This is a genomic window from Flavobacterium gyeonganense, assembly GCF_029625295.1.
Taxonomy (GTDB): Bacteria; Bacteroidota; Bacteroidia; order Flavobacteriales; family Flavobacteriaceae; genus Flavobacterium; species Flavobacterium gyeonganense.
The window spans coordinates 519,045-576,715 of record NZ_CP121112.1 but is presented as its reverse complement, the minus strand read 5'-3'; the positions used below and the strand labels follow the sequence as shown (position 1 = coordinate 576,715).

The 57,671-nt window shown below is 33.5% G+C and carries 47 protein-coding genes, 1 tRNA gene, 1 other RNA gene and 3 pseudogenes (2 of these 52 cut by a window edge); 26 read left to right on the top strand and 26 right to left on the bottom strand.

Features of this window, described 5'->3' with window-relative positions:
- From purL to P5P89_RS02290, 3 genes are all read right to left on the bottom strand, one after another.
- A protein-coding gene (gene purL, locus P5P89_RS02300) for a phosphoribosylformylglycinamidine synthase (protein ID WP_278010564.1) crosses the window boundary here: on the bottom strand, positions 1-1,609 show its 5' end (the start). 2,045 nt of this gene lie to the left of the window's left edge; 1,609 of the gene's 3,654 nt are visible here — the first part of the coding sequence; its start codon is at positions 1,607-1,609; its stop codon lies off the left edge, out of view.
- Positions 1,610-1,709: 100 nt separating this feature from the next.
- Entirely contained in the window at positions 1,710-3,560 is a 1,851-nt protein-coding gene (locus P5P89_RS02295; protein ID WP_278010563.1) for an endonuclease, read from the bottom strand.
- Between the two features lie 144 nt (positions 3,561-3,704).
- The gene (locus P5P89_RS02290; protein ID WP_278011975.1) at positions 3,705-5,222 is read right to left on the bottom strand and encodes a hypothetical protein; all 1,518 of its coding nucleotides are present in this window, start codon (positions 5,220-5,222) and stop codon (positions 3,705-3,707) included.
- A 126-nt stretch (positions 5,223-5,348) separates the two neighbouring features.
- Between P5P89_RS02290 and P5P89_RS02285 the strand changes: the two genes are divergently transcribed.
- The 4 genes from P5P89_RS02285 to P5P89_RS02270 all read left to right on the top strand — a co-directional run bounded on the left by P5P89_RS02285 (position 5,349) and on the right by P5P89_RS02270 (position 7,806).
- Positions 5,349-5,780, top strand: coding sequence for a PaaI family thioesterase (locus P5P89_RS02285; protein WP_278010562.1), 432 nt, complete (start codon positions 5,349-5,351; stop codon positions 5,778-5,780).
- Positions 5,781-5,783: 3 nt separating this feature from the next.
- On the top strand, positions 5,784-6,848 hold the full coding sequence (locus P5P89_RS02280; RefSeq protein WP_278010561.1) for a chorismate-binding protein: 1,065 nt from the start codon (positions 5,784-5,786) through the stop codon (positions 6,846-6,848).
- 79 nt (positions 6,849-6,927) lie between these two features.
- On the top strand, positions 6,928-7,644 hold the full coding sequence (gene bshB1, locus P5P89_RS02275) for a bacillithiol biosynthesis deacetylase BshB1 (protein ID WP_278010560.1): 717 nt from the start codon (positions 6,928-6,930) through the stop codon (positions 7,642-7,644).
- An 88-nt stretch (positions 7,645-7,732) separates the two neighbouring features.
- Positions 7,733-7,806 (top strand) — tRNA-His (locus tag P5P89_RS02270).
- Positions 7,807-7,985: 179 nt separating this feature from the next.
- On the opposite strand, the gene P5P89_RS02265 is transcribed toward P5P89_RS02270, so the two are convergent.
- Both P5P89_RS02265 and mnmC2 read right to left on the bottom strand, forming a co-directional pair.
- Positions 7,986-8,183 (bottom strand): hypothetical protein, encoded by a 198-nt coding sequence (locus tag P5P89_RS02265; RefSeq protein WP_223683151.1) that lies wholly within the window; start codon positions 8,181-8,183, stop codon positions 7,986-7,988.
- A gap of 151 nt (positions 8,184-8,334) precedes the next feature.
- Positions 8,335-9,015 carry a tRNA (5-methylaminomethyl-2-thiouridine)(34)-methyltransferase MnmC2 gene (gene mnmC2 / locus P5P89_RS02260; protein WP_278010559.1) on the bottom strand — a complete coding sequence of 227 codons (681 nt, stop codon included), beginning with the start codon at positions 9,013-9,015 and terminating at the stop codon, positions 8,335-8,337.
- 305 nt (positions 9,016-9,320) lie between these two features.
- On the opposite strand from mnmC2, the gene P5P89_RS02255 reads away from it, so the two are divergent.
- Entirely contained in the window at positions 9,321-10,391 is a 1,071-nt protein-coding gene (locus tag P5P89_RS02255; RefSeq protein ID WP_278010558.1) for a branched-chain amino acid aminotransferase, read from the top strand.
- A gap of 59 nt (positions 10,392-10,450) precedes the next feature.
- Here P5P89_RS02255 and P5P89_RS02250 read toward each other — a convergent pair whose 3' ends face one another.
- The gene (locus P5P89_RS02250; protein WP_278010557.1) at positions 10,451-10,831 is read right to left on the bottom strand and encodes a nucleoside triphosphate pyrophosphohydrolase family protein; all 381 of its coding nucleotides are present in this window, start codon (positions 10,829-10,831) and stop codon (positions 10,451-10,453) included.
- Between the two features lie 82 nt (positions 10,832-10,913).
- Between P5P89_RS02250 and P5P89_RS02245 the strand changes: the two genes are divergently transcribed.
- From P5P89_RS02245 to P5P89_RS02225, 5 genes are all read left to right on the top strand, one after another.
- A complete protein-coding gene (locus P5P89_RS02245) occupies positions 10,914-11,102 on the top strand; it encodes a hypothetical protein (RefSeq protein WP_223683155.1) in 189 nt (62 codons plus the stop codon).
- A 135-nt stretch (positions 11,103-11,237) separates the two neighbouring features.
- Positions 11,238-12,407: a transcriptional regulator gene (locus tag P5P89_RS02240; protein ID WP_278010556.1), complete on the top strand. Its 1,170-nt coding sequence runs from the start codon at positions 11,238-11,240 to the stop codon at positions 12,405-12,407.
- A gap of 68 nt (positions 12,408-12,475) precedes the next feature.
- A complete protein-coding gene (locus P5P89_RS02235; protein ID WP_278010555.1) occupies positions 12,476-13,045 on the top strand; it encodes an RNA polymerase sigma factor in 570 nt (189 codons plus the stop codon).
- A 5-nt stretch (positions 13,046-13,050) separates the two neighbouring features.
- The gene (locus P5P89_RS02230; RefSeq protein ID WP_278010554.1) at positions 13,051-13,461 is read left to right on the top strand and encodes a hypothetical protein; all 411 of its coding nucleotides are present in this window, start codon (positions 13,051-13,053) and stop codon (positions 13,459-13,461) included.
- Positions 13,462-13,478: 17 nt separating this feature from the next.
- A complete protein-coding gene (locus P5P89_RS02225) occupies positions 13,479-13,937 on the top strand; it encodes a sensor of ECF-type sigma factor (RefSeq protein ID WP_278010553.1) in 459 nt (152 codons plus the stop codon).
- Between the two features lie 95 nt (positions 13,938-14,032).
- Here the strand turns inward: P5P89_RS02225 and P5P89_RS02215 are convergent.
- Positions 14,033-15,093: pseudogene (locus P5P89_RS02215) on the bottom strand (WD40/YVTN/BNR-like repeat-containing protein).
- Between the two features lie 119 nt (positions 15,094-15,212).
- On the opposite strand from P5P89_RS02215, the gene P5P89_RS02210 reads away from it, so the two are divergent.
- The 3 genes and pseudogenes from P5P89_RS02210 (at position 15,213) to P5P89_RS02200 (ending at position 20,008) form a co-directional block, all read left to right on the top strand.
- On the top strand, positions 15,213-16,556 hold the full coding sequence (locus P5P89_RS02210) for a hypothetical protein (protein WP_278010550.1): 1,344 nt from the start codon (positions 15,213-15,215) through the stop codon (positions 16,554-16,556).
- A gap of 133 nt (positions 16,557-16,689) precedes the next feature.
- Positions 16,690-18,653: pseudogene (locus P5P89_RS02205) on the top strand (KUP/HAK/KT family potassium transporter).
- Between the two features lie 140 nt (positions 18,654-18,793).
- Positions 18,794-20,008, top strand: a complete 1,215-nt coding sequence (locus tag P5P89_RS02200) for an RsmB/NOP family class I SAM-dependent RNA methyltransferase (RefSeq protein WP_278010549.1) — start codon at positions 18,794-18,796, stop codon at positions 20,006-20,008.
- Between the two features lie 82 nt (positions 20,009-20,090).
- On the opposite strand, the gene P5P89_RS02195 is transcribed toward P5P89_RS02200, so the two are convergent.
- Positions 20,091-21,131, bottom strand: coding sequence for an AMP-binding protein (locus tag P5P89_RS02195; RefSeq protein ID WP_278010548.1), 1,041 nt, complete (start codon positions 21,129-21,131; stop codon positions 20,091-20,093).
- 3 nt (positions 21,132-21,134) lie between these two features.
- Positions 21,135-22,070, bottom strand: a complete 936-nt coding sequence (locus P5P89_RS02190; protein ID WP_278010547.1) for a CPBP family intramembrane glutamic endopeptidase — start codon at positions 22,068-22,070, stop codon at positions 21,135-21,137.
- Positions 22,071-22,182: 112 nt separating this feature from the next.
- Between P5P89_RS02190 and P5P89_RS02185 the strand changes: the two genes are divergently transcribed.
- Both P5P89_RS02185 and P5P89_RS02180 read left to right on the top strand, forming a co-directional pair.
- Positions 22,183-22,533, top strand: a complete 351-nt coding sequence (locus tag P5P89_RS02185; protein ID WP_278010546.1) for an arsenate reductase family protein — start codon at positions 22,183-22,185, stop codon at positions 22,531-22,533.
- Between the two features lie 89 nt (positions 22,534-22,622).
- A complete protein-coding gene (locus P5P89_RS02180) occupies positions 22,623-25,097 on the top strand; it encodes a TonB-dependent receptor (RefSeq protein WP_278010545.1) in 2,475 nt (824 codons plus the stop codon).
- Positions 25,098-25,216: 119 nt separating this feature from the next.
- Here the strand turns inward: P5P89_RS02180 and P5P89_RS02175 are convergent, their stop codons facing one another.
- Complete coding sequence (locus P5P89_RS02175; protein ID WP_078226371.1) at positions 25,217-25,396, bottom strand: hypothetical protein; 180 nt, start codon at positions 25,394-25,396, stop codon at positions 25,217-25,219.
- Between the two features lie 328 nt (positions 25,397-25,724).
- Here P5P89_RS02175 and fumC point away from each other — a divergent pair, with 328 nt between their 5' ends.
- From fumC to P5P89_RS21755, 3 genes are all read left to right on the top strand, one after another.
- Positions 25,725-27,110 (top strand): class II fumarate hydratase, encoded by a 1,386-nt coding sequence (gene fumC / locus P5P89_RS02170; RefSeq protein WP_278010544.1) that lies wholly within the window; start codon positions 25,725-25,727, stop codon positions 27,108-27,110.
- 371 nt (positions 27,111-27,481) lie between these two features.
- Entirely contained in the window at positions 27,482-29,275 is a 1,794-nt protein-coding gene (locus tag P5P89_RS02165) for a M13 family metallopeptidase (RefSeq protein ID WP_278010543.1), read from the top strand.
- On the top strand, positions 29,178-29,405 hold the full coding sequence (locus tag P5P89_RS21755) for a M13-type metalloendopeptidase (protein WP_422851759.1): 228 nt from the start codon (positions 29,178-29,180) through the stop codon (positions 29,403-29,405). Before P5P89_RS02165 ends, P5P89_RS21755 begins: the two co-directional genes overlap by 98 nt.
- Before the next feature lie 78 nt (positions 29,406-29,483).
- Here P5P89_RS21755 and P5P89_RS02160 read toward each other — a convergent pair whose 3' ends face one another.
- Complete coding sequence (locus P5P89_RS02160; protein ID WP_278010542.1) at positions 29,484-30,374, bottom strand: alpha/beta hydrolase; 891 nt, start codon at positions 30,372-30,374, stop codon at positions 29,484-29,486.
- 81 nt (positions 30,375-30,455) lie between these two features.
- Entirely contained in the window at positions 30,456-31,658 is a 1,203-nt protein-coding gene (locus P5P89_RS02155) for an NAD(P)-dependent oxidoreductase (RefSeq protein WP_278010541.1), read from the bottom strand.
- Between the two features lie 239 nt (positions 31,659-31,897).
- Between P5P89_RS02155 and P5P89_RS02150 the strand changes: the two genes are divergently transcribed.
- The gene (locus P5P89_RS02150; protein WP_278010540.1) at positions 31,898-33,100 is read left to right on the top strand and encodes a serine hydrolase domain-containing protein; all 1,203 of its coding nucleotides are present in this window, start codon (positions 31,898-31,900) and stop codon (positions 33,098-33,100) included.
- Between the two features lie 66 nt (positions 33,101-33,166).
- Positions 33,167-33,563: a transfer-messenger RNA gene (gene ssrA / locus P5P89_RS02145) on the top strand.
- Positions 33,564-33,699: 136 nt separating this feature from the next.
- Here ssrA and P5P89_RS02140 read toward each other — a convergent pair.
- The 8 genes from P5P89_RS02140 to P5P89_RS02105 form a co-directional block, all read right to left on the bottom strand.
- Positions 33,700-34,203, bottom strand: coding sequence for a hypothetical protein (locus P5P89_RS02140; protein ID WP_278010539.1), 504 nt, complete (start codon positions 34,201-34,203; stop codon positions 33,700-33,702).
- Positions 34,204-34,573: 370 nt separating this feature from the next.
- On the bottom strand, positions 34,574-35,569 hold the full coding sequence (locus P5P89_RS02135) for a GTP pyrophosphokinase (RefSeq protein ID WP_278010538.1): 996 nt from the start codon (positions 35,567-35,569) through the stop codon (positions 34,574-34,576).
- A gap of 400 nt (positions 35,570-35,969) precedes the next feature.
- Positions 35,970-36,467, bottom strand: coding sequence for a hypothetical protein (locus P5P89_RS02130; RefSeq protein ID WP_278010537.1), 498 nt, complete (start codon positions 36,465-36,467; stop codon positions 35,970-35,972).
- Between the two features lie 374 nt (positions 36,468-36,841).
- Positions 36,842-37,417 carry a DUF4833 domain-containing protein gene (locus tag P5P89_RS02125; RefSeq protein WP_278010536.1) on the bottom strand — a complete coding sequence of 192 codons (576 nt, stop codon included), beginning with the start codon at positions 37,415-37,417 and terminating at the stop codon, positions 36,842-36,844.
- 168 nt (positions 37,418-37,585) lie between these two features.
- Entirely contained in the window at positions 37,586-38,017 is a 432-nt protein-coding gene (locus P5P89_RS02120; protein ID WP_278010535.1) for a GtrA family protein, read from the bottom strand.
- A gap of 1 nt (position 38,018) precedes the next feature.
- Positions 38,019-38,705: a CDP-alcohol phosphatidyltransferase family protein gene (locus tag P5P89_RS02115; RefSeq protein WP_278010534.1), complete on the bottom strand. Its 687-nt coding sequence runs from the start codon at positions 38,703-38,705 to the stop codon at positions 38,019-38,021.
- A 154-nt stretch (positions 38,706-38,859) separates the two neighbouring features.
- Positions 38,860-39,666, bottom strand: coding sequence for a phytanoyl-CoA dioxygenase family protein (locus P5P89_RS02110; RefSeq protein WP_278010533.1), 807 nt, complete (start codon positions 39,664-39,666; stop codon positions 38,860-38,862).
- A gap of 228 nt (positions 39,667-39,894) precedes the next feature.
- On the bottom strand, positions 39,895-40,683 hold the full coding sequence (locus tag P5P89_RS02105) for an SDR family NAD(P)-dependent oxidoreductase (protein WP_278010532.1): 789 nt from the start codon (positions 40,681-40,683) through the stop codon (positions 39,895-39,897).
- 212 nt (positions 40,684-40,895) lie between these two features.
- Here P5P89_RS02105 and P5P89_RS02100 point away from each other — a divergent pair, with 212 nt between their 5' ends.
- The 4 genes from P5P89_RS02100 to P5P89_RS02085 all read left to right on the top strand — a co-directional run bounded on the left by P5P89_RS02100 (position 40,896) and on the right by P5P89_RS02085 (position 48,850).
- Complete coding sequence (locus P5P89_RS02100; protein WP_278010531.1) at positions 40,896-43,961, top strand: PAS domain S-box protein; 3,066 nt, start codon at positions 40,896-40,898, stop codon at positions 43,959-43,961.
- 2 nt (positions 43,962-43,963) lie between these two features.
- Positions 43,964-44,437 carry a response regulator gene (locus P5P89_RS02095; RefSeq protein ID WP_278010530.1) on the top strand — a complete coding sequence of 158 codons (474 nt, stop codon included), beginning with the start codon at positions 43,964-43,966 and terminating at the stop codon, positions 44,435-44,437.
- Between the two features lie 326 nt (positions 44,438-44,763).
- Positions 44,764-45,210 carry a response regulator gene (locus P5P89_RS02090; RefSeq protein WP_278010529.1) on the top strand — a complete coding sequence of 149 codons (447 nt, stop codon included), beginning with the start codon at positions 44,764-44,766 and terminating at the stop codon, positions 45,208-45,210.
- Positions 45,140-48,850 (top strand): PAS domain-containing sensor histidine kinase, encoded by a 3,711-nt coding sequence (locus P5P89_RS02085; protein WP_278010528.1) that lies wholly within the window; start codon positions 45,140-45,142, stop codon positions 48,848-48,850. Before P5P89_RS02090 ends, P5P89_RS02085 begins: the two co-directional genes overlap by 71 nt.
- A 56-nt stretch (positions 48,851-48,906) precedes the next feature.
- Here P5P89_RS02085 and P5P89_RS02080 read toward each other — a convergent pair whose 3' ends face one another.
- Positions 48,907-49,563 carry a 3-keto-disaccharide hydrolase gene (locus tag P5P89_RS02080; RefSeq protein WP_278010527.1) on the bottom strand — a complete coding sequence of 219 codons (657 nt, stop codon included), beginning with the start codon at positions 49,561-49,563 and terminating at the stop codon, positions 48,907-48,909.
- A 260-nt stretch (positions 49,564-49,823) separates the two neighbouring features.
- On the opposite strand from P5P89_RS02080, the pseudogene P5P89_RS02075 reads away from it, so the two are divergent.
- Positions 49,824-50,929 (top strand): annotated as a pseudogene (locus P5P89_RS02075) (pectate lyase family protein).
- Positions 50,930-51,130: 201 nt separating this feature from the next.
- Here the strand turns inward: P5P89_RS02075 and P5P89_RS02070 are convergent.
- Entirely contained in the window at positions 51,131-51,511 is a 381-nt protein-coding gene (locus P5P89_RS02070) for a helix-turn-helix domain-containing protein (RefSeq protein ID WP_278010526.1), read from the bottom strand.
- Between the two features lie 183 nt (positions 51,512-51,694).
- Between P5P89_RS02070 and P5P89_RS02065 the strand changes: the two genes are divergently transcribed.
- The gene (locus P5P89_RS02065; RefSeq protein ID WP_278010525.1) at positions 51,695-52,084 is read left to right on the top strand and encodes a winged helix-turn-helix transcriptional regulator; all 390 of its coding nucleotides are present in this window, start codon (positions 51,695-51,697) and stop codon (positions 52,082-52,084) included.
- 23 nt (positions 52,085-52,107) lie between these two features.
- Here the strand turns inward: P5P89_RS02065 and P5P89_RS02060 are convergent, their stop codons facing one another.
- The 4 genes from P5P89_RS02060 to P5P89_RS02045 form a co-directional block, all read right to left on the bottom strand.
- On the bottom strand, positions 52,108-52,338 hold the full coding sequence (locus P5P89_RS02060; protein ID WP_278010524.1) for a hypothetical protein: 231 nt from the start codon (positions 52,336-52,338) through the stop codon (positions 52,108-52,110).
- Positions 52,339-52,591: 253 nt separating this feature from the next.
- Positions 52,592-53,083 carry a hypothetical protein gene (locus P5P89_RS02055; RefSeq protein ID WP_278010523.1) on the bottom strand — a complete coding sequence of 164 codons (492 nt, stop codon included), beginning with the start codon at positions 53,081-53,083 and terminating at the stop codon, positions 52,592-52,594.
- 79 nt (positions 53,084-53,162) lie between these two features.
- Complete coding sequence (locus P5P89_RS02050) at positions 53,163-53,861, bottom strand: hypothetical protein (RefSeq protein WP_278010522.1); 699 nt, start codon at positions 53,859-53,861, stop codon at positions 53,163-53,165.
- Between the two features lies 1 nt (position 53,862).
- On the bottom strand, positions 53,863-57,671 hold the 3' portion of the coding sequence (locus tag P5P89_RS02045; protein ID WP_278010521.1) for a fibronectin type III domain-containing protein. Its footprint extends 1,558 nt past the window's final position; 3,809 of the gene's 5,367 nt are visible here — the last part of the coding sequence; the start codon falls outside the window, past its right edge; the stop codon is at positions 53,863-53,865.

Genomic DNA, 57,671 nt, shown 5'->3' with positions numbered 1-57,671 from the left:
GTGATTGAAATGTAAAGCGGTGATCTCCCGTTACATCTCCAACCTGATACATTGGCGAACGCTCTCTGTCGGCAATTCTTTGTAATGTATCAATATCTTTTTGACCAATAACCAATCCCATTCTTTCCTGAGATTCGTTACCAATAATTTCTTTTGCCGAAAGCGTTGGGTCTCCTACAGGTAATTTATCTAAATCGATTAAACCTCCAGTTTCTTCAACTAGCTCAGAAAGACAGTTTAAGTGTCCACCCGCACCGTGATCGTGAATAGAAACAATTGGGTTATTGTCGCTTTCTACTAAACCACGAATCGCGTTTGCCGCACGTTTTTGCATTTCAGGATTTGAACGCTGAATTGCATTTAACTCAATTCCTGAACCAAAAGCTCCTGTATCTGCAGAAGAAACTGCAGCACCACCCATTCCGATTCTATAATTTTCTCCACCTAAGATTACGATTTTATCGCCCTCTTGTGGTTTCTTTTTAATTGATTGATCCAGTTTTCCGTATCCAATTCCTCCCGCTTGCATGATTACTTTGTCGTAACCAATTTTACGGTCGTTTTCTGAATGTTCGAAAGTTAAAACAGAACCTGTAATTAACGGCTGGCCAAATTTATTTCCGAAATCAGAAGCTCCATTTGAAGCTTTGATCAAAATATCCATTGGTGTTTGGTACAACCATTTTCTTTCTTCAACTGCATTTTCCCATTTTCTGTCTTCTTTCAAACGAGAGTAAGAAGTCATGTAAACAGCAGTTCCAGCTAATGGCAATGAACCTTGTCCACCAGCTAAACGGTCACGAATTTCTCCTCCAGAACCTGTCGCCGCTCCGTTGAAAGGCTCAACTGTTGTTGGGAAATTGTGTGTTTCTGCTTTTAATGAAATAACCGAATCAAATTCTTTTACTTCATAAAAATCTGGTTTGTCAGCAGATTTTGGCGCAAATTGCTGCACTTTTGGCCCTTTTACAAAAGCAACGTTGTCTTTGTAAGCAGACACAATATCGTTAGGATTTTCCTGTGATGTCTTTTTGATTAATTTGAAAAGAGAAGTCTCTTTTTCTTCACCATCAATAACAAAAGTTCCGTTAAAAATTTTGTGACGGCAGTGCTCTGAGTTTGCCTGAGAGAAGGCGAAAATTTCAGAATCAGTTAATTTTCTTCCTAGTTTAGCAGCAAGATTGTTTAGGTAATCAACTTCTTCTTCGCTTAAAGCTAAACCTTCAACTTTGTTGTAAGTGGCAATATCTTCAATCTCCAGAATTGGTTCTGGCTGAATGTTGATCGTGAAGATTTCCTGATCTAATTCGTTGAATTTTTGAGAAAGCATCGGATCAAAATCAGTGAAACTTTCCGTTGCCTGATGAAATTCTTCGATTCTGATAATGCCCGGAATTCCCATATTTTGAGTGATTTCTACAGCATTTGTGCTCCAAGGGGTAATCATTGTAGCGCGCGGACCAACAAAAAATCCTGTTAATGCAGATTTTTCTATCTTACTTGCGTTGGCAAAAAGCCAGTTTAATTTTGAAATGTCTTGAGCTGAAATTTCGTTTTGCGTTTGTACTGCAAAAACAGTTTTGCTTTGGTTTTCAAAGAAATGGATCATTTGTGTAGTTTGTTGTTTTGAAGGTGCAAATTTAGTCAATTCAATTCAATAAAAAAAGCGGCAATTTGCCGCTTTTTAATTCTGTATCGCCTGATTTTCATTAATTGATTATTAATTTTTTAGTCAGTGTTTTTGAATCTTTAGTTATTTTAATAAGATAAGTGCCTTTTGAAAAATCTTGAACTTCAATCGTTTTATTATTAGTGTTTTGTCTTTCAAAAACCTTTTGCCCTAACAGTGAATAAATAGCTATTGTGAAAGATTCATCACTACCATCTTTAAAATTAATTGTGAACTGGTGTGTAACAGGATTAGGGTAAATTGAAAATTCAGTAGTATTAAACTCTTCATTTGATAATGTAACGGTATGGCTTCCAAGTCCTGAACATGTATCTTTAGGATATGAATCCCACTCTCCGGTTTTGTTGAAAGTAGTATTTGGCCCCGTTACAGTAGGTTTTCTTCTTAATGTTTCATCTATCGCAAAATTGGGAGCTCCTCCGTTAAAAGTTCCGATAATGTCAATCAAAACATTATTTTTAAATAAACCAATCGGATCATTTCCATTATATTGAAGATCAGTACTATTGCTTGATAAATTAGCACTAGCTGGATTATAGCAGCTTGTAGCGGCTAAATTATAGGCAATTACATAAGAAGTGCCATCATTGATTGTTCCGGTTAGAGCTAATCCTGGTCCCCATGCTCCGGCACCATTCGATTGTTTTTTAATTGAATAGTCTGATAAGTTTACTGTTGTTCCGGTGAAATTTGATATCTCTAGTATCTTGTTATTGCTACTGCCTTCAACATATTCTGTAAAGAAAATTTCAGAACCTGTATTTCCACCTCCGGTTGAAGCTGCTGTAACTCCGTTCACAGTTGAACTTGGAACTGATATGTTATTAGAAGCATCTCTGGCAACTACATAAAAGGCGTAAGAGGTAGAAGGTGTAAGCCCTGTTATTGTAGCACTCAGTCCAGTTTCATTTTGTTTAAAAACCGAGTTGACATATACTGCATATCCAGTAACACCTACGTTATCTGTAGCAGCTGACCATGTTAAATTAACAGAGTTAGAGGTACTTGATGCTACAGCTAAATTTGAAGGGGCTGTTGGAACAGTTGTATCATCTGCTTCAGTAGTCCATATAGCAGCAACATATTCCGGATGATCGATATAAGGATTGCGATTGTTCTGGCGTGCATAAATGGCATTATTACGAGCTATTTCGCGGGCACTTACAGGATCTTGGTTGTGCCAGGCAATAAGCTGACTTAAAAATGCAGGAGTAAAAACTTTGTTTGAAGTTCCGTTAAACATTGGATATGAATAACCTGCAACAGTATTTTCGTAGCGTGTTGCAAAATAAAAATACATTCTGGCAATGTCACCTTTAAATTCATCTATGGGCTCAAAAACGAGTCCCGAATAACCTGCAGTTGTACTTGCACCTAATTTGCTTCCGTTTAAACTTGTCTGTGTTGGTGTTGCTACAACCGAATGCGGATAATTAGATCGTACTCCGTTTACTTTTCCATCAGTTGGAGTTATAAAATGAGCATCAGAAACCATTGGTGCTTTTTCATCAAATACAGATTGCGGAATAATGTGCTCTCTGTTGTAACAGTCACCTTCATTTGAATATCCGGCTGATCCGCATCTTTGTGTGGCACCTGCGCTGTAATTATAAGGATCATTTCCGTTAGGGTTTTCTGAGTACATATCTAGTATTGATCCGTCATTTTCATAAAAATTATCAATATCAGATGTCTGATAAGTAACATATAAGCCTGAATAGCCATTATCAGTGTGATCTTTAATGATATTGTACAATTGAGTTTTTAGGGTATAACCTGTTCCGGTAGCTGTAGAATAATAATTAGCCGGTGCCTGGGCAGAGCAAAAAACTGCATAAAACGTAAATAACAGAATGTAAAATTTTTTCATAAATAAAAGTAGTTTGCTGGATACAATTAAAATGGATATTGATTATTTGGTCCAAAATTACTTGATCAAATCTACTATAATGTTATGAAATCTTTAATAATAATGATTTTTGTTATATTTTTTTATTTAAAAATTTAGCTAAGTTTATAATTGCTTTGGGAAGTCTTTATTCTGATAAGCACCCAAATCAGGAGGAGAGGTTCTTGTGTTACCAATAATATCCAGCGGAATATTATATGCCTGATTTCCTTTCGCGAAAGCGGCAGAAGTATTATCAATGTTAAGTTTATTCAGGTTGATGTTGAAAAACTTAGGGTTTTCGTTTAAAATAATAGCGTTATAATGTGCTGTATCTGTTCCAAATTGATAATCAGGATTTGATGTGCTGCCGAATTTCAGTAAACAATTATTTAACTGATAAACAAAAGCAGTATTTGCATTTTTATCTAAATTGAATTCATTACTATTCGAACCATAAATAATGCAATTGTTAAAAGTTGCCTGAGTAAGCGGATTCGTTTCCGGTGTTGCTCCGTCAAGTTTGTTACTCAAATTAACAGCAAATTGTTGTCCGCCGGACCAAGTGTTATTAAATGTGCAGTGAGTAAATTTATAATCCCCTCCGTAAACGCATGATAAAGCTGCTAAACCGGCATAATTTATAACGATGTTTTCTCCGTTAATTTTAGCGTTTTGAGCAAGGATTCCGTAATTGGAACAATCGTAAATCTGTGTGTTTTTAATCTGAAAAGTGGTGGCATCCTGATTTCTTATATCCAAACCAATTTTAGCATTCTTTAGAGTTAAATGATTGATGGAATGATTGGTACTTCCGTCAGTAAATATAACCGAATTCCATTGTCCGGGAACATCAGAATATTCAGGTTCTAAGCGATCTCCTTCAAAAATAACTTCGTTTTCTAAATTCTTAGTTGTAGATATATTTCCATTGACTTGAAATGTAGCTTTATTGCTTACATAAAGCCCTGAATTATCATGAAAATGTACTCTTGCACCGGCTTCAAAAGTCACCGTTTTGTTTTCGGGAACTCCTGCATATCCATAAATTACGTACGGTTTTTGTTTTGTAAAAAGTAATTCGTTTCCGTTTGTTTCGTCATTCTCATCCAGGTAAAATCCGTCCACGTCTTTACCGTCAATCTCAATTTTTTCTTTGGTTCCATCAGGATTTTTCTTCGGATATAAAAATACAGCATCCTGAATCAGAGTTACCAAAGCTACTTTTTGAAGATTTGAGCCACTGTCAAACTGAATTTCATCGGTATATAAAAAATCAACTGGATTAGCATCGGTAATATCTGCTGTGGTTTCGATAAAAATATACAAACTGTCTTTGGCTAAAAGCGTCACATTATTGAAAATCTTGCCATTATTTCCGTTCATCCCATCAACGGTCATTCGGTATTTAGAATTTAAGCCATTTTTTAGCTGAATAACCGGAATGTTAATATCGTCTTTGCCTCGATTGTAAACTTTCAAATTATAAGTGCTTGATCCGATGTTTTTAAAAACGGTATCCAAATAAACAGTGTCTTTTGAAAATTTTAAATCCCCTGAACTGGCAACCGTATCAAAATCAGTCCGGCATGAACTGGCAGCTAAAAGAATTCCTAAAATAAAGAGCACAAAATAATGACGCATTTGATTTGTTTTTCTGTAAAAATAACAAAAATCTGATATGCGAAAAGGGATTTTTAATTTTAGAATCGCATTTTCTAAATAGTGTCTCATCTTTTATTTAATTTTACGATTTTAAAGCTAATTTTAATGAATTATACAAAAGAACAGATTTTAGCATATTGCAATGAGTTTTCGAAAAATACCTTGATGGAAACGCTAAAAATAGAATATATTGACGCCGGAGAAGATTTTTTGACCGCCAAAATGCCTGTAAATCCTGCTGTTCATCAGCCTATGGGATTACTTCATGGCGGAGCTTCCGTTGCTTTGGCTGAAAGTGTTGGCAGTGCTGCTTCTCATTTTTTTATCAACGCAAAAGAGCAGGAAGTACGCGGAATAGAAATTTCAGCAAACCATTTAAAAAGTATTCGTGAAGGAGTTGTTTTTGGAACAGCCCGCATAATTCACAAAGGCAGAAGCCTACACCTTTGGGAAATTAAAATTACTGATAAATCCGGAAATCTGATTTCGCTTTGTAAATTGACAAATATTGTTTTAGAGAAAAAGAAAAGTGAATAAAATATGAATCCATTTTTCTTAAAAATTAAAAAACATAAAGCACAAAACTTACCTTTTGTGCTTTACTCAAAACCGAACACGTCGAATATTATTGGACTTTTACAACATAATGATATTTTATTTAAAGTCTCAGATTACAGTGAAAAAGGATTTATTTTTGCTTCTTTTGATGAAAAACAATTGATTTTAATCCCGGAAAATGAGTCGGAAATTATTATTGCTGATAAACGAATAACAATAATAGAATCGATTGAAATTGACGATCCGGATTTTAGTTCTGATGCGAAAAAGCAATATGAAGATTTAGTTTCAAAAGGAATTGAGGCAATTAAAAATGACGAATTCAAAAAAGTAGTTTTATCCAGAAGTGAAATTGTAAATCTAACCGAATTTGATTTTGTAACTACATTTCAGCATTTGATTCAATTATACCCGACTACTTTTACGTATTGTTTTTATCATCCTAAAGTTGGTTTTTGGATGGGCGCAACGCCAGAACAACTGCTGAAAGCAAACGGAAATATTTTTGAGACAACAGCTTTAGCCGGAACACAAAAAGCAAATTCTGAAACTGAAATTCTCTGGCAGCAAAAAGAAAAAGACGAACAACAATACGTAACCGACTTTATAGTGAAACGACTTCGGGAATTTGCAGCTTCGGTTGTGGTTTCAGAACCTTATAGTTTCAAAGCTGGATCAATCTGGCATATTAAAACAGATATTTCGGGAGTTTTAAAAGATAACTCGACTTTAAAAGAAGTAATTGATACGCTTCATCCAACACCGGCAGTTTGCGGATTGCCTAAGAAAAAAGCAAAAACCTTTGTTTTAGAAAACGAAAATTACGACAGAACTTTTTATACCGGTTTCCTTGGTGAATTAAACAGCAGTTTTTTAGAAGACAATGCAAGTTCTGATTTATTCGTAAATTTACGAAGTATGCAGATTCAGGAAGATAAAGCTATTTTGTATATGGGATGCGGTATTACGAGAGAAAGTATCCCTGAAAAAGAGTGGGAGGAAAGCGTCAATAAATCGATGACGATGAAAAGGGTTTTAAAAAAATAGTTTCAAGTTTGAAGTTTCACGTTCTGTGAATAACTTGAAACGTGAAAACTGAAACAAAAAAAACAAAAAAACAAAAAAAATGAAATTAGATATATTAGCCTTTGGAGCACATCCTGACGATGTGGAATTAGGTTGTGCGGGAACCATTTTAAAAGAAGTATCACTTGGAAAAAAAGTAGGTATTGTTGATTTAACACGAGGAGAATTAGGTACGCGAGGAACAGCAGAAACCAGAGATCAGGAAGCAAAAGATGCGGCAAAGATTTTAGGGGTTGTGGTACGTGAAAACTTAGCTATGCGTGATGCATTTTTTGTAAATGATGAAAAGCATCAATTGGAAATTATTAAAATGATTCGCAAATATAAGCCTGAAATTGTTTTATGCAATGCAATTGACGATCGCCATATTGATCACGGAAAGGGAAGTAAATTGGTTTCTGACTCTTGTTTTTTATCGGGATTAATGAAAATTGAAACTTCATTAAATGGAGAGAAACAGGAAGCCTGGAGACCAAAAGTGGTGTATCATTATATTCAATGGAAAAATATCGAACCTGATTTTGTTGTAGATATTACCGGTTTTGAAGAAAAGAAAGTAGAAGCAATCCTGGCGTATAAAACCCAATTTTATGATCCAAATTCTAAAGAGCCTGCAACACCAATTACAAGTAAAAACTTTCTGGAAAGTTTAAATTACAGAGCACAGGATCTGGGAAGGCTTGTTGGTAAAGAATTTGCAGAAGGTTTTACTGTAGAAAGGTGTTTGGCAGTCAATAGCTTAGAAGATTTGATATAAAAAGGTGCATTTTTTTTTAATTTTTTCTTTGTAGAAGTAAACCTTTGTTATATATTTGCACTCGCTAAGCAGAAATGCTGGTTAAATGGTGGTTGTAGCTCAGTTGGTTAGAGTAGCGGTTTGTGGTGCCGCGGGTCGCCGGTTCGAACCCGGTCAGCCACCCATAAATTTAAAGCCTTGAAGAAATTCAGGGCTTTTTTTGTGGAATAAATTTTTTCGATAATTGTTGCCTGATTTTTAAGAAAGCAAATCCATTCCCAAATGTATTGGGGTTCATTTTAAGAATGAAGCCAAAACACTGTTTAAAAAAAAGACTGTCATTTTAGACAGTCTTTCCTTTTTTATACTTTAACTAATAGTAAACATTCTTTTAATTCTGGTTTTTCGACGATAAAGTGTAATAACCATTCTTGCAATTGTTCCATTTCGTAAGGTAACAGTGTTTTAATAGCTTTTTCTAATTCTTTACAAAAAAGTACCGGGTCGAAACTGACTCTTTCGAGTATTGATTTCGTGTAATCAAACATCATTTTTGACATAATAAAATAAGATTTTGGGGGGTTATCTCTATTTTTAAACTTGAGCCAAATTTAAACAAATATCATATATAAAAGATATTTTTAACTTATTTTTTTTAAAATATTAAGAGCGAATACGTTTTCTTACTGAATATAAATCAATTTAGATTTATTATAAATAAGATTGTGTGAATTGTTTTACAGCTCTAAACATTTCTCTTTTTCCAGGAGGACCTGCTAATTTTTCAACTGAAAATCCGGCTTCAATCATACTTCTTTTAACAACTCCGCGGGCAGCATAAGTAACTAAAACACCATTTGGTTTTAAACTGTTGTACATTTTCTGAAAAATTTCGGTACTCCACAATTCAGGCTGTACTCTGTAACCAAAGGCATCAAAGTAAATTAAATCAAAAGTTTCAAAATCGTCTATTTCATGAAAAAATTGTTTTCTTTTCGTTAATGAAAAATCAGGAGTGATATTGTTTTTCTGATTCCACTCGCAATCGTGCATCTTCTTAAAAATGTTTTCAAAAGAATCGGCTTCTAATTCTGAAACATAATTCATGGCCAAAACTTCTACGGAATCAACGGGATAGGCCTCTACACCGGTATATTCAATAGTTTGCAGTTGTTTGTTTGCTTCAAGAAAAGTTATAAAAGCATTTAAGCCTGTTCCAAAACCAATTTCCAGAATACTTACCGGTTTGCCTTCAAACAGGTTCAGACCGTTCTTTATAAAAACGTGTTTAGCTTCCTGAATAGCGCCATGTTTCGAATGATAACATTCGTCCCATTCCTGTAAATGAATTGTGGTTGAGCCATCTAGGGTTTTAATAATTTCTCTTTTCATTACATCCTGAATTGATTATTCGATTTTGAACTAAATAATATGTTTTATGCCAAATTTACTTAAAACAAATGCGTAAAGCCCTAAAAAACTAAGCTTTTTTCATAAATTCTTTATAAAAACCAGTTAAAATTTTAAGTTTATTACAATATAAATAAATCGCAGTTAAATGAGGGAATTAATGGTTTTTTGGCAAGTATTTTATATAATTTTACTTAATTTTGCCTTCAATAAATTCTATTTTATATCATATCATCACTTTAATAATGTTTATTTGGTGATGAAAATTAAGTAAAACTTACATTATTATGAGTACAACTCAAGCAAGCAAAATTGAAATCAGAAAAGCCACTTCTTCTAAAATTAGTAGTGTAGACTTTGAAAACTTAAGCTTTGGTGCTGTATTTACAGACCATTTATTTGAATGTGATTTTAAAAATGGGGAATGGCAAACACCGGTCATTAAACCGTATGCTCCTATTTTAATGGATCCGTCTTCTAAAGTCTTTCATTATGGTCAGGCAATTTTTGAAGGAATGAAAGCTTATAAAGATGAAAATAATGATGTTTGGTTGTTCAGACCTGATGAAAACTACAAGCGTTTTAACAATTCAGCGGTGCGTATGGCAATGCCGGAAGTGCCTGAATCTGTTTTTATGGATGGTTTGAATGAATTATTGAAAATTGATAAAGACTGGATTCAGAGAGGAAACGGAAGTAGTATGTACATTCGTCCTTTTATGATTGCTACAGGCCCGGGAGTTGTGGCTAACCCATCTGACGAATATAAATTTATGATTTTGCTGTCCCCTGCAAAATCTTACTACGCAGGTGAAGTAAAAGTAATCATTGCAGAGCATTACAGTAGAGCCGCTAATGGTGGAATTGGTGCTGCAAAAGCTGCAGGAAATTATGCTGCTCAGTTTTATCCAACGAATCTTGCCAACAAAGATGGTTTTCAACAGGTAATCTGGACAGATGATGCAACACATACTAAACTTGAAGAAGCCGGTACAATGAATGTATTCTTTAGGATTAACGATACATTGTTGACTGCGCCTACAAGTGAAAGAATTTTGGATGGTATTACCAGAAAAAGTTTAATTGCTATGGCTGAAAAAGAAGGTCTAAATGTTGAAGTTCGTCCTGTTATTGTTTCAGAACTGGTTGAAGCAGCTAAAAATGGTTCTTTAAAAGAAATTTTTGGAGCAGGAACGGCTGCTGTTATAAGTGTGATTAAAGGATTCTCTTATCAGGATGTTTATTATGAGATGGCTCCAATCGAGAATTCATACGCTTCATTTTTAAAAGAAAAATTGACTAATCTTCAAAATAAACTTGCTGAAGATACTTTTGGCTGGACTGTAAAAGTTCAATAGTTTTAAAGAAGATTTTTATAAAAAATAAACCCGACATTTTGATTGTCGGGTTTATGTTTTTATAAAAGTTTCGAAAAATCAGGTTTGAAATAATTAGGACCCTTCATTACTTTTCCGTCTTCACGATAAATAGGCTGTCCGTCTTCGCCTAGTTTACTCATATTGCTGCGTTGGATTTCATCAAAAACGGCTTCTATTTTATCCTGTAATCCGTGTTCGATAATGGTACCGCATAAAATATACATCATATCTCCAAGAGCATCAGCAATTTCTACCAAATCATTGTTTTGTACAGCTTCGAGATATTCTTCATTTTCTTCTTTCATTAAATTATAACGAAGTAATTTTTTAGTTTCTCCAATGTCGGCAATAGGAGTCTGGCTGTGGCCAATTTTAAAAGCAGTATGAAATTCGGTTACTGCATCAAGCTGTTTTTTCATTTTTTTATTTTATTAATTGGATAGGCAAATTAGCAACAATTCATATACAATTCTCTAAATTTGCCAAAAATAATTTTCAACTATGTTTAGTCAGGGACAATTAATATTCGCAGTCTGTTTTTTTATTGCATTTGTAATCGTAATGATTTTTGCTTATCGAAAAGATCTTGCCTTACACAAAATTTTCTACAAAGGAAATTATAAGGTGTTAATTGGTTTTCTGCTTTTTATCGTTATTTTGTTTTTAATCAAATTCTTTTTTAAAAGATAAGATTATACTTTAAACTTTTAAAAAACGTTTGTTGTATGTTCTGATGTGATATAATAAAAAGAATCGTTTTTATTTTTTTGTTATTCATAACACAGCAATAAATTTATAACTTTACGACACCAAACAGCCTACACAATGAAAATTCTAAAATATCTTTTTCTTCTACTATTATTAAGTTTTATTGCTCTAAGTGTTTTCATAGCTACTCAAAAAGGTTTTTTTACTGTTGAGAGAAGTAAGGTGATTAATTCACCCAGAGCAACAGTGTATCATTATGTAAATGATTTTAGGAATTTTGAAGATTTTGAATCATGGGCTGTTGAAGATCCGTCAATAAAAATGTCATTTCCGGAAAAAACGGTTGGAAACGGAGCTTCATTTTCATGGGAAAACAGCGAAGGAAAAGGAACTGGAATAACATTGCAGGCAAAAGAAGGGGAGCGTATTCATCAGAAAATCAGTTTTGATGGCACAGATGCAGATGTAAATTGGATTTTTAAGGATACCCTTAACGGAAAAACAAAAGTTACCTGGAAAGCAAAAGGTGAAATGAGTTTTTTATTTAAAATTTACACTGTTTTAAATGGCGGTTCTGATAAAATTATAGGAACCATGTATGAAAAAACGCTTGTTAATATTGATAAGAATCTTGATTACGAAACTAAAACTTATGCCATAAAAGTAAATGGTGTTGTAAAAAAAACAGAAAGTTTCTATATAAAGCAGACTTTTACAAGCGAAATTCAGAAAGTAAATAAAAATGCCAGGATTGTTATTCCAAAATTAATAGAGTTTAGCAAAACAAATAATTTATATACAAGCGGAAAGCCTTTTATCATTTATCATACCTATGATACAAAAACAAATCTGGCGAAAATCTCCATTTGTTTGCCTATAAATAAAGAGATTTTAACAAGTGCAGGAAGTGATATTTTATCTGGAAAATTAAACAGTTTTGAAGCTGTAAAAACCACTTTAAAAGGAGATTATTTACATACTAATGAAGCAATTTCAAAAACGACAGCTTTCATTAATAAAGAAAAACTTGTTCCGGATTTAAGCTGGTCGCATCTTGAAATTCTAACAGCGGGTAAATTAGATGTTAAAAGTTCTTCTAAACTAATAACTGAAATTTATTATCCGATCATACCCAAAGTAAAACCTGTTGTAGAGGAAGCTCCTGTTTACAAACCTGAAGCTGATCCGGCTGTTCAAAAAACCACGACTGATCCGGCTGTAAAGAAACCTGCAGTAGCACCTCCTGCTAAAACTAAAGCTGCAGAAGAGGAGGATTCAGAGTTTTAAAAAAAATATAAAACCTGATTAAACCTTTTGTAATAAATTCATTCAAACTAACAAGATAGCGAAAAGACTTGACAAACGAGAAGGAATTTATAGCACAATTATTAAATCCTGAAACGCAAAATGCTGCGTTTCATATACTCTTGGCAGAATATCAAAAACCGTTATATTCCCATATTCGGAATATTGTTCTCAATCATGATGATGCTGACGACGTTTTGCAGAACACCTTTGTAAAAGTATTTCAGTATCTGAAAAATTTTAAAGGAGAAAGTAAACTTTTTTCATGGATGTACCGAATTGCAACCAATGAAGCGCTTACTTTCTTAAGCCAGAAAGCAAAATTAAATGGTTTGACATCAGAAGCTTTACAGAACAAAACCATTGAAAATTTAAAATCTGATACTTATTTTGATGGTGATGAAATTCAAATAAAGCTTCAGAAAGCTATAGTTACATTGCCTGAAAAACAGCAATTGGTTTTTAAAATGAAGTATTTTGAAGAATTAAAATACGAAGAAATATCAGAAATTCTGGGGACATCAGTAGGTGCGTTGAAGGCTTCTTATCATCATGCCGTAAAAAAATTGAATTATATGTTACATCAAATTAAACCTTTTGTTATAAAATATATCTTATAAACATTATGGAAACATTTAAATTAGAAAACGAACCTAAAATAAAACCGGGATTTAAAACTCCGGATCATTATTTTGATGATTTTTCAGCAAAGGTTTTACAGCAAATCAATGAAAGGGAAGTGAAAGTGATTCCGATTTACAAACGTAAAAAGGTTATTGCGATGATTGCGGCTGCAGTAGTTGTTATTGCATTAATGATTCCGATAGTAAATAATTACAATAAATCAAAAGAACTTGATGAGGCTACTTTAGAAACATATTTATCGTATCAGTCTGGTATAAATCAATATGATTTAATCCGTGAATTAGACACTAAAGATATTGAAGCAATAAATAAGAATGTGGTTCTTGAACAGGAAACACTTGAAGATGTTTTGTCTTCAAATCCAAACATTGAAAATTTAATTTCAGAATAAAAATAAAAACTATAGAGATGAAAATCAAAAATATACTGCCCATAGTACTGTTTTTAGTTAGCTTTTCATTTTATGCACAAAGTGAAAAAATAGATGAAAAACGCGAAAAGATTAAAGCTTACAAGGTGTCTTTCTTGACTACAGAATTGGAACTTACATCAAATGAAGCTGAAAAATTCTGGCCAATTTATAATGCTTTTGATGATAAGCAATATGAATTACGTCATGAAAAAATGAAAACGTATTTTCGGAAATTAAATGATGACAGTGTTAATTCGCTTTCAGAAAAAGAAGCCGCAACGCTTTTATCGCAAATTGAAAGTACAGATAAAGAGTTGTATTTTTTAAGAGAAAAATATATGAGTAATCTTCGTAAAGTGCTTTCTGCTAAAAAAATATTGAAATTAAAGAAATCAGAAGATGATTTTAATCGAAAGTTATTGAAACAATATAAGGAAAAAGGAGGTAAAAACTAAATGAAAATATAGCGTCCCCAAATACCACAAAGAACAACAGCGATAAGACCCCTATATAATAATACTTACTTTATTATTTAGGGGTCTTGTTATTTTTATTTAAAACGAAGTCTGATGACTTTATTGTACCCCGCAGCAATTGCAGTATTTCTGTTAATAAAACGAATCGTAAAAAGTTTCGTATCTGTAGATAATTGTGTCCAGTTGGCACCCCCATTTTGAGAATACTGAATTCCTTCAGAACCAACACAGATAATTTCTTTGCCATTTCCTCCAGGTACATACTGCACACATGATGCATATCCAAAACCCATGCCCTGACCAATTAGTTCCCATGTTTTGCCACCATCTGTTGTAAAAGCTTTGTTGTCTTTTTTTGGTTTGGAAGTTCATAATCACCTCCTGCAATAAATCCATGTTTTGAATCGTAAAAATCTGCTGTGAAAATCCCAGCCATTGCTTTTCCCTGGATAATAGGAGTTTCGATTACCTTCCAGGTTTTGCCTTTATCGGGAGAGTAGAAAACTCGTGATTTTTTTCCTCCTGAAACCAGCCAGGTGTCATCTCCTTTTATAACAATATTTGAATTGCTGGCAGCAAAAGCTGTTTCGCCTTTGGCATTGGTTGGTAACTTATCTGATAATAATTTTGCCCAGGTTTCTCCTCCGTCACGGGTTATAATTACTGAAAAAGTATCTTCTGTTGGATCACCAATAGCAATTCCTTCTTTATCATTCCAAAATTGCATACTGTCGTAAAAGACTTTCTCATTAACTTCTTTGTAAACTAATTTTACTTTTTGTGTTTTTTTAGAAACGGAATAAAGTAAAGCCGGATTTCCGACACTCAACAAGAAGACATCTTTTGAAGTTTGAGCGATGCTTCTGAATTCTAATTTTAAGGTATCACGATAAATATGCTCCTCAAATTTCTCTTTTTTATCTAAATCATAATATCCAAAGCGGGAGTTATCGGCACCATACCAAACTTTATTTTTGTCAATAGAAATTGCCCTGATACTGATTTTGTCCTGAAATAAGGTGTCTGTCTCCATTGATGTAAAACCGCCATAGGAAGCTGTTTTGTTGTTGTAATTCAATGGTTTAAAAGATAGAAATAAAACAAAGACACTACAAAATAACATTACTTTTTTCATATAAGCTAAGATTTAGTTGTTGCTAAAATACAATTATTTACAACAAGTAAAATATATTTTGTTTTTTTTCTGGCACAGTAATTGGATATTCCAGAATATTAATCTTAATATGATTTGCCATGAAAACCAAAATACTTTTTTTAGCTTTAGTAGCTATAGGTTTAAGTTCTTGTGCAGTACAAAGCCAAACGACTGTTTACGCAAAAAACTCCGATATCAGTGATAATTTAGATTTAAGGGCTGTGGCTTCTATTTTTGGAGAGTCAGCTAATCTTCAGGATTTTGAAAGACGTTTAAATGATCCGAAATATCAAATTTCAAATCTTGATTTGAATAATGATGATCAGGTTGATTATTTACGTGTTATTGAAACTGTAGAAAACAGAACTCACGTCATTGTCATACAGTCGGTTCTTGATCGTGATGTTTATCAGGATATTGCGACTATTGATGTAGAAAGGGATAATTATAATAAAGTAAGTATTCAGGTTATAGGGAACAGTTATTTTTACGGGCCAAATTATATTTATGAGCCGGTTTATAACGTAACACCAGTTATTTATTCATCATTCTGGGTTACAAACTACAGACCTTATTACTCTACGTGGACATGGAATTTTTTTCCAACCTATTACGTAGCATGGAGACCTTACCCAATTTATAGATATAGAAGAAATGTGGATGTTTGTATCAATGTAAACAATCATTATAATTATGTAAATAACAGAAGAAGTTACAGAGCGCCTGTAATATATGAATCCAGACGTTCTTATGGATATGAAAGACAATATCCTGACCGTAGTTTTTCTCACAGACATTCGAATGTAAGCAATAGATATGATTTAGATCAAAGACGTGTTGCAAGCAGAGAGAATAACAGAAACCAAAATGGTTACAGCACTAATAGATCTAATTCTGGAAGAATTTCTACAGAAAACAGAAATTCAAACAGAAGTTATAACGATAACAGAAATATGTCTGACAGGAACTATAATTCAAACAGAAGTGCTTCAGACAGAAATAGTAATCCGGTGAGAGTTGAAAATAATCAAAGGTACGAGTCCAAAAACAATTCTAATGATAATAGAAAGACGTCTGACAGAAACTTTAATTCAAACAGGGTAGCTTCCGGAAGAGATAATACGGCAACTATTAATAGCCCGGCAAGAGTTGAAAACAACTCAAGAAATGAGTCAAGAGGAAATTCTAATGAATACAGAATGAATTCTTCAAGGGGTAACTCTGAAAACAGAATGGGTGAAAACAGAGCGGCTTCAAGCCAAAGGGCAGAATCTTCGAGAGGTGGTTATGCTCAAAACAGATCGTCATCTGAAAGCAGACCTTCAAGACCGGAAGCTTCGCAACGTTCTGAGTCTCCAAGAGCAAGTCAGGAGTCAAGAGGAGGAGGGAATTCACAAAGAGGAAATACTTCAGAGTCAAGAGGTGGCGGAAGAAGAATTTAATATTAAAAATAAACTTTTTAAATCAAAAAAAGGCACAATCGAGGGGTTGTGTTTTTTTTGTTATTTTAAATTATAATTGGCGCTAATTTATTTTAAAAGAGTAAATTTGCAACCGTCTTTTATAAAATTATACATGAGCGCAGCGCATAAAAACTTACACAGTAAGTTGTCTATAGGTGGTTTGTTGATTACATTAGGGATTATTTATGGAGATATTGGTACTTCTCCATTATATGTGATGAAAGCCATACTTGGTGACCATTCTATTGATGCAGATATTGTTTTAGGAGGTATTTCCTGTGTTTTCTGGACATTAACCCTTCAAACGACTATTAAATATGTACTTATTACTTTAAGTGCTGACAATCATGGAGAAGGAGGTATTTTTGCATTATATGCCTTAGTCAAGAAAACCAAAATAAAATGGCTGATTGTACCTGCTATTATAGGTGGTAGTGCTTTATTGGCAGATGGAATTATTACACCGCCCATTTCAGTTTCTTCTGCGGTTGAGGGAATAAAAACATATTACCCTGAAATAAATACAATACCAATTGTTATTGGAATTTTATTTGTATTGTTTACAATTCAACAGTTTGGTACTAAGTTAGTTGGTAAGTTTTTTGCGCCAATGATGCTTATTTGGTTTGCAATGCTTGGAACTTTAGGAGTCGTTCAGATTTTAGATCATCCGGAAGTTATTAAAGCCATTAATCCATATTATGCTTACCATTTATTATCGATACATCCTGATGGTTTTTTTGTATTAGGATTTGTATTCTTATGTACTACAGGAGCAGAAGCATTGTATTCTGATATGGGACATTGCGGAAGAAAAAATATTAGAATTAGCTGGGTTTTTGTAAAGTTGACTTTAGTTCTGAATTATTTTGGTCAGGCAGCTTATCTAATTCATCACGAAGGACAGACTCTGCAGGCATTAGGGGGGAGAATGGTAATCCGTTTTACTTAATTATGCCCAACTGGTTTCAGCCTGTAGGTATTGTAATAGCAACTTTGGCTGCGGTTATTGCATCCCAGGCACTTATCAGCGGTTCATTTACTTTGATAAATGAAGCGATGCGATTGAATTTCTGGCCTAAAGTAAGAATCAAATATCCGACTGAAGTTAAAGGACAATTGTATATTCCGTCCATTAACTGGTTGTTGTTTTTTGGCTGTGTCGGAATTGTTTTGCACTTTGAAAAGTCAAGTAATATGGAACATGCCTATGGTTTGGCAATTGTACTGTGTATGATTATGACAACCATTTTATTGAATTATTATCTAATAATGAAAAGAGTGAAGCTCTATTTTATGGTTCCTCTAATCACCATTTATTTAGTAATTGAAGGCTGTTTTTTACTTGCCAATATTACCAAATTTGCAGAAGGCGGTTATGTAACCCTAATTATTGCTATAATGCTGATTTCGGTAATGACCGTATGGTATGTAGCCAAGCAAATTAATAAAAGCTATACTAAAATTGTTAAAATTGACGATTACAAGAAAGTTCTGATGGAGCTGAGTGAAGATTTATCGATTCCTAAATATGCAACGCATTTGGTTTATATGACAAATGCAAACCGTGTTGATGAATTAGAGCAAAAAGTAATGTATTCGATTTTGCAAAAACGTCCAAAAAGAGCAGATATCTATTGGTTTGTACATGTAAATATTCTGACGGAACCATATAAAACACAATATAAGGTAACAGAAATAGCTAAAGACGATATTTACAGAATTGATTTCAATTTAGGATTTAGAGAACCAACGAAAATCAATTTGATGTTTAGGGAAGTTATTCGGGATATGGTTAAAAATGGAGAGGTTGATATTACCAGTCGTTATGAATCGTTGAATAAAAACAATATTGTTGGGGATTTCAAATTTGTGTTGTCTGAAAAATTCCTGTCAAATGACTCCGATTTATTATGGCACGAGAAGATAATTATGAACTCCTATTTCTTAATTAAAAAATTAAGTTTGTCTGAAGAAAGTGCTTTTGGATTAGATAGCAGTTCAGTAAAAATTGAAAAATTCCCAATGGTGCTTCATGCTCCGGAGAATATAGGTTTAACGAGAATTATTAAATAAACATTTTACAAAATAAATTAAAAACACTCTTTTAAAATTTATCAGAGTGTTTTTCTTTTTAATGAAAGTTAAAATAACAGCTAAATTAAAAATTTAACTTTCAATCAATTAATAGTACCTTTGCAACTCAAATAATTAAAATGAGATTACACAGAAATTTAGTTTATACTACCATCGATTCTTTGAATGCTATTTTCAATGAAGGGGAATATGCGGATAAAGTGGTAGCAAGAGCCTTAAAAAAAGACAAACGTTGGGGAAGTTCTGACAGGAAGTTTGTTGCTGAAACGATATACGAAATTGTTCGTTGGAAAAGATTATATGCTGAAATTGCGGAAGTTAAAGAACCTTTTGATAGAGATAATTTGTGGAGAATGTTTGCAGTTTGGGCCGTTTTAAGAGGGTATCCAATTCCGGACTGGAGACAATTAGAAGGTACTCCTGAAAGAAAAATAAAAGGCCGTTTTGATGAGCTTTCAAAGGTTAGAGCTTTAAAAGAATCTATACCTGACTGGATGGATGAATTAGGTGTAAAAGAATTAGGCGAAAAAGTCTGGTCAAAAGAAATAGCTGCCCAAAACCAACCTGCAAAAGTTATCTTAAGAACTAATACGCTTAAAGGAACTAAAGAAAGTCTTAGAAATACATTGATGGATTTAAATATTGAAACAGAATATTTAAAAGATCAGCCTGAAGCTTTGGTTTTAAAAGAAAGAGCAAATGTGTTTTTGACAGATGCGTTCAAGCAAGGACTTTTTGAGGTTCAGGATGCTAATTCACAATTGGTTGCCGGTTTTCTGGATGTAAAGCCAGGAATGCGTGTAGTAGATACTTGCGCCGGAGCAGGGGGAAAAACATTGCATATTGCTTCTTTGATGGAAAACAAAGGACAATTAATTGCAATGGATTTGTATGAGAGTAAACTCAAGCAATTAAAATTAAGAGCCAAAAGAAATGGTGCTTTTAATATTGAATATCGTATTATTGATACGACAAAAGTGATTAAAAAACTGCATGAAAAAGCAGATCGTGTTTTGATTGACGCACCTTGTAGCGGATTAGGGGTGTTAAAAAGAAACCCGGATTCTAAATGGAAATTACAGCCTGAATTTATTGATAATATCCGTAAAGTTCAGTCTGAGGTTTTAGAAAGTTATTCTAAAATTGTAAAACCAGGCGGAAAATTAGTGTACGCAACATGTTCTGTTTTGCCTTCTGAAAATCAGGAGCAGGTGGAGAAATTCCTTAAAACTGAAATCGGAAAACAATTTACTTTTATTGAAGACCGTAAATTGCTGGCATCAGATTCAGGGTTCGATGGATTTTATATGGCGCTGTTAGAACGCAAAAAATAATATATAAATTTCTAAATATTTAAAATCCCAAATTCCAACTTTAAAATAAAAATGGAGTTTGGGATTTTTTAATTGGAATTCATCAGGCTAAACTTGGTTTACGCAGCAGTTTTCCGTTTTCATTTTCCTTAAATTTCGGAATAAAAACTATTTCTTTTGGTTTTTCATACTTGTCTAAAGCATCAAAGAAATCTTCTTGAAGCACTTGTTTCTCACCTTCAATGACCAAAATTAATTTTTCACCTAAAAGAGAATCCGGAATCCCTGTAACAAAAAATCGGGAATTGATTTTCCCTGTCAGTTTTGCTTCGATTTGTTCAGGAATTAATTTTACGCCGCCGCTGTTAATCACATTGTCAATTCTTCCTAAAAAAGTAAATTGGTTTTCTGCTATTAATTCTACCAGATCATTAGTAATAATTGGTTCTTTAGAAATAGCAGGAATAGTAATTATTAAACATCCTCGATTGTCTTTTGCAATTTTTCCATTTGGAAGAACAGTAAAAACTTTTTCACCTGTTTTTCTGGCTGCAATATGAGTAATGGTTTCGGTCATTCCATAAGTTTCATATATTTCCGTTTTTAAAGACAGCAGTTTTTCTTCTAATTCGGCATCCATTTTTGCACCGCCCACTATGAGTTTTTTTACTTTTTCTAAAGCTTTAATGGAATTTTGTACTTGCAAAGGCACCATTGCCACAAAATCATATCTTGTTTTATTAAACGATAAAGGTTCTGTGCTTGGTTCTATAATATCTAAATCAAGCCCCAAAATTAAGCTTCTTACCAGCATCATTTTACCTGCTATAAATTTTACAGGAAGGCAGAGTAATGCTTTGTCTCCGGGTTTTAAACCAAAGAAATCACCTGTCGCTAAAGCAGATTGTATCATCGCTTGCTTTTGTAACCGAACTAATTTTGGAAGCCCCGTAGTTCCTGATGTTCTCATTTCGATGTACTCTTTTTCATCGAACCAGTCTAATAAGAATTCCCCAATTGCCTGTTCGTTAGGATCGCCTTCTTTAATAAAACTGTAAGCTACACTGCTGAGCTCGTCTCCATTGAGGTGATATCCGTTTATTTTAAAATAATTATGAACGTTTTTATGTGTTAATTGAATCATGACTTAATATTTGATTATTTCAGTAAGTGTTATATCGCCTGTTAACTTTTCTTTCCAGTTTTTCCAGTTGTATTTTTTACTAAAAATAAAAAGTAAAATAGGGTAGATAATGACTATTGGGAAAATAACATCAAAACCTGCTGAAGGCTCAGACAAATCTATAAAGACAGAATGAGTTTGAAAAACGGACCAATCTGAAGTTACCAATAAAGCACCAATCAGATTGTTTGCAGCATGGAAACCCAATGCTAGCTCCATTCCTTCATCCATTAAAGTAATCATTCCTAAAAATAAACCGGTGCCAATATAATAAAACATTATAATGTTGCCCATTTTGGTTACTTCCGGATTAAACCAGTGCATAGAACCAAATATAAGTGAAGTCATTACTAACGGAAACCATCTGTTTCGCGCTAAACCAGCAAATCCCTGCATAAGATAGCCCCTGAAAATATACTCTTCAGTGCTGGTTTGAATCGGAATTAACAAGGTTCCGATAACTACCAGAATCAGGAAAGGAACAGGTTTGAAATTCAAAACAAATTGTTCAGGAGATTGTAAGTAGACAAACAAAAAGCTTGCTATGGAAAATCCTGCCCATAAAAAAAATGAAAATAAAATACGCTTGATATCAATTGTTCTTCGGGAGGTTGTAATGGATAGAATACTTTGATTATGAAGATGTCTAACTACATAAAAAGCTCCTGCTAAAGCAAAAGCAAATGATATCATAAGCAGAAATAAAGTAAGATTAGGTTCAAATACTTTCATGGCTGAATCGTTATCAGACGGAATTGCGGTTTTATCTGTAAAACTTTTGTAAACTAATGCGACAGTGAAAGGAATCTGACCAACAAACGAAGCAATTATGATGACTACAGACCCTAAAATATACTTTCCAAAGCTATTTTCAGGCTTAATTCCCTGTTCTAAAAACATGTATTTAAAATTTAAGATTAGAATTGAATTTAATAAGTAAATCTTATTTTTGGGGGTAGCTAAAATACCTTTTTTAAATTCAATTATCTTACAACATTTAAAAAAAAATACAATGATACAAATTTATCATAATCCCCGTTGCGGAAAATCAAGGACCTGTCTGGCTTTTGTAGATGAATCAAATCAGGAATATGAAATTATCCCTTATCTTACGGAGACGCCTTCTTTTGAGGAATTAAAAAAATTGATCGGGAAATTAAATTTCAAACCAATTGAGCTTATCAGAACAAAAGAGAAAATCTGGATTGAAAACTATAAAGAAAAAACATTAACTGATTCAGAAATTATTCAGGCTATGATTGAGAATCCGATTTTGATTGAAAGACCAATCGTAATTAAAGACGGAAAAGCAATTATTGGCCGGGATATGGAAAAAGTTGCTTCTTTTTTAGAAGGAATATAAAACGGTATATTAACATTTTTTTGTGATTTCCTCTTTTAAACCAAAGGTTATATTTGTGGTCTAAGAGAAAAAGATATATCAGAAAAATAATGAAAAAATTCAGATTTGCGATATTGATCCTGTTAGTATTTTCGGGATTAAGGATTTATGCACAACAACCACCCTCGGGTCAGAACAAAGTAAAAATTAGTGGTAAAGTTTTAGAGAAAATTTCAAAACAGCCACTTGAATATGCTACAATTTCTATTACAGCTGCAAATGACCCTAAAGTGATCGCAGGTGGAATTACAAATCCAAAAGGGGAATTTGAAGTAGCTGTTGCACCCGGGACTTACGATATAAAAATTGAATTCATTTCGTTTAAGTCAACTGATATCAAAGGGAAAAATATTTCTGACGATACGAATTTAGGAGTAATTAATCTCTCTGAAGATGCAGCACAACTGAATGAAGTTGTGGTTCGCGCAGAAAAGTCAACTGTAGAAATTAAATTAGACAAAAAAGTTTACAACGTTGGTCAGGATATGATCGTAAAAGGTGGAACAGTAAGTGATGTGTTAGAAAATGTCCCTTCGGTTTCTGTAGACGTTGAAGGAAACGTAAGTTTGAGAGGAAACGAAAATGTCCGAATTTTTATAGATGGACGTCCTTCAAATGCATTAAATATGGCAGAAGCTTTAAGACAGATTCCGGCAGATGCCATTGATAAAGTTGAAGTAATTACAAATCCATCTGCTCGTTATGATGCTGAAGGAGGTGCGGGAATCCTGAATATTGTTCTGAAAAAAGGTAAAAACTTAGGTTTAAACGGAAGTTTTATTGTCTCAGGCGGAGTTCCTGAAACCTATGGAGCAAGTGCCAATTTGAATTTCAAAACAGAGAAAGTAAACTTTTTTACTTCTACCGGATATGATTACAGAACTAGTGAAGGAGCTGGTGTAACCAATTCTACCAATATTAAAGATAATCAAATTATTGGATATACCGATGAAGACAAAGACACCGAACGTCTGAGAAAAGGAATATCGACAAAAACAGGTCTCGAGTGGACAATAGCGCCTAATACATATTGGACAAATGCTATAAGCTACAGAGATAATAGCGGCTCTAATAATGATTTGGTAAATTATAATTCTTTTGATCCGAATCGTGTATTTACTTCAACACGATACCGCTTAAGTGAAGGGAACGATACAGGAAGGGATTTTGAATATTCATCTAATTTCCTGAAAAACTTCAACGATAAAGGTCATAAATTAACGTTAGATTTTTCATATTCTAAAGACAAAGATTCGGATAATGCGTATATCACCGATGAGACAATCGGAAGCGGTCAGCCTGCAACTATCGACCAGACTTTTAATAATCAAAACCAGGAACAGTTACAGCTTCAGGCTGATTATGTCTTGCCATTAAAAAACGGAGGCCAATTCGAAGCAGGTTATAAAGGTAACTTTAATTTTATGGATAATGAATATAGTGTTAAGACTGATAATCAGGGAAATCCAATTAGTGGTTATCTTTCTAACACTTTAGAATACAATGAGCGCATTAATTCATTTTATACGCAATATGGTTTTAAGGTTAATAGATTTTCTTATTTGTTTGGTTTGCGTTGGGAGGATACAGTTATTGATGTTAATTTATTGGATACGCCAAGTTATAATACGAAAAAATATAATAATTTCTTTCCAAGCGCATTCGTAAATTATGAAATATCAGATGCAAGCAGTGTTTCTTTGAGCTACAGTAAGCGTTTGTCAAGACCACGAGGACGTTTCCTGAATCCGGCGACAAATTATTCCAGTAATATTAACTTGTTTAGAGGTAATCCGGATTTAGATCCGTCATTTACTGATAAATTTGATTTAGGTTATTTAAAACGTTGGGAAAAAGTAACTTTTAGTACTTCGCTATTTTATGAATACACTACAGATGTGTTCTCATTTGTCAGAACTGAAACAGGACAATTTGTAGGCAATAATCCGGTTGTTTTAAGCAGCCCGATTAACCTGGCAAAAGAGCAGCAATTTGGTTTTGAATTTACATTGAATTACACGCCGTTTAAAATCTGGAAAATAAACAGTAGTTTTAATCTTTCAGATGTCAAAACAACAGGAAGTTATACGTATACAAATACCCAAAGCGAAGAAATTACAACCAATTTAAACAATGAAACTTTCTCATGGTTTGGAAGAGTAAATTCACGTTTATCATTACCTTATAAAATTGACTGGCAATTATCCGGAATGTATTTTGGTCCAAGAAATACGGCACAGGGAAAAAGTTTGGGTAACTATGTAGTAAATACAGCATTTAGCAAAGATGTTTTAAAAGATAAAGGTACCATTGCTTTAAATGTAAGTGATCTTTTCAATTCAAGAAAAATGAAAAATGAAACGAATCTCTCAAGTGTGAATTCTTACAGTGAATTTCAATGGAGAAAAAGACAAATCAACTTGTCATTTACCTACAGGCTGAATATGAAAAAAACTGACAGGGATAAAAATACACCAAAGAATAATGGAAACGGCGGTGATGAAGGTGGTGAATTCCAGGGATAATATAGTTTAACTTCAAAAACTAAATTCCAAATTCCAATTTCACAGATTGGAATTTGGAATTTTATTTTTTAGCATAAAAAAAAGGACTCGTTTTCACGGGTCCTTTTTTATGAAATCAATTAAAGTTTAACTGACTGTTCTTCTTGTCTTTTCTTTGCTCTTTTCTCTTTGAACATTTCCCAGCTAGCACCCGTAACCCAGTAAGATACGAAACCAACTAAGAAAAACATCAACCAAAACCCTATAGTTAGTATGGTCAAGAAAAGTAAAAAACCTAAGTACTGTGAAAATTCAAACATGTTTTCCGGAATTTTTGAATGTAAGCACAAATGTAGGTTTTATATTTTTTCTTGCCAATAAAAACCAAATCAATTTTTCTAAAAGGACAATTATCGTTATATTTATACTCATTTTAAATAAGGATTTTTTTAAGTATTTAAAATAGAATAACAGGAGTGTTTTCAGGAGCTGTTTCCTGCTGTCCGCTATATCTTTACTGCCGAACCCCGGCAGCAAAGGATACCGCTTCCATCAGGGCTAAGACATTTGTTTTCAAAAGAAACTTCAGTTTTCAAATCTCACAAATAACATTTTAGATTTTTCAAACAACATATTACAAAATAACAAATGAAATACAGAATAGAAAAAGATACCATGGGCGAGGTCCAGGTTCCTGCCGATAAATACTGGGGTGCACAAACAGAGCGTTCCCGAAATAACTTCAAAATTGGTAATTCAGGATCAATGCCAAAAGAAATCATAGAAGGTTTTGCTTATCTTAAAAAAGCAGCTGCTTATGCCAATTACGATTTAGGAGTTTTGCCAATCGAAAAAAGAGATGCAATTGCAGCAGTCTGCGATGAAATTTTAGAAGGTAAATTAGATGATCAGTTTCCGCTTGTAATCTGGCAGACCGGTTCAGGCACACAAAGCAATATGAACGTCAATGAAGTTATTGCTAATCGCGCGCAGGTTCTCAAAGGTTTTGAAATTGGCGAAGGCGAACAATTCATCAAAGCCAATGATGATGTTAATAAATCACAATCATCCAACGATACTTTTCCGACCGGAATGCATATTGCAGCCTATAAAATGGTTGTAGAAACCACAATTCCGGGTATCGAACAACTGCATGCAACATTAGTAAAAAAAGCAGCCGAATTTAAAGACGTTGTAAAAATTGGCCGTACACACCTTATGGATGCAACTCCATTGACATTAGGACAGGAAATTTCAGGATACGCTGCACAATTAGCTTACGGTTTAAAAGCACTTAAAAACACTTTGGCACATTTATCAGAAATCGCTTTGGGCGGAACAGCTGTTGGTACGGGACTTAATACTCCAAAAGGTTACGATGTAAAAGTGGCCGAATACATTGCTCAATTTACCGGTCATCCATTTGTAACTGCCGAAAATAAATTCGAAGCTCTGGCAGCACACGACGCAATTGTAGAAACACACGGAGCTTTAAAACAATTGGCTGTTTCTTTGAACAAAATTGCCAACGATGTTAGAATGCTGGCATCAGGGCCACGTTCCGGAATTGGCGAAATTCATATTCCGGAAAACGAACCCGGGTCTTCTATTATGCCCGGAAAAGTAAATCCAACGCAATGCGAAGCCTTAACAATGGTCTGTGCTCAGGTGATTGGAAACGATGTAGCAATTTCGGTAGGAGGAATGCAGGGACATTATGAACTGAATGTTTTTAAACCTGTCATGGCTGCTAATTTTCTTCAATCGGCAAGGCTATTAGGAGATGCCTGTGTTTCATTTGACGAACATTGCGCTCAGGGAATCGAGCCAAATTACAAGCGTATCAAAGAATTAGTGGATAATTCGTTAATGCTGGTAACAGCTTTAAACACTAAAATTGGTTATTATAAAGCCGCTGAAATCGCTCAAACCGCTCACAAAAACGGAACTACACTTAAAGAAGAAGCTGTTCGTTTGGGATATGTAACCCCCGAAGATTTTGATGACTGGGTTAAACCTGAAGATATGGTGTAGGGGAGTTAAAAGTTATGCACTGAAGAGTAGTATTAAAACGGTAGAAAATGTTAAAGTTTCTACCGTTTTTTTATAACAGTTGATTAAAATCATCTATTGGATCATCTTCATATCTAATCTCTAAAAAAACAAATAATTCTCACTATATTTGGTTTAAATGTTATATTTTTATTGATTGAGGAATTAGGATTTAAAATTATAACACGGTAAATATTCTATTTCATTGAGAATATTCATGATCAAAATTATATTATCTATTATTAAAACCATAATTAAATGAGAAACTACGCGATAGCTGGTGTAAGCATTTTACTAGTAGCAGTATCCTGTCAAAAAAAGAAGCCCTTACGTCCGGGATCATAAAAAATAACATGGATACACTAGTTAAACCAGGGGATGATTTTAACAAATTTGTAAATGGTAATTGGGAGAAAAAAACTCAAATACCTGGAGATAAAGCTTCCTATGGAGCTGGTTATATTCTTTATGACAAATCACAAAAAGAGGTAAAAGAAATAATTGAAGATGCTGCAAAAGCAAACAATGTTAAAGGTAGTGATGAACAAAAAATAGGTGATTATTATGCTTCATTTATAGATAGAAAAACACGAGACAGTAAAGGTGTTGCTCCTATTCAGCCTGAATTTGCGAAAATTGATGCTATTAATGACTATAAAGATTTAGCTGTTTATTTTGGACGTGCTAATCGCTTAGGAATAAATACTCCTTTAGTGCTTTCGGTTTATAGCGACTTTAAAGACCCGACCAAATATACTACTGTCACCTGGCAAGGGGGCTTAGGATTACCTGACAGGGATTATTACCTTTCTGCTGATGCTAAAATGAAGGAGATAAGAGCTAAATATTTAGTACATATTGATGCTATGTTAAAATTAGCAGGTCTGGAAAATTCTGCTGCAAAAGCTAAAACGATTTTGGCACTTGAAACGGCTTTGGCCTCGAAGCAAATGAAGAAAGAAGATACCCGGGACATGATTAAACTATATAATCCTTATCCGGTAAAAGATTTAAACACTTTAATGCCTGATTTCGATTGGTCTGCCATGTTAAAAGCATCTGGCTTTGACAAAGAGAAAAAAATAATCGTTACTCAGGTAGAATATACGAAAAGTCTAAACAATATAATCAAATCTACTCCAATAGACACATGGAAAACTTTCCTAAAATGGGGTGTTATACATAATGCAGCTACAAGTTTAACTACAGAAATAGACAATCAAAATTTTGATTTCTTCGGTAAGACAATGTATGGAACCGAAAAACAAAAAGAAGACTGGGAACGTGCAGTGACGAAAGTAAATAGTGGTTTAGGTGAAATTGTAGGTAAAGTATATGTTAAAAAACGTTTTTCTCCGGAAGCCAAAGAGAAAATGACTGTTTTAGTGAAGAATTTATTGAAAGCCTATTCAGAAAGTATCAAGGAATTAGATTGGATGAGTGAAACCACAAAGAAAGAAGCTCTTAGAAAAGTTGACAAATTCATGATTAAAATTGGATATCCTGATACCTGGAAAGATTATTCAAAAGTAACTATCGATAAAAACGATTTATATGGAAATACAGAAAGAGCAATCGCTTTTGAGTATCAACGCAATCTGGACAAACTTGGAAAACCAGTTGACAGAACTGAATGGCAAATGAATCCACAAGAGGTTAATGCTTACTATAATCCTACGTTAAATGAGATCGTATTTCCAGCAGCCATACTTCAACCCCCATTTTTTGATATGAATGCTGATGATGCAGTAAATTATGGTGGTATTGGTGCCGTAATCGGACATGAAATTGGTCATGGTTTTGACGATCAGGGAAGTACTTTTGATGGCGATGGCGTAATGAAAAACTGGTGGTCAGCAGCTGATTTAAAAGCTTTTAAATTAAAAACAAACGCTTTAGTAGAGCAATATAACGCTTTCAAAGCATTTCCGGATTTAAATATAAATGGCGAATATACTCTTGGTGAAAACATTGGTGACCTTGGCGGATTAAGCATTGCTATCAAAGCTTACAAAATTTCATTAAATGGAAAAGAAGCTCCTGTTTTAGATGGTTACACAGGGATTCAGCGCGTATTTCTGGGTTGGGGACAAGTATGGGCAAATAAAACCAGAGAAAAAAGCATTACGCCAACAAATAGCAACTGATCCTCATTCACCTGCAAACTTCAGGGTAAATGGAGTGGTTCGCAATGTGCCTGAATTCTATGAAGCATTCAATGTAAAACCAACCGACAAATTGTACCTTGCTCCGGAAAAAAGAGTGAAAATCTGGTAAAACTCCAGATAAATGCAAAATATAAAAAATCCGTCTTAAATTTACTTGAGACGGATTTTTTTAATGTTTCGATATGTTTTACTTATCATGAATATCCAATAACCAGTCATAAAAACTGTCTTTCCATTTTGAAACCGAATGACCTTTATCGTAAGCCAGTCCAAAACCGTGATCACCTTTTGAATAGATATGTAATTCTGATTTTTTTACTTCTGCAGCAATGGCAGCCAGCCCCGGAATAATTTCTTTTACAGGCATTTTTTTATCATCGCGGGCAATCGCCATAAAAATAGGAGGTAAGGCCTGAACGTTGTCAATTCGTTTAAAATTACTTAGCGTATTACCATGATAAATTAAAGCAGCAAAAGCCGGTTTCCAGTCTACTGCTTCTTTGGTTTCGGTAGATTTTATAACAATACGTTCGCTTAACCATCCTCCTGCCGAAAAGCCTAAAATTCCAATTTTATCTTTGTCGATTTTCAGGCTTTCTGCCAGTTCTTTCATTTTTAAAATTCCTGTTCTCGCATCCTGATAAACGGCTCCTTTATAATCATCCATTGGAATAATCATCTCTCCTTTTTCATCTTTTCTGTTGGTTCTGTATTTTACCACCATACAATTGATCCCTTGTCCTGAAAGCCAAATTGCAAGGTCAGTTCCTTCTTTATCAACCCAGTTTGTGGTTAAACCTCCACCGGGGAAAATGACTACTCCAATATGTTTGTTGTTCGGTTCCGAAGCTGGAAATAATTGATAGGTTGGAATCGAAATATTACTGATTACCCTGTTTTTATGGGATAGTGACATCGGATTAATGACAGAATCAACTATCTTTTCAGAATTGGGATGTATTACCGGATTTTTTTCAATACCGTTTGGATACAAAGGAGTCTCCGGATTGGTTTGAGCAAATAAATGAGCACAGTTTAATACTAATGAAATCGAAAATGTAAGTACGAGTTTTTTCATGTTAGTTGTTGATAGTAAATGTTTTATTTTAAATGTGTTAAAAATAGTTACAAATTAATAAGCAACACAAATTAAAATTAATTAATTCCCATCAACATAATCCTGTAAATAACTAAATCGCTCTGTCAATTTGCAATTCTCTGTAATTTTAGCACGCTCCAGAATTCCGTCTTTGTCTTTATTGAAGAAAGCCGGAATAACATGTTCCATAAACTGTTCTCCAAAACCTTCGCTGGCGTCTTTTGGAATTTCGCAAGGCAAATTATCAACTGCCATCACTACAATTGCGGCTGGATGAAAAATATCCACTTCTTTATTTTCTGAAGGTAGATAACCATACAAAGGTTCTGCAATGGTTGAAGAACGAAGCGTACTGGCAATAGGACCGTTTACATCGCAAGAAACATCGGCTACAACTCTTATTTTACAATCTTTGGCATTCAGCATTTCCTGAGTCAGGATCATTGGTGCATTGTTTCCGTAAAAATGTCCTGCTATATAAATGTCACTGATTTTGGTGAATTTTTCGAAATCAGACGTGTAATCTTCCGGATGTTGGGTGAAATCTGTAAAGTCAAGAATCTTACCGTCAGTTCTTTTGTTGTATTCTAAGGCGTCAAGCTGTACATAAACGGATTGGGTATAATTTTTGGATAGATAATTTTCTACAGTAACTTCCTTTACTTTGATTGCTTTCAAAATTTCCTGCGCACCACTTCCTACTTTTCCGGTTCCGGTGAGTACAAATTTTAAAGGAGGCAGGGTAATTCTTTTCAAATGTGTGATCAGCGCATCTTTTCCCGAAAGGGTTTCTGCTTTCGGAAGCTTGAATAATTCAAATTTTATTCCGAACGCACGAATTGCATTGTAAACGCCAACCATTCCGGCGTATTTACCAAACCCTATTAATCGGCGGTTATGTTCATCAACAATCGTTTCGTGATCATATAAAGTGATATTTTTTTCTAATACGGCCTGTAAAAGTTTTCTGTTGTGAGGCTGCTTTTTTATCGTGTGTGAAAAGAAAAAATAAGATTTATTCGGAATTAAATTTTCAACCGGAACTTCTTTTACTCCAAATAAAATATCACAATCCGAAACATCATCAGCAACATTGATACCCATACTTTTGTATTGTAAATCAGAAAAAACTCTAATATCTGAGCTTTCTACAGTTACAGAGGCCTCTGGATAAAGCTGCTTTAATTGAGCTAATGCATCAGGTGAAAAGACAACACGTCTGTCAGGTGGATTTTTTCTTTCTTTTATAATTCCGAATTTCATTTAAAGGATTTTTGATATTTAATAATATAACTTTTTTGGTTTATTTTGTTTTAAATATAACAAATATAGTTAAAATTTTGTTGCACTTTTCTTATTTTTAATGATTATGAATCCTTAAGGTCTGATGTACAATAAGCTAGCTAAAAAAGTTGTTAATCGTATGTTAATTTTGAGATTTTTCTTCGTCTAAAATCTTTAATCATAAATATTGAATTCTATATATTTGTTTTTAAAGAATAATGAAAATGAGTTTCCTTAAAAAAGCAAATATACCACAAATACTTTTTTCAGTTTTAGTTTTAAGTTCGTGTGGAAAAGATAAAAATAACAGTGAGAATGAAGCTGTAAAAGAAAAAGATACATTAGGTAAAATGGTTCCGATGGGACCTGAAAAAAAAATAACTGCCGCCTATGTTAACTCCGTTAAAGGGCGAATCAATCATTTTTACAATAAAAACTGGCCAAACAACAGTATGAACGGAAGTTTTCTGGTTGCAAAAAATGGTCAGATTATTTTTGAAAGATATAACGGTTTTGCCAATAAAAATGAAGGCACAAAAATTACTGCAGATACTCCGGTACAAATTGCATCGGTAAGTAAGGTACTGACTGCAACTGCTGTTTTAAAATTAATCAATCTAGGGAAGCTTGACCTGGATCAAAAAGTAAATACCATTTTAAAAACTTTCCCTTACGAAGAATGTACGGTTCGAATGTTATTGTGCCATCGCAGCGGAATGCGAAATTACGCCTATTTCACAGACAGGGATAAATCGGTTTGGGACAGGCATAACCAGCTTACCAACAAAGATATTTTAGATATTTTGGCGACCAAAAACATAGGTTTGGAGTCAAGAGTCGGTACCCGTTTTGCTTATTGCAATACCAATTATGCCATGCTGGCACTTATTATTGAAAAAATAACTGGTCTAACGTACAAAGAAGCCATGTCCCAAATGATTTTCAAACCTCTAGGAATGACGCATACGTATGTTTTTGATGATGATAAAGAGAGAAAAAACATTGTTCCCTCATACAAAGGAAATGGGGTAGAAATTGGTTTCGATTATTTGGATAACGTTTATGGCGATAAAAATATTTTTTCGACGGTACGTGATCTTTTAAAATTTGACAGAGCGAGAAATGCACCCAACTTTTTAAAACCGGCTTTATTAAAAGAGGTTTATACCGGGCAGAGCAATGAACGTAAAGGGACCAAAAATTATGGACTCGGAATCAGAATGATCAATTGGGAAACAGGACAGAATTTTTACTTTCATAACGGCTGGTGGCATGGAAATACATCATCTTATATTACGCTTCAAAAAGAAGGCGTAACGATAATTGCCCTATCCAATAAAATGACAAGAAACACGTATGCAGTTCGTAAACTGGCTCCGGTTTTTGGAGATTACCCTTTTCAGTTTAAAGACGAAGAATAATAGAATTTTTCTGAAAATTTTAATAGAAAGTAATTTCAAATAGTATAAATTTGCAAACTCATTTTTGGGGTCGACTGGTTTTGACAGCAAGTCGAATTGGAAAGTAAGCACGTCGAGCATTGAGACCTTGCTCGTAAATATAAGATCTCACACTTTTACACGGCGAAAATAACTACGCTTTAGCTGCATAATCTGAATTATAGTACGATTAGCCACGTCCCTACAAGGTAGGGAAGCTGGATTCTCCTTGAAAGCCTTGGTTTGTGGCGTTCTGTTTAGGGGAACCGTAAAAATAAACCTAGATTTCCATGAGCTTCGGGTGGATTTTGAAAATTAAGAAGATAAGTGTTGAGTGGCTGTTTCTGGCCTTGCTTAACATCGAAAATCTAATCAGGAAATAAGCGTGTAGAAAGCTCTTTAGTTGCTTGTTTGGACCCGGGTTCGATTCCCGGCGACTCCACAAAAAAGCAGAAAATCATATGATTTTCTGCTTTTTTTTATATGTAAAAAGGAAAGTAAGAAGCAAAAATTGCGGAAAGTCAGAGACATTTGCCACAGTGTTTCATGATGAAGACTTCTGAGAGCGGAGTTTTTAAATGCTACTTTCGAATTCTTATTCCTTGTTCTTGTAATTTTAATAATGCTAGGGATTCTGACATATCTTTTCCTTTAGAAGAACAAAAGTCTATCAAATCATATTCTATTACAAGTTGAATACTTTCTGCTTTGTCTGAAATAGCTTTAATTTTATCAAACAATTCCTCTTTTATGTTTCCGGCATTTAAATCTTCTTCGTTTCCACAGATAACATTGTGAACTAACCAATTTCTTTGCTGTAAAAAAGCATTTAATTCATCTTGCAATGACAAATTATATAGTTTCTCTTTAATTGCAATTTTAATAGCATGGCCTAAAGTATATCCCTGGTTTTGTTTTAAAAGTTGATCTGCTCTTTCTTTTGTTTCTGCGGGATTCATTTTCAGAGTAATTGAATGACTTAACGCTTGCTCCACCATTTGGGTTTTCAATAGAGCTTCTCCAAGGAAACAATACAAATTAATTTCATTATTGTTGGCTGGTATTTTTATAACATTTTCTTTCATATCCTTTTCGCTTTAATAAAATTTCACCTAACTTATATATAATTATTGTTAGTCAAAGATATTTCTTTAGTACGTAGTGTTTTTGCGCAGTAAAAAATATTTAATTTCTCTTTAATTTTATTTACTTGATCGCGCGGATTTGCAATCCGTGCCCGCAAAGTATATCAGAACAGATTTAAAAAAGAAAATCCAGTTTTTATTAATATTAGTAACCAGCAAGAAAAGAATTTCTGCGCTATCGTTGTTAATATCTAAGGATCGGGTTAAAAATTGGTGTCTAGGTAATTATTATTAGTCTATCTTTCAGTTAAGAATATATTAAGTAATTTATAATCCATTTTTATATATAATATTCCAGTGCTAATTTCTCTTATCTTCTTGACATATTAAAATCTAACCATTTTTCAGGATCTCTTTTATCTAGCATTTCTCTTATCAAGCCTACATGGGAAAGAAAAACTCCTCTCGTAGCTCTTTCCATGTCTTCCCCATCTTCATCATTATATGAATTACTATTTACAAATTCTTCATCTGATTCTAACGCTATCATTAGATAATCATTAATGAGTTTTTCCAACTCCTCGCTTGTATTAATATTAAATATCCGTAAATCTTCAATTAATTCTGAATAATTTTCGAAATAAGCTTTATTGTCTGGCGGAAGTTTTTCGTTAAGTAGTGATTCTAAGATATCAACATTAAGTGTTTGATTTATTGCAGTTGATAAGTTAGAAGATAAAAGATTTTTATATTTTTCACGCTGATCTAATAATCTATCCAATTCTAAATCCACGGTTTCAAGTAATGCGGAAACTCTTCCAATTGATCGAAATAACTCTCTAGGAATATTTTCTTCTTGCTTATATTGAAGTTGTTTAGATGCTTCTGCCCAAGTATGTTGTGATAATGTTCTTACTTGAATTTCTGCTACTAACCCTCCTAAATCTTTAAATGTAGGTACGCTAATCCAAGCTTCTGGAATTTTAACAACAAAATGTTCTGAAGCATAACCAAATTGATTGTCTAATAATTTTTCCGAAGTATTGTATCTTTTTATTTTGGTTAGATTATCTTCGATTAGTTTACATACATTTTCTACGTCTTTATTAAAAAGTAAAATTACTCTCAATCCGACAATGTCTTGTAACTCCGTAATTGAACTTTTTATATTAAATCTTTTGCTTTCAACCTTATTTACAATTGAATCCCATGATTTGGTTCTATTTTGAATTGGAAAACCTAAAGGTATATTCTCTAATTCCAAGAGTTCTTCAACTTGTATTATAATTGAATCCTTTAATCTATTAAATTTAGGTTTTAATGACTTATATTCAATTTCCAAACTGTTAAGGTCTAATTTTGCCATACAATAGATTGATGATATTTTCTAATTTTTAAAGTTGACTCTCGTTTAAAAATGTAAATTAAAGAGTTAACGAAATTTATTTTTAATTACAAATAACTAAAATAGTTTTTTTTATTTTAAACTCAGGTTTTTAATCTAAAGTATTTTATTTGCAAGAAAAAACGAACATAGAACACCGATCGCGCGGATTTTTAATCCTTGCCCGCAAAGTTTATTCCATCAGATTTAAAAAAGAAAATCCAATATTTATTACTATTAGAAATTGGCACGGAAAGAATTTCCGCGCTATTGTTACGCATATCCAAAAAATCGGGTTGAGTTAAATTACCGGACAAGATATTGTCTTAAAGCAAATAACATCTTGCAATACCCATTATGTTAATGCATCAAGTGAGTAGTTTTATAACTGATTATTATTAAGGTCCTCTCCATTTTGTAGTAGCGCAACCATTCTTTCATATTCTTCTCTGTTTTGAGGGTATTGATCGTAAAACAAAATAGCTAATTCACCCGTTATATCAGAAAAAAGTATTTCTTCGGGAGCTTGAAACCGAACTAACGGAGGGTTTACAGGATTTAGTATTTCATAATATGCTGTAACTAAAGTAGCATCCCCAAAAAGTTCAGTTGTAAGATCAAAATGTGTTTCATTAATTTTAACCCACATATGAGGAAAGCAAAAATTATCTCTTGTCAAAATCAATCCTTCCACAATTACCGCATTTTCACCTAAACTTCTGGCTACTGTTTGTGAATTACTTCTGCATTCATTTGGCTGTAATGCCCCTATTTGACAGTTTATTCTCATTCCATCGGTGATTTCCTGAATTTCATTTGAATTGGTAATCAGTATTTCCGCACCACCTGCATTGTTTATTCCTTCTAAAAATTCTTCCATATACTTTTTTCATAATAATAACGATTTTTGAATTATAAGTCAACACTTCAAAAGAGTTTTTTCTGATTTTTTTATTTCAATAACACCTCTCCGAAGTGTTTTTCTTTACGCTGCGCAAATGTCTCTGACTTTGCGCCATTTTAAACAAATATAACTGAAAAACAGAAACTTCATAAAGTCTCTGACTTTAAAACTAATTCCCTTAGAATATTTCTCCTGAATGTAAATAATCCAAGACAATCATAAGAACTAACAGTAAAAAGTCAGGAGACTTCTATCAGGTTTATAATTTCTAAGGAACAAAAAAAATGCGCAAAGTCGGAGACATTTGCGCAGCTTTTCATGAGAACACTTCGAAGAACGAGGATATCCTATTACAACAACATTCTCTCAGTAATTATTTTATTAGAAGAAGCATCAATTCCGGTAACTTCGGCATATTTTACATTTGGTAACCAAAAAGAACCTCCTTCAATGCGTACAAATATTTTCTCTACCTGTATTTTTTTCTGATTTACATTTACAAAAACATGATATTTTTGATCTGAATCTGTCTTTTTCAAAGTTAAGGGTAGCTTTTTATACGATACAAATTGAAGTTCAAAGTCCTCATTGTTTAAGGCTTTACTTTCTATTCCGTAGGCAAATTTGCGTTGTATATAAGTAAAATCTTTTTTTACTCCTTTCTCGGCATATCGAATCCAATACGCTTTTATAGGATTACTTTTGTCTATTTTTCCGTTTTCCTGGTAGTTTATGGCATAAATTGCAGTGTTGATATTCGGGTCCCGCTGAATGTAAAACAGCATATTATCTATGTTTTTAGGCGTTGGAAAATGCAATGGCGATGGATTTTTGGATTGTGCCAATAGATTTCCGGAAACTATATTTACTAAGATCGTTATAACGATTAGTAATTTTGCAAAATATTTAAATGGTAATTTATTCATACGAATCTTTTTTTTTGGAATTATTGTAAAAAAGTAGAATGTTGTCTCTTAGCCCCGATTGCTTCGCCAGTTCGCTATCGCTCGTGTGCAACGGATGAGCCGGGACCAATCTTTTAAAAACACAGAAATCTTGTGCTCCAGAAATTAATAATCGAGATCAGCTTATAACTAATTGGATTGGATGACGTTTTGTTTATCGTTTACCTTAAAAACCCAATTTTTAATTAGTGGATAATTAAAACCATAAGAAACAAACAAATCCGTGATTAATCTTCCGATTTTATAATCGATTTGAAATACTTTTTGGAACATAAACGTACCCAATGATTTTAAGGAAATGCTTCCCAACACCACCAAAGCAAATTTAAAAAGCTGACTATTGATGTGGCTGCTGTAACCCGATTGATTTTTAAATACCCAAAATCTATTGATGCTGAAGTTGATAATGGCACCAACGGTTCCGGAGATTAGAATAGAAAAGGTAAAATGCAGTTTGAATACTTCTGTCAATAAAATCATTAACCCATAATCGGTAATGCCGCCTAAAAATGCCGCAACTTGTGCCTGTAGAAAAGTCAAAACGGATTTTTTCTTAAACATTTCAGCCTTGGTTTTTATCTCTTAAATCGCCCAGCTTTAAAAGTTTAAAGCTATCTATGGTATTGATTATAAATAACACAATAGTGATTAAGCCAGCCAAATAGGTAATTGATCCCTGATATAAAACTTCTGTAATTAAAATTAAAGCAATAATAAATCGAAGCTCTGTTGGGCCAACAAAGCCGGAATCGATACTGTATTCATTTGTAATTTTGTAGCGTAACTGACTGATGATGATAGACCAGCCGTACAATGCGACAAAAGCAAAGGCTACTATTTGTGTGTCATTTTCAGCATAAATGTAGTAGCCAAAGCCTATAAGAACAATACCAATCCAATCGGCAATAATATCGAGTGCAAAACCATACCAACGGCGTGGAATATTTCTGTAATAAGCCAGTCTTCCATCTAAAGAATCGCCTAACCAATTTATACCCAAACCGATAATACCTAAAAGCAAATACCAATTGGCGAAATAAGTACCTAAAACAAAAGCTAAAAAAACGAATCCCGAACCCAGTGTACCAATTAATGTGAGCAAGTTCGGCGAAATGAATTCAGGCACCTTTGGAAGCAAAAATATAATCGTTAACTGTTCTGCTCTTTTTAAAATATTAGTTCGCTTACGGTCTGAAAATGTTCTCTGTGCAATTGCACTATACTCTTCAACCTGTGTTTCTTTTCCCATTAATAGCGCAATATTTGTAAGCCAGATACTATAGCCAATTCCAGTTTTGCAATTTTAACTTTGATTCTTGTTTGCTTATTTTTAAAAAAATCTATGGTACTTTTTAGCTTACCTGATCTAACCAGATAACTAAATGCGATAATAAACAGCATAATTATTTAACAATACCCGCAAAACGTTGATAGAAAACCGTTGGGCTGTTCTCGTTTTTAGGAGCGTACTTTCCTGCTATAATTGGAATATAAATAACCCTTCTTCTGCTTTCTTCGCCACGGATAGAAGATTCTGCAACTCTGTGCCATAAACGGCCATCGTGAATAGTTAAATCTCCAGCTTCCGGATTGATGGAAATTTCCTCAGGATCGGCTTTATGATCTAAAAAGTATTTTTTACGAAAAAGCATTTGATAAATACTTTGCTTGTGCGTACCCGGAATGATTTTAAGGCCGCCATTTTCGGGTTCTAAAGTACTTAAGTGGATACCTACATTGAGCATCGGGTTTAATTTTCCACCATAAAAAATATCTCTCAAACCATCTGTATGCCAGCCCATTTTAGCAAACTTACTTTCCGGTCCATTGATATAATGATTGAAAACCATTCCGTCTTTTTCTTCTGTACCCAATCTTGCGCCATCGCCTGCCAATGGTAATAAACCATTAAATCTTGGATCAAGCAGAAGTCCGCTTAAGGCCTGATGATGTTGATTGATAAAAGCAAAACGCTGTACAATAGGAGAGCCATCTAAATCTTTTCCATATTTAATTGGAACGCCATTTACTTTTTCAAGGTTATTGTCAATCCATTTTTGCTCTACATGTTTTGAGGCATCAATGATGGATGAAACCGTTTCCGGATTTATAAATTTTTTGAAATGGATGAAGCCATGTTCGTTAAAAAAGGCAATTTGCTCATTAGTTAATTGCTCAGTAAGTGTAAATGTTTTATAAGAAGATACCATGATATATGTATTTATTAAATGAAATAATGAGTTTGAAATTTTATCTAAAAGTTAGCAGCAGCTACAGCAACAACAACAGCAGCACATTCGCATGTTTGCGTGCATTCGGCTTTTAGGAAAATTAAACATATTCCTATTATTATACATGTTCTATCGAATTAGTAGATATTGCAAATGTAATATATTTTTTCATTTGCAAACAATATTTTTTTATTTTTTTGAAAAAAATTAAATTTTATAAATTCCGGCTGCCGTTTTTTCGATGAAAGCCTTTGGTAGTATGCGGTTGGCATAAACGGAAATGATATTTGTAAAACCCGGAATAACTTCTGATTTTTTGCTGAACATGGCTCTTACTGCCATTTTTGCAACTTCATGAGGCCGCATATTAAACTTTTCAGCCATTTTGTTTAATGGATTTATACCAGCTCTGGAAGCAAAACCAGTATCAACCGGACCCGGACTAAAACAGGTTACTGAAATTGGAGTTTGGGTCAATTCGAAACGCAAGGCACGCGTAAATGATAAGACAAAAGCCTTAGTAGCCGAATAAACAGCCAGTGTAGGTACAGCCTGGTAGGCAGCGGTACTACATATATTTAAAATGTAGGCTTGTTTTTCTTGAGAAAGTATGGGTAGTAATAAATGTGAAAGTTCAACTACTACATTCATGTTCAGCTGCATCATGCCAAGCTGATCGGTTAGAGAAGACTTACTAAACTCGCCCCATATACCATAACCCGCATTGTTGACTAAAATGCCAACGGGATAATTATTTATCTTTATCCAATCGATAACTTTTAACGATGCTCCATTTGTGGAAAGATCAATTGGTAAAACAGGAGCATTGATTCCGTATTTAACCTGAAGATCATTAGATAGTGCTTTTAATTCCTCGTCACTTCTTGCAACAAGCAATAGTGGATATCCCTGTTTAGCCAATTCATAAGCAATTGATTTTCCAATGCCTTTGCTGGCACCGGTAATTAAGGCATACGGTTTCGTTTTTTCGCTCATTTTGATTAATTTGATTATCAAATGTAAAGATTAATTATACTTAACACTATATAAATGCTCGCATTTATCTTGTTTATTGCATTGTATATTTGTGCTTTTTTTTATATTTTAGCTATGAAGACGCTTTTTTTCTTTCATACTTAAGTCGTTAATGACTGATAGCACAAAAAGTAATAAAAATGAACACCTGTAGTCAGTCATAAAATGCATCAATGAAATTAACAGAAAACAATGACCTTTTTCAAGCCGTTTTTAACTCTGCACCAAACGGTATTGCGGTCATGCAGTCTTTCTATAATAACGAAGGAAAGATTGAAGACTTCTCAATTCTGCTATTTAATACTTACACGCTCAATTGGATTGGCGATATAGATTATAAAGATAAGTTGTACAGCAGTGTTTTTCCTATGGCAAAAGAGGCTGGTATCCTTGAGAAATTTGTTGAGGTAGCCGAAACTGGAATCACAGCCAGATTTGAAAGTTGTTATGAAAGACAGGGTACGATACATTGGTTTCGTTTTACAGCTGTAAAACAAAATGATATATTGGTAGTGACAATGGATGATATTACCGAAAGGAAAGAGTCGGAAATTGCTCTTAGTCAAGCATTGGATACAGCAGAGAAACAAAAAAGACTATACGATTCTATTACAAACAATACCCCTGACCTGGTGTATGTTTTTGACCTGGACTACAAATTTACTTATGCCAATAAAGCATTACTTACTATGTGGGGTAAATCCGCTGAAAATGCTATTGGTGTCGGTTTACGTGAAAATGGTTACGAAGAGTGGCATGCGCAAATGCATGAAAGGGAAATAGATGAAATAGTTGCAAATAAAAAAACAATCAGGGGAACAGTTTCATTTCCACATGCAGAGTTAGGCAGTCGTGTGTATGACTACATTCCTACTCCTGTTATTAATGAACAAGGTATAGTTGAAGCTGTAGCAGGAACAACCCGCGATATTACGGATATAAAACAGGCGGAGGAAAAGCTTCAGCAAAGTGAAACCCGCTTTCGCAACATGATTGAACAGGCACCGGTTGCGATGTTACTTTCTAAAGGTGAAGATGTTATTATTGAAAGTGTAAATAAGCCCATGCTCAAGTTTATGAGTAAGAAACATGCAGATGAGGTGATTGGAAAAAAAATGCTGGAAGCGCTCCCGGAACTTTTACATCAGGAAATACTGGAAACGGTTATTGAAGTACAAAAAACGGGTATACCTTTTAGAGGAGATGAATATCCGGTTAATTTATTAATTAATAACAATCTGGAGCGCCGTTTCTTTAATTTTTCTTATGATAATATTAAAGAAACGGACGATAGCTCAGCTGTGTTACATATGGCTGTAGATGTAACGCAACAAGTTCTTGACAGAAGAAAATTAGAAGATAGTGAGAGCCGATTAAGATCTATGATTGACCAGACTCCCTGTCCGACTTTGGTACTAAAGGGAGATGATTTGGTAATAGAGCAAATAAATAAGCACATGCTTGAGATGATTGGCCGGGGAGAAGAAATTATCGGTATGCCACTGATTGATGTTTTACCTGAATTGGAAGGTCAATATGTTTGGACACAGGTTCAGAATGTTTACAATAAAGGAGTTCCTTTTGATCAGAGTGAAGTACTTGTTCCGCACAATCGTACAGGCGAAATAAAAGACTATTATTATAATCTTGCTTATCGTCCGTTAATTGAAGATGATCAAATAACCGGAATGATTCAAACGGCTGTCGATGTTACGGAACAAGTCATCGCAAGAAAAAAACTAGAAGAGAGCGAGAATCGTTTTCGGGCTTTGGTAAATGCTTCATCTGATGTGGTATATCGAATGAACGCCGACTGGACTGTTATGTGGAATCTGGAAGAAAGAGGAGTACTCTCTGAGATTAGCGAGCCCATTTTAAATTGGAGGGATAAATATATTCATCTTAATGATCAGGAAAAGGTTGAAAAAGCTACAAATGAAGCTATAGCAAAGAAAAGTATAGTAGAACTAGAACATCGGGTGTTAAACTCAGATGGTTCCATGAGCTGGACTTTTTCACGAGCTATACCTGTACTGGATGAACAGGGTAATATTATTGAGTGGTTTGGCTCTGCAACTGATATTACGGCACAAAAAGAGGTACAGGAAATTATTAAAGAAAGCGAAGAAAAATTCAGGCAGCTTGCTAACCTGGTACCGCAAATCATCTGGACAAGTGAACCGGACGGTTTTGTTGATTATTATAACAAGCGCTGGTTCGAATATACTGCTTTTGATGAAAATGAATTTGGCGACTCAAGCTGGATTCCATTATTGCACCCCGATGATGCATCATTTGTAGTGGATTTATGGTATAAAAGCATTCAGAGCGGCAATCCTTATCAATTAGAATTACGTTTAAAAAATGGAAAAACAGGAGAATACCGTTGGTTTTTAAGTAAGGCTTTACCTATTATGGATAAAATGGGAACAATAAAAAAATGGTTTGGAACCTGTACCGACATCCATGAACAAAAAACCATTACTGAAAAACTGGAGAGTCTTGTTGCTGAGCGTACAAAAGAATTGCAGCGCTCTAATCAGGATCTGCAGCAATTTGCCCATGTAGCCTCTCATGACCTAAAAGAACCAGTACGAAAAATAAAAACATTTACCAGCCGTCTGGAGGATCATCTTCAGGGCAAATTAGACGAAGCAGCATTGCGGTATATTGAAAGAGTGCATGTTGCCACAGATCGAATGTTCAGCATGATTGACGGGGTGCTTGCATACTCTAAAATTAATGCTGATTTGCAAAAACCTACATTGGTTGATTTAAATGAAGTTATCCAAAACATTGAAACCGATCTCGAGGTTTCCTTGCAAAAAACAGGTGGTAAAATTCATTATCATGATCTGCCATCTCTGGAAGGAGCATTAGTATTGATTTACCAGCTTTTTTATAATCTTATCAATAATTCTATCAAATTTGCTAAAGTAGATGCGCCACCTCAAATAAACATACTTTCTAAAATTGTTATAGAAAATGATAGAAAGTTAGCTGTAATCACGTTATCCGATAATGGAATTGGTTTTGAGCCAAATCAGGCAGACCAAATATTCGACACTTTTACGCGTTTAAATTCTAAAGACAAATATGAAGGTACAGGCTTAGGATTGTCACTTTGTAAAAAGATAGTAGAGCGACATGGAGGAAAGATAACAGCAAACGGAAGTCTCGGTACAGGAGCTACGTTTATTATCACACTTCCGTTACAACAAAAAGAAAATGATATTTAAAAATGAATAATAAAATAATTTTACTGGCAGATGATGACACTGATGATACAGAAATGTTTTGTGAGGCATTGGCAGATATAGACAAACAAATCTTATATTACACAGCATCTAATGGAATAGAAGCGTTAAATTTACTTGCTGAACTAGATGAAAGTCCGAAGCTTATTTTTCTAGATCTCAATATGCCTGTAATGAATGGCTGGGAATGTTTGAAGTTATTAAAAAAGGATAAGCAATACAAGGATCTTCCTGTGATTATGATTTCGACATCTTCTCATAAAAATGATATTGAGACTGCTTTCAGTCTGGGTGCGATTGGTTATTTTGTAAAACCCAATAGTTATGCAGATTTAAAACATATTTTACATTCAATTGCTGAAAACCTTGAAACCGGCTTGAAGGATGCTATCATGAATCTTCAAAAAAAGGATTCAATACTATTTTTGGATTTTAAAGAATTATCCTGTAATACATAAATCAACTATGAGGTTTTTAAGAGTTGAATTTACTGTTTTTTTAAATTATAATATTAAGTTCGTTTTTATTGATTTTGATTGACGTAAAATTTTATAAATCCCTTTGCATAAGCTAGTTAATTATTTAATAAGAATAGAAAAGTAAACATGAAGCACAGGACAAAGGATGTCAGTTAATTTACAGTAAGGCATTGACAGCTTATATTAAAATTAGTTTTATCTTAGCTGTTATTAAAAGTTTTTAATTCGGATTTATTTAAAAAAAATACTATACCGGTTCGGTTCGAAAAAATGACCATCAAAATAATTAATTTATCCTCCATAAAATGAACAAACAGATTTACAATCTTCTATTAGCTGACGATGATGATGATGATTGTATTTTTTTTAAGGAAGCACTTGATGAGCTTTCGCTTTCTGCAACACTTGAAACAGTTCATGATGGAGTAGAGCTTATGCATCATCTGGAAAACGCAGCTAATAATTTACCGGATATGCTTTTTCTGGATTTAAATATGCCACGCAAAAACGGACATGAATGTCTGGCAGAAATTAAGAACATTGAGGAGTTTAAAAACCTTCCTGTCATTATTTTTTCAACGTCTCTTGATAGTAAAATTGTCGATTTGCTCTATGACATGGGCGCGACTCACTATATTCGTAAACCCGGTGATTTTTCAAAATTAAAAAAAGTAATTTCAGATGCACTTGCAAAAGCATCCGAAAGCAGCTTTAAACAGCCTGCAAGAGAGCAATTTATTCTTCAACCCTAATCAATCTTTTTCTATGGGATTTACTGATCAGGAATATTATTTTTTGGCTGATGGAGGAGAAATGGGAGAATTGATGCGCTCAAAAGACTGGAGTAAAACGTCAATTGGAAATCCTGATAGCTGGCCACAAAGTCTTCGAACAATGGTTTCAGTAATGCTCAATAACCCTTTCGGGATGTACATTGCCTGGGGTAATGATTACACTCAGCTGTACAACGATGCATTTCGGCCTATTTTGGGATGCATCAAGCACCCTGATGCTTTGGGATGCAGTTCCAGAGAAACATTTTCAGAAATTTGGGATACTATAGGTCCAATGTTTAATGATGTAACGAAAGGAAAAGCTGTCGGTTTTCCTGATTTTATGGTAGTGTTAAACAGAAATGGTTTTGATGAAAATTGTTATTTTGACTTTTCTTACAGTCCGATAAAAAATGAAAATGGAAAGGTAGGTGGCGTTTTGGTAACTGTAATTGAAACTACAGAAAAGAAAAAAGCAGCCGAGGCATTAAAGGAAAGTAACGAAAGGTTTATAAATAGCATTATGCAGGCGCCAGTACCTATGTGTGTATTTAGGGGTAAAGATCATATTGTGGAAATTGCAAATACACAAATGATTCAGTTAATGGGTATCGCAGCCGAAAAAGTAATAAATCAGCCTATTTTTAAAGTCTTGCCACAATCAAAAACAATAGAAGATATTTTAGACAATGTTTTTAATACAGGTAAAAATTTTGTTGCGAATGAACAGCTTGTACAGTTAATACGAAATGGTAATACAGAAAGCAGGTACGTTAATTTCGTATATGAAGCGCTTACAGAACCAAACGGAACAATCTCAGGAGTTGTAGCAATTGCAATTGAAATAACTACACAGGTTTTAGCCCGTTCTAAAGTAGAGGAAAGTGAACAAAAAATAAGGCAATTAGTAGAAAATGTACCGTTTCCTATTGGTGTTTATGTTGGAAAAGAGATGCGCATTGAACTCGCCAATAAGTCTATTATGGATATTTGGGGAAAAGGAAATGATGTAATAGGGAAATTATATAAAGACATTCTGCCAGAACTTGAAAATCAACATGTTTTTGAACAGCTAAATACTGTTTTTGAAACGGGGGAATCTTTTCACAGTAAAAATACCAGGTTAGATCTAACAATAGAGGGTAACTTAGAAACTTTTTACTTTAATTACAGCTTTACCCCATTATATGATACCAACGGAAATGTATATGGCGTGATGAATACAGGTGTCGATTTGACTGATTTGAATCTTGCTAAGAAAAAAATAGAAGAGGCAGATAAACGTTTTAGAAATACAGTTAAGCAGGCTCCGGTTGGAATTACGATTCTGAGAGGACATCAATATGTTGTAGAAATGGCCAATGAGGCCTATTTAAAATTAGTAGACAGAAAAGAAGATACTTTTGTAGGTAAACCTTTGTTTGAGTCTTTGCCAGAAGTACAAACAACGGTGAGTTCACTATTGGAAAATGTTTTAAAAACAGGAATTCCATATCATGGAAACGAAGTACCGGTTCCCTTAAACCGTTTTGGGAAACTGGAGATTTCTTACTTCGATTTTCTTTATTATCCATTAAAAGAAGAAGATGGTACTATTTCAGGTATTATTGTAACTGTTACTGAAGTAAGCGAAAAAGTACTGGCGCGCAAAAAAACAGAACAGAATGAAGAGAGATTAAATATTATAGTTGAAGCCAGCGAACTCGGTACCTGGGAACTGAATATAAAAACTAAAGAGCTGCTTTATTCTGAAAGATATCTCGAAATTATTGGTGGATATAAAGAAAATGTTAATCTAACACACCAACAGCTGTTGGAACATCTTCATCCGGATGATATGCACATTAGAAATAAGGCCTTTAAAGAAGCACTCATTTCAGGAAGTCTCAATTATGAAGCCCGTTTGATTTGGGAAGATAAATCCATTCACTGGATGGAAGGAAAAGGAAAAGTTTTTTATGATGAAAATGGTAATCCCGAAAAGCTGATCGGTACAATCAGGGACACTACAGCCGAAAATAAACATCAGGAGGCAATAGAAGAAAGCGAAAAAAGGTTTCGCTCCTTAACAGAAAGTCTTCCACAGTTAATCTGGGAAACCGATGAAAACGGGAATGCCTTATTTACCTCAGGAAAATGGTTCGAATATACAGGGATTCATCCGGGAAAAGATGACAGTTGGGAAAAAATGATACATCCGGAAGATTTTGAGGAAAATATAAAAATATGGCATCATTCCTTAACAACAGGAGAAAGGTACAGAGCTGATGTAAGGATAAAAAGTAAAAGCGGAACTTACAGATGGCATGCAGTAATTGGCGAGCCTATTCGAAATGAAAACAATGAAATCATTAAATGGGTCGGGGCATTTACAGATATTCACGCCGATAAAGCTTTTGCTCATGAATTGGAAGAGCAGGTTAATGCACGCACGAGGGAATTAAACCTGATGAATGAATCACTTAGAAAAAGTGAGCAGCGTTATCATTTAATGGTTGAAGAAGTTCAGGACTATGCTATTTTGTATTTGAATCATGAAGGGATTGTGGAGAATTGGAACATCGGTGCCGAAAAGATTAAAGGATATAAGAGTGAGGAAATTATAGGACAATCTTTTTCTGTTTTTTATACAGAAGAAGACCGAAAAAATAACCTTCCCCACAAAGTGCTTCAAATTGCCCGCGAGAAAGGCAAAGCAATCCATGAGGGATGGCGTGTTAGAAAAAACGGGACATTATTTTGGGCAAGTGTTGTCATCACGGCTGTACATAATAAAAAAAAGGAGGTTATAGGTTTTTCAAAAGTGACACATGACCTTACAGAAAAAAAACAAGCCAATGACAAATTGAAACAAAATGCAATGGAGCTCGAACAGAAAAATGCTGAACTGGAACAGATGAATAAAGAACTTCAGTCGTTTGCCTATATATCAAGTCATGATTTGCAGGAACCTCTCCGAAAAATACAGACTTTTGCAACCCAGATCATAGAAAAGGAATCAGATAATTTATCAGATTTTGGAAAAGACAAATTTCAAAGAATGCAGAATGCCGCTAAGCGAATGCAGACTTTAATTAATGATCTCTTGTCTTATTCCAGAACCAATATTCAGGAAAGAATATTCGAAAAAACAGATTTATCAAAGATTATAGATGAGGTAGAAGAAGATCTAAAAGAAGAACTAGAATTAAAGAAAGCTGTTATAAAAAAAGGTCAAACCTTTAAAGTTGATCTTATTCCTTTTCAGTTTAGGCAATTGTTGTATAATTTAGTGAGTAATTCAATTAAATTTTCTAAGCCGGAAGTTTTTCCGGTAATAAAAATTAATTGCGAAATAATTAAAGGATCAGCACTGGGAAATAAAAAAGCAAAAGATACTATTGACTATTGTCATATCAGCATCTCAGATAACGGTATTGGTTTTGATCAGCAATATAGTGCAAAGATATTTGAAGTGTTTCAGCGTTTACATGGAAAACTGGAATATACAGGAACTGGAATAGGTCTGGCAATTGTAAAAAAGATAGTGGAAAACCATAACGGATTTATTACTGCAAGCGGTGAGCAAAATAAAGGTGCCACTTTTAATATTTATATTCCTGTAAATGGCTCACAATAATACTATTGAAGTTTATTTCGGCAAAGAGGAGTTAGAGAGATCTAATTCTTTCAGGTTTACTCTTTAGTAATATTTTTAACGATTATATTTTTAAAATCAATAGGTGCACCCTCGTAGTTTAGTGAAATTCTGCCTTCAGTTGTATTAGCTTCTACACATTCATTTACTAGTTTTCCGTTGAGAAATTGGGAGATTTTTCCATTTACGGATTTGATTGAAATACTATTCCATTCACCATAAGGCTTTTCGTTTTCAATAAATTTGGCAGAAGTTACGCTTGCGCCTGCCTCAACCAGTTTCCCGTTTACTTTTGCAGTTACCTGATCTAAAAAGATAAAATCGCCGGTAGTATTTTCTTTGATTTGAAACTGAATTCCTTTTGGCCAGATTTTATCAGGGTAATCTGCAGGAATATTGTACATAACACCGCTGTTTTTTTTGTTTTTTGTTTTAAATTTTTCTTCGATATTCCATCGGTATTCTAAACTCAGTTCAAAATTTTTATAACTTTTTTTAGACATCAGATAACTGTTTGTTTCACCGTACATCCTGATTATGCCATCTGAGAATTCATAAACTTCTGAAGGCTGCTGTCTTTCAGTACTGGTTTTTGTAAAAGCGTACCAGTCATCTGCTGACAGGCTTTTTTGTTGAACCGCGCATGAATTTAAAAGAAAAAGTAAAATAAAAGAAAAAGTTATTTTTTTGAACATAAGTAAGAATTTTAAACAAATAAAGCTATGTTTTTATAGCAGTAAAAGTAAGCAATCAAGATTTATTAGATTTGGTAAGGCCTATAATTTTTTCAAAGAAAAATACTGATTTTGTGATTTCAAGTATACGCTTTTATTAAAAATATTTCAGAATCAGGTGCTCATAAATTATTCCTAAAAGATTGAATTAGTTCAATAAATTAAAAGAGGATTTCTGTAAAATTTGTACTATAAATTAAATAACCCTAAATCTATTAATTATGAAATTTAAAAAACTTATGCCATTGCTTTTTGCCTCATTTTTTTTTATTCTTTCCTGCAGTAACGAAGATAACGGCACTGTTAAAAATGAAAATTCCGTAGCTTCAGTTACTACTTCGCCAAGTACTGCAAAAGTTGGCAATTGTAGTGAAGTTCCAGGTTGGGCTTCTCAAAATGGAGGAACCACTGGTGGGGGAGTTCCCAGGAGACTGTTGTAGCTAATTATTCCAGTCTAAAAACAGCTATCGAAAACAGTAGTATAAAAGTGATCAAAGTATCTGGTACTATCACAATTCCTGCTACTTCTGGCGGAAGATTACTGCTTCAGGGACAATCCGGAAAAACTATATATGGTGAAAGTGGGGCAAAACTGGTTTCAACAGATCAGACTACAGCAAATTCAGGAATTATTAATATAAAGAACTGTACGAACATTATCATAAGAAATTTAATATTTGAAGGCCCGGGTGCTTATGACACTGATGGCTGGGACAATGCAATAATAGATAACTGCCAGAATGTTTGGGTTGATCATTGTGAATTTAGAGATGGCGTAGATGGTAATTTAGATATCAAAAATAAATCTGATTTTGTTACGGTATCTTACACAAAATTTACTTATTTGAAAACTCCAAAAGCGGGAGGTCCTGGCGGAACAGATGATCACAGATTCTCAAATTTAATAGGCTCCAGTGACACTGCTACAGGCGATCGCGGAAAATTAAGAATTACTTTTGCCAGATGTTGGTGGGGACCTGGCTGTAAAGAGAGAATGCCAAGAGTAAGATTTGGAAAAGTGCATATTATAAACAGTTATTTCAGCAGTTCGGTGAGCAATAAATGTATTATGGCAGGCTTTGAAGCAGATATCAGAATCGAAAAAAATGTATTTGAAAGCGTTAATAAGCCTATTGATTTAATGACTGGTTTTACAGCTGTAACAGTCCTGGATAACAGTTTTCCTAATACCACAAATACTGTAAGCGGGAGTAATGCTTTTACACCCCCATATACTATCGTTACACTGCTTACAACCGCTGTAAAAGCCGATGTTACCGGTAGTGCTGGTGCAACTTTTACCGGCAATATTTGTGGTTCTTTTTAAAGTTAGTCCGTTGGTGTAATTTTAGTACATAGCAATGTACGTAATAATTATGGTAAAAAAAATGTATTGAATTAGACTTTGAATTACCTGACGGGCTACTTTTTTTGAAGCATATATTCGGTTTTTAAACTGTAATATATGCTTCTTAATTTATATAAAAATCTACCTAAGACGAAAAAAATAACCAGTATACGGATTGTATTATTTCTTCTTTGCAGTATCAAGTTCATTAGTCTTATCTTCTAAAGCCTTCTCAAGAAGTTTTATTTTTTTCTGATAGATTTTATTAAGCTTGACAACAGCATCAATTTCCGGAGTTTTTTCAACTTCAGTTTTAATAGATATAGAACTTTGAAAATTAATAATGTCATCGACGCTTACTTCTAAAACAGCAGCTATTTTTAGTAATCGGTTTTTTCCTAAAATAGTTTTTCCCTTTTCAATCTTATTATAACCTGATTGTGTTAATCCCAGTTTTCCGGCTACATATTCCTGAGTGTAATTTTTTAATTCCCTTATATTCTTGATATTATTTAGTATAGCATTCCACATATGGCAAAAATCGTGATAGGTATATTTCACAACAAACAAAAGTATACACATTTATGATTCAGAAATATAAACTTACCTCAAGGTAACTATAATATCATTTTTGATTATACTGAGATAAAATTTAAGCATACATATCCTACATAGCGAATGGTGAAAATATATATTTTTGATTTATTTATCAATAAAAAAAGTAACCCCAAATATTTGTGACCAATGATTATAACTGATGAAAGTATCCCTGACGGGAATAATAGAAAAGAAAGGATTTTGAAATGTAAAACAGAAGTAGTTTCTATTATGGACGCTATTTACGTTATAGCAGGTAGTAAATGGAGAATCCCCATAACAATAGCACTCATGGAAGGAAATAGAAGATTTGGCGAGATTATGAAAGAGATTCCTAAAATTACTTCTAAAGTATTGGCACAGCAATTAAAGGAAATGGAACTCAACGGTTTTGTTGAAAAAAAGATTTTTAAAGATAGTGCAATCAGAACAGAATATGAACTTACAGAATATAGTTGGTCAGTCAAGCCGGTAATATTGGCGCTAAGGGATTTTGGAATCAGTCATCGTGAAAAACTTAGACAGGAAACGATGTGAAAGATAATTCTAAGATTGTTATTTTATAATGAACTAAATATAATTTTATTCTGGTTGGTATTATAAACTGTTACTTCTTTCAGACTTTGTGTATAATCCAGAATGATTACAGCGATATTGTCAAAATCATTTTCCGGATCTGACGCAAAAAGAAATCGTATTCTTGCATGGCAATCGTTTTTCCAAAATATATTCCAAATCGTTAGAAACAGCACGATTATCAAAAAATACATTGATGTTGTAGGGATTGTCAATAGTGAGTTTTTATTTGGATAAATCATAGTAATCGGGGGAACACTTCGTAGAGGCGAGGTATGTTCTCAAAAATTATTTTTCAAAAAAAGGAATTAATTGCTGAAATGTATTGAACATATCCACGTAAGGACTTTCATTCTCTGATTTTTTTTTGATTAGAAAATCTTTATATCTAAAAAATAAATCTTCAAATTTTTTATCATTATTTAATTTCATTAATATTAATTTTCTTAACATCATTGTATTTCCAGCTTATGTGATTAAATTGACATGATTATTAATATCGTTCTTATCCAACCAAACATTAACATTTTCTAAGTTCTTATATTCTTCATAAAAACGTTTTGCTGTCTTATCATAAAAAGATTTCATGAAATCTACAAACAATAAAGATTCCTCATAAGTTGAAATTTCAAAGTTTATTTTTCCGTTAGATTCAGTATAATTTAGGCTTTCAGGTATGTAATCTACATTTGGTGAAATGTAAATAGTGTATAAATTTATTAAATCAACATTTATAATTGGATTTATAAGTTTCTCTACTATATTAAATCTTTTATTTGCGGTTAAACCGGATATCCATATACAATCATACTCAGTCCAACTGAATCCTATGCGAAATCCTTCTTTCTTGGTATTTTTTTCATACCATACAGTTCTGTCTTCTATTCTTAATTGATAACCATCATTTTCTAAAAATGTGAATTCATTCTTAATTATGTCTATGAAATTTTGATGTGCCATATTGTTTTTATCATAGAATGCGCAGCAAGTAATTTTTATGAGAACACTTCGTGGAGCGGGAAACACTTCGTAGGATAGGTTATAAAAACTGTTTACAGTCTTCACTTTCAAGATATGTTGCTAATTGTAAAAGTTGATTGTAATAAGTCAAATATCTGGAATTTCCATTACTCATCGCATTTACTATATTTGATTTATACTCATCCAGGAACTCAGTGTATCTCTTATTCCTACAAATCTTCATGACTATTAAACTTTTAAAAATAGTTTCGCCTGGTATAAAATTACACCACTCATCTGAAGATTTCTTTTCAATTATTTCATTATTTACAGTTTGTAGATCAGGATATTTGTCAATAAATGGCTGTAGGTATTGGTCGTAAATAAATTGTATTTGTTTATAAAAAGAATTTACGTCTTGGCTGGTCATAGTGTTTTTTAACACAGGCCGTATGTTTTCTGCATTGATTTCAAGGAAGAGCTCTTGCTCCATTGTAAGTGTATCGGCATTATCCCACCAATAAGGATATTCGGGTCTATATTCTATTTCTAATGCTTTATTTAAGATTTTTGTAACAATGATGAAATTAATTTTAAAGCGCAATATTAAATAAGTATAGTTTTTTAAATTATTGATTTCTAAATTGATTTGTAACCATTTGTTATAATTATCTGTGTTTATTAAATAACAACTTCCATTTATATCGTCAAAACCAAAATTTTTATATCCTTTTATATTGATATTGTCAATAATAAATTTTAATTTTTCTTTTTTCATTTTAATTTATGTTTATCTCAGTTCCTTCTTTGAAAATTTTCTTAAAGCTTCCGTTTTTTAATACGGAAGCATTATATTCAAATCCCTTAATTTTTGTCCCCTTTAGAATATTTTCATTATTTACACTTTTAATTACCCAACCTTCCATCTTTTGTGCAATTGTTTGATTTGGGGACCAGCTCGTACCTTTTGACAATTTAGTGTCAAAAATTATGACATCTAAAATATTTTTCTTTAAAATTGGGTCATATATTTCTCTGACAGCAACAAAATCAGGAATGAAATATTCACCTTTTGCATTACAAGGAGCTTTAGCGGTAAGACAAAATTGAACCTGTGACAAAATTGTCCTTTGATCAAGATCTGCAATTTTACTTTTTAATTTTTGGTATACTTGCGAATTTAAATCTTTTAATTGATTTTTTATAAGTTCTTCAAACTCTTTTCCAGCTTTGGTAACAGTTTTAAAGAAATTACCTTTACTCCATTTATCCCATAATGGATTTTCTCTTGCAATTTGCCAAGCTAATCCCGGATCATCTTTAAGGACTTTCCAAATATCAACATCATCAACAGTAGATAGTAAATCTTTTATTTTTTCACCACTTGAGTTAGATGATAAATCACTTTCTAATTTTACTAAATAAGATTCGTCTAACTCTTTTACTCTTTTTAATACTTCATCAGAAAGTTCAGAAATTTTACTTAATCCTTTAGAAATTAGAGATTTTTTATAAGCAACAATATCAATTGCATCGAAAACAATTTCAGTTGCACTTTTTGTTAATTGATCTTCACTTTCATTTAGTAACACTTTTGTTGTAGTATTCCCATCAGTGATTTCAGCAATTAGATTTCCATCAGCATCGGCTTCACTTAATATAGTTAATTTTTCTTCAAGTTCCTCTGGAGTCTTTTTTAATAATTCTTTTGCTTTATTTACAGCATTATCTACATTTTCGGACAAATCAACTGCAATAGGAATTATCATACTGTACATTCTGTTTGCTTTTGCTAGTTTGAATCCTGGCTTTATAAACGCTTTGGTAACTGCGAAGCTAATTTTAGCTGCAGTTCCAGTTCCTTTAATAGTGACTTTGATTAACTTTCCGGCAATTTTCATAGTTTGGCTCATTATATCTAAAGACTCAATTACTTTAGAAATTTGAGCTACTTTGCCAACTTTAGCAAATGAAATAGCAATTGTAACAATGTTTGCCACATCATAACCTAGGGTTTCTGCAATTTGACACGCCTGGCCAGTATGTGCTTTTTTGACCAAACTCCAAATGCATACATTACCATCCTTACTTTCGGTACAAAAAATATCCAGTTTCTTTATTCCTTCCCACATTTCTCCCGCTCGATCACCACCATCAATAAGATTAGTTATAATCGCAGCCATTTCGGCTAAACCTTTTACTTGATCAACGAAACCATTCCAAACGCCACATTTAAAAGCAAAATAAATGTGAGTAGCATTTACTAATTTAGAATTAGTAATTGTAATATTATTTTGTTTTAATACTTGATCGCCAAGTAAAGTTGAAAAAGAAAATGGATCAACTAAACTTACGTAGTATAAGATAGGATTATAATCTTTTGTAGTTATCTCTGGATTATAAAAGCGTTCCGGTATTTTTGCTTTAGTAACAACACTTGCTATCCCATCTAACATTGCCGTCAATGGATTAAAATACGTATAGGTACCATCAAATTTTGGTATAACTTTACTTAACAGAGATAAAAATCTGTTTACATCATTATTACCACTTCCGTCAATACCATCTCCTAAAAACGTTTTTACTTCAGGTTTTTCAGCATCTATAAAATCAATTAGCAAACCAATCTCTTTTCCTTTTAAAGAAACTAGATATTCGGTAATTTCATTTCTTTTTTCTGTAGGAGTGTTGGCATCAATTAGATAAATTTTACATAAAATACCGGTGTTTTTATTAATTCCACCTAATTGATTTAATATTTTTTGCTTTTCTTCAGTTGTAATTACTGTCGCTAAATCAAAAACATGAGCTGTTTGTGTACCTACGTCTGTTTTATCTTCTGTATATGTTTTATTAGCATTTTTACCTAGAGTGACCAGATAATTAGTGTAATCAGTATTGTTTCCATTTCCTGATTGTGTAGTATTGCATCTAACATATCCCCAATAAATATTTCTTTTTTCATTGTCTTTTATATAATACTCATCAATATTATATTCATCAATATATTTATTTAATCCTTCAGTATCATGTTTATCAATAATGTCTTTTAATCGTTGATTATATACAGTTCTAAGATATTTACTTTTTGGGCAGGATTTATCATTATCATAAAATAGATAAATTTTACTTTTATCTAATTCAGGTTCTAATTTTTGGTCAGTAATAACACTATCGTCACTACCAATATATTTATCAATTGTCCATGCGTATGTAATTTTATTTTCACCTTTATGGGTTATAAATCCACCAAGAAATCCTTTATTGGCTAAATTAATGTTTGCGACTGTTGTTTCATCTCCATTGCTAACGAACTCCCAATTCGGAGAAAGTCCATACCCTCCAGCCAAAGCCCCAGAAGAACTCTTCTGAAACCCATAAAACTTCCATCCGCCACTATGGATAATATCCCAATCGTTATGAGACAATACAGTACCATTTCCATAATCCATCAAAAGATCTGTTTTTTCAGATTCAGCATCAGTTGAGAATGGGTGTTTCAGGCCAAAAATACCGTGGCCTAATTCGTGTGCAGCTGTTTTTAGATTACCATTGTTAAATACAAAAGCATACTGACTTCCTAAAGGCATAAAACCTTTATAGTTATTTTGTCCCGCTTTTCCGGTATAAATAACATAATACGTTTTATCGTTATATTTAAAATCAGCACTGGATTCAATCTGGCTGATAATATTATTCTGATCATTCGTATAAACATCAAAGACACCACTTTCTCCACATTGGATTTCATTTGGTAATGCTCCAATAGCAACTTTTTGAGTAGTAACATCAAACTTAATCCCAACTTTGTTATAAACTTCGTTAAAGAAATTTTTAGCCTCGCCAGCGCCGGGACTACTTGCTCCATTTACACTTAAAAGGGTGATATTTATAACCGGTTTTTGGGTTAATTGCCAAATGTTTACTTTTCCTGCAATGTCTGATTTTCCGTCAATTGTTTTGGTTTCGTCTTTAGGATCTTTTTCTTTAGCCCCTTTTACCGTTGCAATGATGCTTTCTTTAGAAAAGTTTAGTGTTCTTTTCAGTTTTATCTCTGCTTTGGTAGCGCTTGTCCATTTTACATCAACGGCTGCCCCGGTATTGGTTTTAAAAACAATATCGTCTTTGGTTTTTCCGTTTTCAAAATCGGCTTCGGCGATTAAGGTATCGGGACCATTCAAATCTGAGACGGCTTTATAATTTACGTTATAGACACTTCCGTCTTTTGTTGGAAGAGTCTCATACGTATCTTTAAGTTTTTTAGGCCCTTTATCAGGAAGTTCATCAAAAGCATAAATGGCTTTAGGACCGTCCTTAAAAGTAATTGAAACATCGGGAGAGGATATTTGTGTAACCTCACCGCCGCTTGAAATTCCGTTGGTGTTTGCCGCAACGGCTCTACCGCCTTCTGCAGATTTGATAAAGGTAGGCTGACCGCTGCCATTGGCCGGAATATTGACTACATCACCGCTTTTATCAATATAAACCTGGTCATAGACTGATTTTGGCAATGTGGTCGATTCGCCATTAGTACCTTTGATGGTAGTACTGCCATCCGGATTCAATGTAACTCCGTCTTCTTTTACTT

What these genes read in the sequence shown, in the direction of transcription:
- P5P89_RS02115 (WP_278010534.1), bottom strand. Translation starts at nt 38,705, where the DNA reads ATGGGAAAAGAAACACAGGTTGAAGAGTATAGTGCAATTGCACAGAGA.
- P5P89_RS02160 (WP_278010542.1), bottom strand. Translation starts at nt 30,374, where the DNA reads ATGAAAAAACTCGTACTTACATTTTCGATTTCATTAGTATTAAACTGT.
- P5P89_RS02130 (WP_278010537.1), bottom strand. Translation starts at nt 36,467, where the DNA reads ATGGAAGAATTTTTAGAAGGAATAAACAATGCAGGTGGTGCGGAAATA.
- P5P89_RS02090 (WP_278010529.1), top strand. Translation starts at nt 44,764, where the DNA reads ATGAACAAACAGATTTACAATCTTCTATTAGCTGACGATGATGATGAT.
- P5P89_RS02265 (WP_223683151.1), bottom strand. Translation starts at nt 8,183, where the DNA reads ATGTCAAAAATGATGTTTGATTACACGAAATCAATACTCGAAAGAGTC.
- P5P89_RS02285 (WP_278010562.1), top strand. Translation starts at nt 5,349, where the DNA reads ATGAATTATACAAAAGAACAGATTTTAGCATATTGCAATGAGTTTTCG.
- P5P89_RS02140 (WP_278010539.1), bottom strand. Translation starts at nt 34,203, where the DNA reads ATGAAAGAAAATGTTATAAAAATACCAGCCAACAATAATGAAATTAAT.
- P5P89_RS02165 (WP_278010543.1), top strand. Translation starts at nt 27,482, where the DNA reads ATGGATACACTAGTTAAACCAGGGGATGATTTTAACAAATTTGTAAAT.
- P5P89_RS02240 (WP_278010556.1), top strand. Translation starts at nt 11,238, where the DNA reads ATGAAAATTCTAAAATATCTTTTTCTTCTACTATTATTAAGTTTTATT.
- P5P89_RS02295 (WP_278010563.1), bottom strand. Translation starts at nt 3,560, where the DNA reads ATGAAAAAATTTTACATTCTGTTATTTACGTTTTATGCAGTTTTTTGC.
- P5P89_RS02185 (WP_278010546.1), top strand. Translation starts at nt 22,183, where the DNA reads ATGATACAAATTTATCATAATCCCCGTTGCGGAAAATCAAGGACCTGT.
- P5P89_RS02135 (WP_278010538.1), bottom strand. Translation starts at nt 35,569, where the DNA reads ATGGCAAAATTAGACCTTAACAGTTTGGAAATTGAATATAAGTCATTA.
- P5P89_RS02095 (WP_278010530.1), top strand. Translation starts at nt 43,964, where the DNA reads ATGAATAATAAAATAATTTTACTGGCAGATGATGACACTGATGATACA.
- P5P89_RS02290 (WP_278011975.1), bottom strand. Translation starts at nt 5,222, where the DNA reads ATGCGTCATTATTTTGTGCTCTTTATTTTAGGAATTCTTTTAGCTGCC.
- P5P89_RS02200 (WP_278010549.1), top strand. Translation starts at nt 18,794, where the DNA reads ATGAGATTACACAGAAATTTAGTTTATACTACCATCGATTCTTTGAAT.
- P5P89_RS02190 (WP_278010547.1), bottom strand. Translation starts at nt 22,070, where the DNA reads ATGTTTTTAGAACAGGGAATTAAGCCTGAAAATAGCTTTGGAAAGTAT.
- P5P89_RS02080 (WP_278010527.1), bottom strand. Translation starts at nt 49,563, where the DNA reads ATGTTCAAAAAAATAACTTTTTCTTTTATTTTACTTTTTCTTTTAAAT.
- P5P89_RS02210 (WP_278010550.1), top strand. Translation starts at nt 15,213, where the DNA reads ATGAAAACCAAAATACTTTTTTTAGCTTTAGTAGCTATAGGTTTAAGT.
- P5P89_RS02245 (WP_223683155.1), top strand. Translation starts at nt 10,914, where the DNA reads ATGTTTAGTCAGGGACAATTAATATTCGCAGTCTGTTTTTTTATTGCA.
- fumC (WP_278010544.1), top strand. Translation starts at nt 25,725, where the DNA reads ATGAAATACAGAATAGAAAAAGATACCATGGGCGAGGTCCAGGTTCCT.
- P5P89_RS02120 (WP_278010535.1), bottom strand. Translation starts at nt 38,017, where the DNA reads ATGTTTAAGAAAAAATCCGTTTTGACTTTTCTACAGGCACAAGTTGCG.
- P5P89_RS02155 (WP_278010541.1), bottom strand. Translation starts at nt 31,658, where the DNA reads ATGAAATTCGGAATTATAAAAGAAAGAAAAAATCCACCTGACAGACGT.
- P5P89_RS02100 (WP_278010531.1), top strand. Translation starts at nt 40,896, where the DNA reads ATGAAATTAACAGAAAACAATGACCTTTTTCAAGCCGTTTTTAACTCT.
- P5P89_RS02085 (WP_278010528.1), top strand. Translation starts at nt 45,140, where the DNA reads ATGCACTTGCAAAAGCATCCGAAAGCAGCTTTAAACAGCCTGCAAGAG.
- P5P89_RS02180 (WP_278010545.1), top strand. Translation starts at nt 22,623, where the DNA reads ATGAAAAAATTCAGATTTGCGATATTGATCCTGTTAGTATTTTCGGGA.
- P5P89_RS02195 (WP_278010548.1), bottom strand. Translation starts at nt 21,131, where the DNA reads ATGATTCAATTAACACATAAAAACGTTCATAATTATTTTAAAATAAAC.
- P5P89_RS02055 (WP_278010523.1), bottom strand. Translation starts at nt 53,083, where the DNA reads ATGGCACATCAAAATTTCATAGACATAATTAAGAATGAATTCACATTT.
- P5P89_RS02175 (WP_078226371.1), bottom strand. Translation starts at nt 25,396, where the DNA reads ATGTTTGAATTTTCACAGTACTTAGGTTTTTTACTTTTCTTGACCATA.
- mnmC2 (WP_278010559.1), bottom strand. Translation starts at nt 9,015, where the DNA reads ATGAAAAGAGAAATTATTAAAACCCTAGATGGCTCAACCACAATTCAT.
- P5P89_RS02280 (WP_278010561.1), top strand. Translation starts at nt 5,784, where the DNA reads ATGAATCCATTTTTCTTAAAAATTAAAAAACATAAAGCACAAAACTTA.
- P5P89_RS02225 (WP_278010553.1), top strand. Translation starts at nt 13,479, where the DNA reads ATGAAAATCAAAAATATACTGCCCATAGTACTGTTTTTAGTTAGCTTT.
- bshB1 (WP_278010560.1), top strand. Translation starts at nt 6,928, where the DNA reads ATGAAATTAGATATATTAGCCTTTGGAGCACATCCTGACGATGTGGAA.
- P5P89_RS02125 (WP_278010536.1), bottom strand. Translation starts at nt 37,417, where the DNA reads ATGAATAAATTACCATTTAAATATTTTGCAAAATTACTAATCGTTATA.
- P5P89_RS21755 (WP_422851759.1), top strand. Translation starts at nt 29,178, where the DNA reads ATGGTTACACAGGGATTCAGCGCGTATTTCTGGGTTGGGGACAAGTAT.
- P5P89_RS02050 (WP_278010522.1), bottom strand. Translation starts at nt 53,861, where the DNA reads ATGAAAAAAGAAAAATTAAAATTTATTATTGACAATATCAATATAAAA.
- P5P89_RS02230 (WP_278010554.1), top strand. Translation starts at nt 13,051, where the DNA reads ATGGAAACATTTAAATTAGAAAACGAACCTAAAATAAAACCGGGATTT.
- P5P89_RS02150 (WP_278010540.1), top strand. Translation starts at nt 31,898, where the DNA reads ATGAAAATGAGTTTCCTTAAAAAAGCAAATATACCACAAATACTTTTT.
- P5P89_RS02105 (WP_278010532.1), bottom strand. Translation starts at nt 40,683, where the DNA reads ATGAGCGAAAAAACGAAACCGTATGCCTTAATTACCGGTGCCAGCAAA.
- P5P89_RS02065 (WP_278010525.1), top strand. Translation starts at nt 51,695, where the DNA reads ATGATTATAACTGATGAAAGTATCCCTGACGGGAATAATAGAAAAGAA.
- P5P89_RS02250 (WP_278010557.1), bottom strand. Translation starts at nt 10,831, where the DNA reads ATGAAAAAACAGCTTGATGCAGTAACCGAATTTCATACTGCTTTTAAA.
- P5P89_RS02255 (WP_278010558.1), top strand. Translation starts at nt 9,321, where the DNA reads ATGAGTACAACTCAAGCAAGCAAAATTGAAATCAGAAAAGCCACTTCT.
- P5P89_RS02110 (WP_278010533.1), bottom strand. Translation starts at nt 39,666, where the DNA reads ATGGTATCTTCTTATAAAACATTTACACTTACTGAGCAATTAACTAAT.